Origin of the sequence: Sphingomonas sp. ABOLG (assembly GCF_003950435.1) — a bacterium.
Lineage (GTDB): Bacteria > Pseudomonadota > Alphaproteobacteria > Sphingomonadales > Sphingomonadaceae > Sphingomonas > Sphingomonas panaciterrae.
The window spans coordinates 1-55,155 of sequence record NZ_QQWW01000010.1; the positions used below are offsets into that span (position 1 = coordinate 1).

Consider the following 55,155-nt stretch of genomic DNA (forward strand, 5'->3'; position numbering starts at 1 on the left):
CCGCCGGAAGTGGTGTGCTCGCCGGGTCCGTTCATTGTCTTCTTCGAGTGGGACAAGTCGGACATCACGCCTGAGGCAGCGTCGATCCTCGACAACGCCGTGACCCAGTACCAGACCTGCGGCAACGCCCAGGTGATGGTCGCCGGCTACACCGACCGTTCGGGTTCGGCACAGTACAACGTCGGTCTGTCGCAGCGTCGCGCAGACTCGGTGAAGTCGTACCTCGAGTCGAAGTCGATCCCGGGTGGCGTCATCACCACCGAGGCGTTCGGTGAGAGCAACCCGCGCGTGCCGACCGCAGACGGCGTCCGCGAGGTTCAGAACCGTCGCGTGGAGGTTACCTACGGCCCCGGCGCGGGCATGTAAGACCTTCGTCGTCAGACGAAAAAGAGAGAGGGGTCGGCATTGCCGGCCCCTTTTTTTGTGCGGCGCCGCCTGGTGAAGGCGCAGCAGCGTTCTTTCCGCTGCGGCGGGGTCCGCATGATCCTGGATGCCGTTTGTGCGGCCGCGCCTCAGCCCAGCTTTACAGTTCCTGCAAGCGGTGCGTCCGCCATCCCACCCACCAGCGCAACGAGCCGCAGGAGTTGATCTGCTTGCAAGGTGCGGGAAGCGCGACGCTATATGGCAAGGCGCTGAGGCTGGCCACGACGACGCGGCTTGGTTCAGGCAGCTCGCATGGCGCATAAGGCGGCGCCGGGTGTGGAGGCCGCCGGAGCAGCGTTGGCCCGGGTTCAGCCGCTCAGGAAGCAGCCAAGCAGGGTGTCAGTCCAGGTCCCGGGCGACGCGGGTGATGTGGCCCATTTTGCGGCCCGGGCGAACCTCGCGCTTGCCATAGAGATGCAGGTGGGCGCCGGGCTCTGCCAGCACATCCGCCCAGCAATCCACGTCGGCGCCGATCAGGTTTTGCATCACCGCTTCACGGCCGGTGAGTGCGACACTGCCCAGCGGCAGTCCGAGGATCGCGCGAACGTGGTTCTCGAACTGCGATGTCTCCGCGCCCTCGATCGTCCAGTGGCCGGAATTGTGCACGCGCGGCGCCATTTCGTTGAACACAGGGCCATCGGGCGTCGCGAAGAACTCGCACGTCAGGACCCCGACATGCCCCAGCGCATGGGCAACGCGCCCGGTGAGCGCCGCGGCCTCCGTCCACAGTGCGGCGATCTCCGCCGGTGCGGGAACGGTCGAGCGCGACAGGATGCCGTCGTCATGCTGATTCCATGCCGGCGGATAGCTCACCATCGATCCGTCATGGCCGCGCACCAGGATGATCGAGAATTCATGGGTAAACGGAACAAAGGCTTCGAGCACGGCCGGACCACCAACCGCCTCCCACGCGGCGTCGGCATCGGCGCGATCCATGATCCGTGCCTGGCCCTTGCCGTCATAGCCCATGCGCGTCGTCTTGAGGATCGCGGGGACTCCGATCTCCTCGATGGCGGTTTCCAGCGCCGCGCGATTGTCGACCGCGGCCCAGCGCGTCGGGCGACCACCGAGCTTCTCGACAAAGCTTTTCTCCGCAGCGCGATCCTGCGCCACGCGCAGGCTGGCGGGGGAGGGGTGGACGGGCACGTGATCGGCGAGCCATTCGACGGGCTCGGCGGCGATATTCTCGAATTCGTAGGTGACCACATCGCACTGGGCGGCAAAGTCGGCGAGGACGATGCGGTTGTGATAGTCGGCGCGGGTCAGCGACGATGCGGTCTGCGCCGCGACGCTTTCGCGGTCAGGGGCCAGCACATGGGTGCGATAGCCCAGCTGCGCCGCGGCTGCGGCGATCATGCGCCCCAATTGTCCGCCGCCGAGGATCCCGATGGTCGAGCCTGGAGGCAGCGGTGTCATTGGGGCAGCTCCGCGACATTGTCGGTCTGGGTCGATCGCCATGCTTTCAGCCGCTCTTCCAGTGCCGGGTCAGAAAGGGCGAGGATGGCGGCGGCGAGAAGCGCGGCGTTGATCGCGCCGGCCTTGCCGATCGCCAGCGTCCCCACAGGGATGCCACCGGGCATCTGGACGATCGAGAGGAGGCTATCCATGCCCTTCAGCGCGTGTGATTCCACCGGCACGCCCAGGACCGGCAAATGCGTCATCGCCGCGGCCATGCCGGGGAGGTGCGCCGCCCCGCCAGCGCCCGCGATCAGCACCTTCAACCCGCGATCCGCCGCCCCGGTGGCGTAATCATAGAGACGCTGCGGGGTACGATGGGCCGAGACAACGCGGGTTTCGTGGGGGATCTCCAGCACGGCGAGAATGTCGGCCGCGTGCCGCATTGTCTCCCAGTCAGAGGTGGAGCCCATGATGATGCCAACGTGCGCCATTGGCGGCGGTTAGCGAGCGTGGCGCGGCAGGGCAACAGCGAGTGTGCGCAGTGCTGCCCTCAACGGTCCCGATGGAAGATCGGATGGACCGCGATGGCGCGTTCCACGTCGCGATCGACGACCCGCGCGGTGGCGCGCTGGATCAGGCGCGGCGCGCTGCGCCACGGCCGTAGTTCGCCGTGCCGCTGGCGGTCGCCGCGCAGCAGCCGGCTGCCCCAGCCGTTCACCGCGGGTATCGTGGCCGCCGCATCCGCGCCGGACAGGACGAGCGACGGGAACGGAAGCGCGATGGCGGGCGAGGCGAAGGGCTGGGATTCTTCGGCGCCTTCGGCGGGCGGATCGAACAGCAAGGCGCCGGCGATCCGTGAGACATAGCTCGCCGGGGAGAGGCGCGCCCACCAGGACGCCGCATGGCAGCCGAGTCCCTCGGCGACCAGCAGCACGGTGCGATCGGCGCGCATCACCGCCGCATCGAGCTGCGCCGCCCACAGGCTGCGGCGTTCACCGTCGTGAAGGACGACGTGATCATCACCCTTCACCGGCCAGCGCATCCGCGTGTTCCACGCCGGATCGGCGCGCCCGGCAGCAGCGATCGTGATGATCGACCAATGGTTTGGCATGACGGCCGTCGCAATCGACATGGCGTCCACTCCATCCTGTTCGCGGCGCGACTATCCCTGATTCGCGGGCTCGCGACAATCCTGCGGTATTCGCGCAGGGCTGTACCGGTGACGGCGGCGTCAGTCGGTCGGCCAGCGGAAGGCGAGGCGGGTCACGCCGTCAGCCGTTCCATCGGGATGAAAACGCTGCTCGACGATGATCCCGTCGCCGGCGTGGTCGATCGCGATCACGGTGCTGCAACGGGTGCCATAGACGGCATCGCGGATGAAAACCGGCCGCTCTCCCTCAGGGGCCGGCGTCTCGTCCACCAGCAGGTCGAGCAGGTGGCCGACGGGCTGCGGTGCGCTAAGCCATGTGTCGAGCGCCATCGTCACCGCGCGGGTGCGCAACGACGGCGGATCGAGCGGCCCGTTGGAGATGCCGTGCACCCCGGATGAGAGAATGTGGCGGAGCGGGCGCGGCTGATTGGTCTGATAATCGGCGACGGGTCCGATCGTGATCAGGCTGAACCCGCCATAGGCGTCCAGCCGGTCATCGTCAGGCAGCGCCCCGCAGCGCAGATAGTCCGCAACCAGCGCGCCGCGCGATGGCGCGCCGTCGCCGCGGGGGTGGCCGGCGACATTGGTCACCACTGCGAACCGCCCCGCCTCCGACACCCCGATCCAGCTGCCGCCGGAGAGCAGATCCCGCCCTGCGAGCACGTCATGGGCATCGGTCCAGCGATCGAGCGGGGCGGAGGGGCGCGCGTGGAATTCGTCGCGATTGGCAGCGACAACCAGGCGCCAGTCGGGATGCGCGCGATGTGCCAGCGCCACGACGCACATCAGCGCGCGCGCCCGATACCGGCGGATGCGGCGAGCGTCGGACGTCGGCAGCTCATCCGACGAACGCCCGGTCACGCAGGCCACGCCAGACTCGCAGCGCCTGCAGGGTTTCAGCGACGTCATGGACGCGGAGCACCTGAACCCCCGCCTCCGCACCCTTGAGCGCCAGCGCCACCGAGCCGCCAAGCCGCTCCCGGACCGGCGCCTCGTTCGACAATGCCCCGATCAGCCGCTTGCGGCTGGCGCCGAGCATGATGGCGCAGCCCAGCCCGTGGAACATCGCCAGCGCATTGATGAGCGCGAGATTGTCCTGCAGCGACTTGCCGAAGCCGATGCCCGGGTCGACGATGATCCGCGAGCGGTCGACCCCGGCCGCGACGAGCGCCTCGATCCGCGCGTCCAGCCAGTCGAACACCTCCACCGCGACATCGCGGTAGATGGTCGTTCCGTGGCCGCCCTTTTCCGGGTCAGGCGAGTGCATCACGATCACCGGGCAGCCGGCACGCGCGACGACGTCGACCGCGCGCTTGTCCCATAGCAATGCGGAGACGTCGTTCACGATCGCCGCACCGGCAGCCAGCGCGCGCTCCATGACAAGTGCCTTGCGCGTGTCGATGGAGACGAGCGCGCCGGCCCGGGCCAGCCGCTCGATCACGGGAACGACGCGGGCTGCCTCGTCCTCCTCCCATACGGCGGCAGCGCCGGGGCGGGTCGATTCGCCGCCGACGTCGATCAGCGCCGCGCCGGCGCTTGCCATGTCCATGCCGGCCGATGCCGCGGCAGCGGGATCATCGCGATGCGTGCCGCCGTCGGAGAAGCTGTCGGGCGTGACGTTGAGGATGGCGGCCAGCACCGGCTGGTCGAAGCGCAGGGTGCGTTCGCCAAGGGCGAGCGGGGGGCGCGGCGCAACGAAGCGGGCGTGCAGCATCGCCGCGCGGGCGCCGAGCGCGGCGATCTCCGCGACCGGGACGATCCGCTTGGCCCCGCTTTCCTTCACCTCATAAGCGGCGAACCACTGCATCCCGCCGGCAAGTCGCGCCACCGCGCCATCATCATAGGCGAAGGGTGCGTCGACAAATTGTACCGGACGAAGGTGCATGGACCGCTTTCACAGAAGGAGCGCCTTTTGTGCGGCAGCGATCGGCAGGGGGCAAGCATCCCGCCAGCGCGAGGCTGACGCGGCGGCCGCTGCCGAGCCTGTCGCGTCGCCGGGCAACTGCCCCGAGGCGACAGGCTCAGCGGTGCTTACACCTGGGTGGCGAGCAGGTACGTCTGCCGCAGGGCGTCGATCGGCTTGAGCGCGCCGTCCACCTCGTAATGCCAGAAGCTCCAGCCATTGCAGGTTGGTGCCCCCTGGAGCGTCGCGCCGAGCTTGTGGATCGAGCCGCTGGCGCCGCAGTCGCTGGCGAGGCTGCCGTCGGCGCATACGGTGGCGCGGAAGCGGCGCTTGGCATCCACCACGATGCTGCCCGCTGGCAGATAGCTGTTTTCCACCAGCACGCCGAACGCGACCTTGGGCTGCTGCTTGGGGCTCTGCATCGTGCGCAGCGCCGATTCGTCGAGCGGCAGCGCGGCGTCGATACGCGCCTGCGCCGCATCGATGTACACGCCCTCGCGCTCGATGCCGATCCAGCGGCGGCCAAGACGCTTGGCAACCGCGCCCGTCGTGCCGGTGCCGAAGAACGGATCGAGCACCACGTCGCCCGGCTTGGTGCAGGCGAGCAGCACGCGATAGAGCAAGGCCTCGGGCTTTTGCGTCGGGTGCACCTTGTGCCCGTCGGCGCCCTTCAGCCTTTCCTGACCACCACAGATCGGGAATTCCCAGTCCGAGCGCATCTGGATCTCGTCGTTCAGCGTCTTCATCGAACGATAGTTGAAGGTGTATTTCGCCTTCTCGCCCTTCGACGCCCAGATCAGCGTCTCGTGCGCGTTGGTGAACCGGGTGCCGCGGAAATTGGGCATCGGGTTGTTCTTGCGCCACACGATGTCGTTGAGGATCCAGAAGCCCAGATCCTGCACCGCCACGCCAACGCGGAAGATGTTGTGATAGCTCCCGATCACCCAGATCGTGCCATTGTCCTTCAGGATCCGGTTCGCCTCCGCCAGCCAGGCGCGCGTGAACGCGTCATAAGCGGCAAAGGTATCGAACTTGTCCCAATCGTCGGTGACGGCATCGACATGGCTGCCGTCCGGACGAAACAGCTCACCCCCGAGCTGCAGATTGTACGGCGGGTCGGCGAAGATCATGTCCACCGACTTGGCCGGCAGCGCGCGCATCTGCGCGATGCAGTCACCGATCAGAATCCGGTCGAGCGGCAGGGCGGCCGGATCGGCCGCCACCTTCGTCGACACCTTCGCCGGGGCGCGACGCACGCGCGTTTTCTCGATGACACTCATGCGGTTCCCCCTTTTCGCACGCGACCGTCGCCGCGCGGTGGACTCGCCGTCAAGCGATGATTGGTTAACGATAAAAGCTGCAAAGCCGTTAACATGGCGGAACATTCCGCGCCCGAACCCAGATGTTGAGTCAACCGCGGCGGCAGGACTCAAGCAATGGGGTGTGGCGCAAAAGACTCAGAGCGGAAGAACCGTTTGCGCCACCGGCGCGAAGCTGCGGCGATGGAGCGGCGAGGGGCCGTGTTCCACCAAGGCGCGGCGGTGGGTGGCGCAGCCATACCCCTTGTTAGAGGCCCAATTGTAATGCGGATATGATTCGTGATGCCGAATCATGATCGTGTCGCGCGTGTGCTTCGCGACGATCGAGGCCGCGGCGATCGAGCGGCTGAGCGCGTCGCCCCCCACGATGGGGGTGGCGGCATAGCCCCAGCGCGGCAGGCGGTTGCCGTCGACCAGCACGTGACCCGGCGCGCAGCCGAGCGTGGCGGCGAGTTGATCGACCGCCACGGTCATCGCCTTCATCGTCGCCCAATAGATGTTGAGCGTGTCGATCTCCTCCGCCTCGACGATGCCGACGCCGACGATCGCGCAATCCAGCAGCCGGCCGCACAGCCGGGCGCGCTCGGTGGCGGAGAGTTTCTTCGAATCGTCGATGCCTCGCGGCACGCCACGCTCCGGCAGGATCACCGCCGCCGCCACCACGGGCCCGGCGAGTGGCCCGCGCCCGGCCTCGTCCACGCCAGCGACTGGCGCGAGATACAGGCGTTCGTGCTTCATTCCGGGCATTGCGAGGGGACACGCTTTCTCTGACAGGATCGGGTGCGGCTCTAGCAAAAGCGGCGCGCCAGCCGAAGCGCGGATCGTCGCCCTTTCGCCTCGGGTGATCTGTTGCGGAACCGCATCGACACTGCGACGGTATTGATCCTGATTTGCCCGTTTGAGGAGTTATCGTGATCTCGCGCAGCCTGTTCGTCGCGGCCCTGCTGGCCGCCACCGCCTGTTCCGCAGAGCCGCAGGCCGGCAATGCGGCGAGCGATTCCACCGCGGCCACCGCCGGCAAGCCGTTTGTCGAGACGGTCGTTGCCGATTTCGATGCGCCCTGGGCGATGACGTTCCTGCCCGACGGCCGGATGCTGGTGACGGAAAAGGACGGGCGGCTTCTGCTGGTCTCCGCCGACGGCAAGGTGCGCCAGACGATCGCCACGCTGACGGTCGATTCGGCCGGCCAGGGCGGGTTGATGGATGTCGTGCTGGCGCCCGATTTCGCGCAGTCGAAGCGTGTGTACCTCAGCTGGTCGACGACGGGTGCGGGCGGCAAGGGCGTGGTGCTGGCGCGCGGCGTGCTCGATGAAGCGAACCCTGGCGCGGCCAAGCTGAGCCAGATCCAGGAGATCTTCCGCGCGACGCCGTTCGTCGAGGGCAATGGCCATTATTCCGGTCGCATCGCCTTCTCGCCCGACGGCCAGTATCTGTTCTTCACCAATGGCGAGCGGCAGAAGTTCGATCCCGCACAGGATCCCAAGGCGACGCTTGGCAAGGTGCTTCGCCTCACCCCCGACGGGAAGCCGGCGGCGGGCAACCCGCTGGCGGCAAAGGGCTTCCACCCCGCGGTGTGGAGCTATGGCCATCGCAACCTGCTCGGCATCGCCTTCGACGCGCAGGGCAATCTGTGGGAGCAGGAGATGGGGCCGAAGGGCGGCGACGAGCTGAACCTCGTCTTGCCGGGCCGCAATTATGGCTATCCGAAAGTGTCGAACGGCGACCATTATGACGGGCGCCCGATCCCCGATCACGCGCCCGGCGACGGCTTCGAGGCGCCCAAGGTGTCGTGGACCCCGGTGATCTCGCCCGGCGGCCTGATGATCTATTCGGGCAACCTGTTCCCGCAGTGGAAGGGCGACGCGTTCATCGGCGGGCTGTCATCCAAGGCGCTGGTGCGCGTCGATCTCGACGGCACCAATGCGCGCAAGGGCGATCAGTGGGACATGGGTGCCCGCATCCGCGAGGTGGAGCAGGGCCCGGACGGCGCAATCTACGTGCTGGAGGATGGCGCGCAGGGATCGCAGGGCCGGATGCTGCGGCTCACCCCCGCGCGATAAGGTAGTTCATCCGTGCAGAGGCGATCGGCTTGGCCCGGCTTTCCTGCCAGGCGATCGCCTCCACATTGGCAATGCGGTTGCCCAGCCGGGTGACCGTGCCGGCGGCATAGGTCAGCCGCTCTCGCCCGCCGCGCATGAAATCGATCGTGACGTTGATCGGCTTCACGCGCCGGTTGCCGTCCGCGCCATCCTCGCCCGCCATCTGGTGGCGCAGCGCGGCCAGCGCCGCCATTTCGATGAGGCCGGTAATCGCGCCACCCTGGACGAAGCCGGGGCGCCCGATCACTGCGGGCCCGAACGGCATGGCGAGGACGGGGAGGCCATCTTCCCATTCCAGCGTCGCGCCGAGCAGATCGGCATAGGGCGGCAGCTTCATGCGCCCTCTCCCAGGAACATGAAGGTGCCCGAGACATGCGCGACGGGATCGTTCGGGTCACCGTCATGCGCCTGGCCGCGCACGAAGCTGATCGATCGCTTGATCGCATAGCATTCGCCATGGCCGATCACCGTGTGCCCGGGCTTCGCCGGCCGTAGGTAATCGACCCGCAGGTCGAGCGTGGCGTGCGCCACGAACCGCCCCAGCTTGCGCATCGTCGCCAGGCTGGTGGCGATATCCATCAGCGCGAAGATCGGGCCGGACGCGATCACGCCGCTGTCCTCGTCGCCGATGATGTCCGGATGATAGGGCAGCGTCAGCTCACACCAGTCCGGGCCATGCGCGTGATAGGCGATGCCGAGCCGCCCGCCATGGCCGCCGAAGCGCACATCCTCCATGCCGGGGATGTCGCCCAATGCCGTCTCGATCTTCATGCACCCGCTGATACACCCGCCTTCCTCGAGCGCAACGATCGCGGCATTTCCGGGGCGGCATTGCTGGACGCGGCCGGCTTGTCTAAGTCGATCGTATCAATTTGCGGGAGAGCGAGATGGAAGAGCGGGTTACGATCACGGTCGAGAACGGCATCGCGGACGTTCGGCTGAACCGACCGGACAAGATGAACGCGCTCGATCCGGCGATGTTCGCCGGCATCAACGCCGCCATCGAGCGGCTGGCGGGCATGAAGGATGTGCGGGTTGCCGTGCTGTCGGGTGAGGGGCGGGCGTTCTGCGCCGGGCTCGACATGGGATCCATGGCGGCTGGCGGATCGGGCAACGATCTGGGCAAGCGCAGCCATGGTGTCGCCAACACGGCGCAGAATGTCGCCTGGGGCTGGCGCACCTTGCCGATGCCGGTGATCGCCGCGGTGCATGGCGTCGCGCTGGGCGGCGGGTTCCAGATCATGTCGGGCGCCTGCGTGCGCATCGCGCGGCCGGACACGCGCATGTCGATCCGCGAAACCTATTGGGGGCTGGTGCCCGACATGGCCGGCCTCGCGCTGTGGCGGACGCTGGCGCGCGACGACGTGCTTCGCGACCTGACCTACAGCGCGCGCGAGTTCACCGGCGGGCAGGCCGAGCGTTATGGCTTCGTCACCCGGCTCGCCGATGATCCGCGCGCCGCGGCGTTCGAGCTGGCGCGCGAGATCGCCGGTCGCAATCCCGACGCGGTGAAGGCGTCCAAGCGGCTGATCAACCTGATGGTGGATGGCGACACCGCCACCGTGCTGCAGGGCGAGAGCGACGAGCAGGTCAAGCTTATGCGCTCGCCCAACCAGGTGGAGGCGGTAAAGGCCAACATGGAAAAGCGCGCGCCGGTCTTCGTCGACTGACGTTTTCGTGCCGCTCGCCTCCGGTCTCGCGGCCGGCGGCGAGCGGCCCGGCATGTGGCACAAAAGCCCGTCTGACCCGTTGTCGCCTCCGGGAAATCGGAGGTATTGATCATGGCTGACGCACTTACCGCAGATATGAACACGGTGACGGGCAAGGTGAAGGAAACGGCCGGCGCCGCGACGAACGATCGTTCGATGCAGGCGAGCGGCATGCTCGATCAGCTGAAGGGTTCGGTGCAGAAGGCGATGGCGCCGGGCGCTGACGGGCAGCCCGCAGTGGTCGGACAGGCAAAGGCCTTTGCCAAGGAGCGTCCGTGGGCAGCAGCCGCGCTGGTCGGCGTCCTTGGGCTCGCCACCTTGGGGACGCTGCGCGGGAAGTAACCCGCCGCAACCAGGCGGAGAAATGCGGGCCCGTGCGCTGCCGATGATCGCGATCATCGGTGGCGCCGGGCCCGCTGCCGTTGCGGTACCCGGCCGCGATCAGGCGGCCTTCACCTGAACCGCCTTCAGCCGCTCGACGAAGTCGGCCGGGAGGGACTCGCCCTTCGGATCGGTCATCACGATCGTCGTGTCGCAGGTGGCGATACACGCGCCCGACTGAAAAGCCGCGGCCAGCATCTCGAAGCTGCGATTGCCGATGCGGCCGATGCCCAGGCCAATCTCGACATCCTCGGGGAAGCTGCCTTCGGCGAGGTAGTTGATCTCATTGCGGGCCACCACCGCGCGGAACGAGCCTTCCGCCATCTTCCCGCGGTTCACGCGTCCCAGCTGCTGGTTCATGCGCACGCGGGCATCCTCGAACAAGGCGGCATAAGCGACGTTGTTGAGGTGACCCATCGTGTCGAGATCCTGGAAGCGCGTCTGCTTCACCTCGCGCTTGGGATAGGATGAAAGGTCAAGGCGCCAGGGGGCGGGGCGGGACATGCGATATTTCCTGTAGCTCTGAAACACGTTCCCCGGGGGTGACCAGCGCCCGGGACGATCCGATCGTCGCTGGCCATGGCCCTCCCCGGGGAGGTGTCATCGTTCGATAAAGGCGGTCAGGCGCGGCGGCAGGCGCCGCGCCGTCAGCGTGTCGCCGTGCTCAGCGCGGCGCCATGCGGATCGCGCCGTCGAGGCGAACGTCCTCGCCGTTGAAATAGCCGTTCTCGATCATCAGCGTGGCGAGCGCGGCATATTCCTCCGGATCGCCGAGGCGCTTCGGGAACGGCACGGACGCGGACAGCGCATCCTTCACGTTCTGCGGCGCGCCCTGCAGCAGCGGGGTGTTGAAGATGCCCGGCAGGATCGTGTTGACGCGAATGTGCTCGTTCATGAGATCGCGTGCGATCGGCAGGGTCATGCCGACGACGCCGCCCTTCGACGCCGAATAGGCCGCCTGGCCGATCTGGCCGTCCTCGGCCGCCACCGACGCGGTGTTGACGATCGCGCCGCGGTCGCCATCGGGAAGCGGATCGAGCGTCATCATGCCGGCCGCCGACTTGGCGATGCAGCGGAAGGTGCCGACGAGGTTGATCTGGATGATCCAGTTGAACGCGTCGAGCGGGAAGTGCTTGATCGAGCCGTCTTCCTTGCTGCGGCTGGCGGTCTTGATCGCGTTGCCGGTGCCGGCGCAATTCACCAGGATACGCTCCTGGCCGATCGCCGCGCGCGCCTTGGCGAAGCCCTCGTCGACCGAGGCCTCGTCGGTGACGTTGACCTTGCAGAACACGCCGCCGAGTTCCTTGGCGATCGCCTCGCCCTTTTCTTCCTGAAGGTCGAAGATGGCGACCTTCACGCCCTTGGCGGCGAGCTGCCGCGCGGTCGCGGCGCCAAGGCCGGACGCGCCGCCGGTGATGACGGCGGAAATGCTGTTGTCGAGCTTCATTGAATTCCCCTCCCGAGAAAATGCTCCCGCACAAGCGGGGCACGATCCCGTCCCCCGCTTGTGCGGGGAACGGGCCATTTAATCACGGCAACAGGTTCAGGCTGCGGCCTTCGCCTCGCCCTGCCAGTCGCAATTTTCGATGATCGTGACGTTGGCGACACCGCCGCCTTCGCACATCGTCTGCAGGCCATAGCGGCCGCCACGACGGCGCAGTTCGTGAACCAGCGTCGCCATCAGCTTCGTGCCCGATGCGCCGAGCGGGTGGCCGAGCGCGATCGCGCCGCCGTTGACGTTCAGCTTGTTCGGATCCGCCTTGGTATGCTCGAGCCAGGCGACCGGAACCGAGGCGAACGCTTCGTTCACTTCGTACAGGTCGATGTCATCGATCGACAGGCCGGCCTTCTTGAGCGCCTTGTCGGTCGCGAACAGCGGCTCTTCGAGCATGATCACCGGGTCGCCCGCGGTCACCGTCAGGTTGACGATCTTCGCCAGCGGCTTGAGGTTGTACTTCTTCAGGGCTTCCTCGCTGACGATCAGCACCGCGCTGGCGCCGTCGCAGATCTGGCTCGACGAGGCGGCGGTCAGCACGCCCTCTTCCGACAGCTTCTTCACCCCGGCCATGCCCTCGGCAGAGGCGTCATAGCGGATGCCCTCGTCAGAGGTGTGCACTTCCTTGCCCTCGGGCGTCTCGATCTCGATCGGGACGATCTCGTCCTTGAACTTGCCGCCTTGCGTCGCGGCCACCGCCTTGCGGTGCGAGTTCAACGAATATTCGTCGAGCTGCTCGCGGGTGTAGCCGTACTTCTTGGCGATCATCTCCGCCCCAGCGAACTGGTTGAAGTTGATGCCCGGGAACTTCTCCTCCAGGCCCGGCGACTTGTTCTTGCCGAGGCCGGCGTCGTAGAACAGCTTGTAGGTCGAGCCCATCGGCACGCGCGACATGCTTTCGATGCCCGCCGCGATCACCACGTCCTGCGTCCCCGACATCACGGCCTGCGCCGCAAACTGGATCGACTGCTGCGACGAGCCGCACTGGCGATCGATCGTGACGGCCGGCGTCGACTGCGCCAGCTTCTTGGAGGCGAGCACCGCATTGCGCCCCACCTGACCGGCCTGCTCGCCGCCCTGGCTGACGCAACCCATGATGACGTCTTCGACAGCGTCGCCCGGAATGCCCGAACGCTCGATTACCGCGTCCAGAACCTGTGCTGCCAGATCGACCGGATGAACCCCCGCGAGCTTTCCGCCGCGTCGTCCACCAGCCGTCCGCACCGCTTCGACGATATACGCCTCGGCCATCTTCCGACTCTCCATAACAGATGTTATCCCAGCCGCTCATGTGCCGCGATTTAACGCGCACGGCAAGAGGTGGAGAGGCGAATGAACGTATCCGACGCAGTAAGGGAGCGGCGTTCGGTCCGCGGATTCCTGGACAAGGAGGTGCCGCTGGACGTGCTGAAGGATCTGGCGCTGACGTCGGCGCGCGCGGCGACGGGCGGGAATATTCAGCCTTGGCACATCGACATCGTGACCGGGGAGAAGATGGCCGATCTGAAGGAGATCATGCGCGGCAAGATCGAGCGGCGCGAGACCGAGACGCCGGGCTATGACATCTATCCGCGTGAAATGACCGACGCCACGAAGGCGCGCACGTTCCAGATCGGCGAAATCATGTACGGGCACCTCGGCATCCCGCGCGTGCGCAGTGGTTCGCGCGAAATTTCCAGTTCTTCGGCGCGCCGGCCGCCTTCTTCGTGACGGTCGACCGCCGCATGGGGCCGCCGCAGTGGGCCGACCTTGGCATGTACCTGCAGAATCTGATGCTGCTGGCGGTGGAGAAAGGGTTGGCGACCTGCCCGCAGGAATGCTGGGCAGTCTATCCCAGCACGGTCGAAACGTTCCTCGGCACGCCGCCAGAGCGGATGCTCTTCTGCGGTGTCGCGATCGGCTATGAGGATGCGGAGGAACCGGCCAACCGCACGCGCAGCCCGCGCGCGCCGGAAGAGGAATGGCTCACGGTTCTGGCCTGAAGTGAACGTGTCGCCGGGGGGCGGCCTGTGCTCAGGCGCCCTCTGGCTGCGATTCCTCGATGGCGGCCAGGATCATCCGTTCCCACACGGCGGGGTCACCAGCGGCGGCCATCGCCTTGCTGGGCGCGCGCAGCGTGTGGAGGACGGCCATCGCTTCCTCGCGATAATCGCGCCAGGCGGCATCCACCGCATCGCCGGCGGATTCCTGATCCCCGTGCGCATTTACGCTGAGCCGCTCGCCGGCCAGTACGCGCGCAATGCGCTCCAGAACCGGGCCAGTCGCGATATCCATAGGGCCGTCTCCTTCTTCAGGAGAGGCAACCGATCACGCGCGGCCGGGTTGCACGGCCGCGCGCAATTGGCGTGAGGTCAGGCCTGAGCGGCAGTGCGTGCGCCGCCGCGCCCACGGCCGCGACCGCCGCGTCCGCGACCACCGCCCTGTCCGCTGCCATGGCCACCAGGTCCGCCACGGCGGCTGGCATTGGCATAGTCGCGGGTTGCCGTCGGCGCATGGCTCGCCTTGGGGCGTGCCGGCGGGCGGGGCCCGCGCGGACGATCCTCACGCGGCGCCGGATCGGCACCGATCGCCTTGACGCGCGCCGCCTTCAGCGCGTCAGCGCGCTTCAGGAAATCGGCCGGCAGGGCGCGATGCGGCACCTTCTGGCGGGTCAGCTTCTCGATGTCCTTCAGATACGGCCGCTCGTCGTCGGCGCAGAAGGAAATGGCGATGCCGCTGGCACCGGCGCGCGCGGTGCGGCCAATGCGGTGCACATATTGCTCCGGCACGTTCGGCAGTTCGAAGTTGAATACATGGCTGACACCCGAAATGTCGATGCCGCGCGCCGCGATGTCGGTCGCGACCAGGATCGGCACTTCGCCGCTCTTGAACGCGGCAAGCGCGCGCTCGCGCTGCGGCTGGCTCTTGTTGCCGTGGATCGCGTTGGACGCGATGCCGTTGCCAGCCAGCAGCTTCACGACCCGGTCGGCGCCATGCTTCGTGCGGGTGAAGACCAGTGCGCGGTCGATCTTCTCTTCCTGAATCAGGATCGTCAGCAGCGCCTGCTTTTCGGTCTGATTGACCAGCACCACCTGCTGCTCGACCCGCTCCGCCGTGGTCGAGGCAGGGACGACCGAGACGGTTTCCGGATCATTCAGGAACTTGTCCGCCAGGTCGCGGATCGAGGTCGGCATCGTGGCGGAGAAGAACAGGGTCTGACGGCGACGCGGCACCATCTTCACGATCTTCTTCAGCGCATGGATGAAGCCGAGGTCGAGCATCTGGTCGGCCTCGTCCAGCACCAGGATCTCGAGCATCGTGAGGTTGCAGAAGCCCTGCTCGACCAGATCGAGCAAGCGCCCGGGCGTGGCGACGAGGATGTCGACGCCGCGCGACAGGTCCTGCCGGTTCTTGTTGATGCTGGTGCCGCCGAACACCGTGGCGACGGTCAGGCGCGAATGGCGCGCGTAGAGCTTCGCATTGTCCGCGATCTGGCTGGCCAGCTCACGGGTCGGGGCGAGGACCAGCATGCGCACATGCGTCGGCAGAACGCGCTTCTCGCTGCCGAGCAGTCGCTGGATCGAGGGGAGGACGAACGCTGCCGTCTTGCCGGTACCTGTCTGGGCGATGCCCAGGAGGTCGCGGCCGGTGAGTACCGTCGGGATGGCATCGCGCTGGATCGGCGTGGGCGTCTCATAGCCCTTTGCTTCAAGCGCGCGGACAAGCGGCTCGGCGAGGCCGAGATCGGAGAATGACATGCAATAAACCTATAAATAGTCGCAGCCCGCAACGTCATGGGACGTGCAGGAACGGGGGAAAATAGACACCCCGCGTGACTTGGGAAGCCGGTTCAATCGACCGAGACGGAGCCTGGGCACGAAGCCCGATCACGCTGCAAACGTCTCGATCACGCTGAAATGCAGATCCTGCGCGAGAAAGTCAAGGAGGCGCGGGTAGTGGCCGACGCTCCACGGCCCGCGGCCATGCTTTACCTGGTCCTAACCCTCGTCAGGCCAAAGGCAGCCGTATGGGTTCTGTTTTTCTCCGGCATACGCTGATCGCGCGCGGGCTTTGCCTTGTCATCGGGCAGGTCGCGATTGCCGCTGGCGCGCTGGCGGTACTGGCGCTGGCGCCCCCGCTGCGCGGCGACATGCTGCTGATTCCGCTGTGGCCAGACGCACCAACCGCCCGCCTCGCGCTGGCGCAGGATGCGCGGCTGGTGGCGGCGGGGCCCGGCGGCGGCATGGTGGTTCGGGGGGAGCGCGACGCGCTCTTCTGGCCGCTGCTTCGGGCGGGAATAGTGACGATCGCGGCGCCGTCGCTGATCTGCGGGGGGCGTGCCTCATGAGCTCGCTAGACAATCTGCGCATGCGCGGGATCCGCGTCATCGCGGCGGTGGGATGGTTGTGCCTGCCGCTGCTGCTGATCTGGGGCGCGGCGATGAACGCGCCGGGAACCGGGCTCGCAATCGCCGCGGCGGCGATGGTGAACATCATACCGACCGCTCTGGCGGTGCGTGGCCGGCATGATCTGGCCGCACGGATGAGCTGCGGCGTGCTCGCCGCGGCGATGCCGGCGATCTACGTCTATCTGCTGGCGGGTTCGGCCTGGCAGATGGATGGGCACATGTACTTTTTTGTCGCGCTGGCGATGATCGCGGTGCTGTGTGACTGGCGGCCGCTGGCGCTGGCGGCGATCCTGATCGCGCTTCACCATCTGGTGCTGTCCTACGTGCTGCCGAACTGGGTGTTCGAAAATGGCGGCGCGCTGGACCGCGTGCTGTTCCATGCGCTGGCGGTGGTGCTGGAGTTTGCGGCGCTGACCTATCTGACCACCCGGCTGCGCATCCTCATCGTGGCGCAGGACGTGGCGCGCCAAGAGGGCGAGCGGCTGCTGGCGCTTGCCGAGGTGGAGCGCGGCCGGGCGGTTGCGGCGCTGGCGGCGGCGCAAGCGGCCGACGAGCGGTCACAATCGGAGCGCCAGCGGCGAGAAGCGGCCGAAGCGCGGCTGGAGAGCGAAAGGCGGAGCGCGCTGATGGCGCTGGCCGACGACTTCGAGCGGTCGGTGGCGGGCGTGGCGGTGGCGATCGAGGGTGCCTCGGCAACGCTGGAAGGGTCGGCCGCGACGCTGACCCGGATCGCGGCGGAGGCCGGGCGGCAAGCGAGCGAAGTGGCCGTAGGTGCCCATCAGGCGGCCGGCGCGACACAGGACGTGGCCGATGCCGTCCACCGACTGACCGATTCGATCGGCGAAATTGCCGAGAGCGCGCATGCCCAGGCGACGCTGACCGGCGACGTTCAACGCAATGCCGAACAGGGCAAGGCGGCGGTACTGGATCTCGCCGCACGTGCCGGCGACATCAATGGCCTGGTAGGCGAGATCCACGAGATCGCCACGCGTACCAACCTGCTCGCGCTGAACGCCACGATCGAGGCCGCGCGCGCCGGGGACGCGGGACGTGGCTTCGCCGTGGTGGCGGGCGAGGTGAAGCAACTCGCCGGGGGAACGGCGCGGGCCAGCGAGAAGATCGTGTCGCTGATCGGCAGCGTGCGGCACGGCGTGGATTCGACCGAGGCCAGCATCGTGGGCGCGGCGGACGCGGTGTGCCGGGTGGCTGCCGCGGCCGATGCTATCAAGGGCGCCGTGTCCGGTCAGCGCGGCGTCGCGGGGCAGATCGAGCGTACCGCACACGAGGCGGCACGCGGTGTGGACATGATCGAGCAGCGGATCGCGCAGGTGGCGGAGGCCGCCAACGAGGCGGACGTGCTGTCGCAGCAGGTGCGCGAGGCGGCCGGCGCCCTGTCCGACCAGGCACGGCGGCTGCGGCGAAGCACCGATGGGTTCGTGGAGCAACTGCGCACCGGCGAACGCGCGGTCGCCGCCTGAGGATCACTCCTTCAACCGCCGTCTGATACACGACGCCCCGCCCGCCGGATGGCGCGCGGGGCGTGCTGTGTGTCGGCTAACCGGCCGGGCTCAGAGCTTGCGGCTGATCACTTCCTTCATGATCTCGTTCGTGCCACCGTAGATCCGGCTGACACGCGCGCCGCGCCACATGCGGGCGATCGGATATTCGTTCATATAGCCAGCGCCGCCGTGCAACTGGAGGCACTTGTCCATGACCTCCCACTGGAGGTCGGTGTGCCACAGCTTGGCGGCTGCGCCTTCCTCGTTGGTCAGTTCGCCCTTCAGATGGCGTGCGATCGCCCAGTCGAGGTGCGCCCAGCCGACCTGAAGCTTGGCCTTGAGGTCCGCGAGGACAAACTTGGTGTTCTGGAAGTCGAACACCACGCCCTTGAACGCGCGGCGCTCTTTCACGAAGGCGACCGTATCGTCGAACGCCTTCTGCGAGGAGGCCATGGTGCTGACAGCAATCGACAGGCGCTCCTGCGGCAGCTGGCTCATCAGGTAGATGAAGCCCATGCCCTCTTCGCCAAGACAGTTGGTGATCGGCACGCGCACGTCCTCGAAGAACAATTCCGAGGTGTCGGCGGCGTCCTGACCGATCTTGTCGAGCTTGCGGCCCTTGCTGAAGCCCTCCCGGTCGCTTTCGACCAGGATGATCGACATGCCCTTGTAGGCCGGCTGCGCGTCCGGATCGGTCTTGGCCACGACCAGGGTCAGGTCGGTGTTCTGACCGTTGGTGATGTACGTCTTCGAGCCGTTGATGACGTAGTGATTGCCGTCCTTCTTCGCGGTGGTGCGGATCGACTGAAGGTCACTGCCGGTGCCCGGTTCGGTCATCGCGATCGCGGTGATCACGTCGCCCGACACCATCTTAGGCAGCCATTCCTTCTTCTGCTCCTCAGAGCCGTAGGTCTCCATATAGCCGGCCACGATGTCCGACTGGAGCGAGAAGCCGGCGGGGACGCCCGAATAGGCCATTTCCTCGTCGACGATGGCATTGTAGCCAAAGTCGAGGCCGAGGCCGCCATAGGCCTCCGGCACGGTCGGGCAGAGCATCCCGACTTCGCCAGCCTTCTGCCAGAAGCTCTTGGGAACGAGGCGATCCTTTTCCCACTGGTCCGCGTTCGGCACGCCTTCCTTGGCGAGGAAGCTGCGCACCGTCTGGCGGAACGCCTCATGATCCTCGTTATACGCGAAACGGCCCGCAATCTGGTCGAGCGACATTCGAAACCTCTCCGGAAAATTACAGCGCCGCTTGTCGCCAGCCCCGCCTGAACGGTCAAGTAACTTTTGTTATGGTGATATCGCGTAGGGTACCGCTCTCGACTTGGCCGTCCGCGCGCGCCTATGCCGGAGGGCTGAAAGAGAGGTGACGGATGAAACTAGCGAGTCTGAAGCATGGCCGCGACGGCAAGCTCGTCGTGGTGTCGAACGATCTCGCCTGGTGCGCCGATGCCGGCCACATTGCGCCGACATTGCAGGCGGCGCTGGACGATTGGGACCGGCTGTTGCCGGACCTGCAGAACCTCGCGACCGATCTTGAGCATGAAGTGATCCCGCGGCTGCGTTTCCATGAGCATGAGGCGGCGTCGCCGTTGCCGCGGGCGTATCAATGGGCGGATGGCTCCGCCTATGTGAACCATGTCGCTTTGGTGCGGCAGGCGCGCGGGGCGGAGATGCCGGAGACGTTCTGGCACGATCCGCTGATGTATCAGGGCGGGTCCGACGGCTTCCTTGGCCCGCGTGACGCGATCCTGCTGGGGGACGAAAGCTGGGGCTGCGACCTGGAGGCCGAAGTGGTCGTGGTCACCGGCGACGTGCCGATGGGGGCGAGCCGTGAGGAGGCGCTGGCGGCGGTGCGGCTCGTCGGGCTGACCAATGACGTGTCGCTGCGCAACCTGATCCCGGGTGAGCTGGCCAAGGGTTTCGGCTTCTTCCAGTCGAAGCCGGCGTCGGCCTTCTCGCCCGTGTTCGTGACGCCGGACGCGCTGGGCGACTGGTGGCAGGACGGCAAGCTGCATCGCAAGCTGATGGTCGACCTGAACGGTGAGCCGTTCGGGCGCGCCGAGGCGGGTGAGGACATGACGTTCGATTTCGGCACGCTGATCGCGCATGCGGCGAAGACCCGCGCGCTCGGGGCGGGGACGATCGTCGGGTCGGGTACGGTATCGAACCGAGATGCCGATGGCGGGCCGGGCAAGCCGATCGCGCAGGGCGGGGTCGGGTATTCCTGCATCGCGGAGGTGCGCACGATCGAGACGATCGCGGGTGGCAAGCCGGTGACGCCGTTCCTGAAGAAGGGCGATACCGTCCGCATCTGGGCCGAGGATGACCGGCATCATCCGATCTTCGGCGTGATCGAACAGACGGTGGGTTGATCGATCCGGCATGGGGCGGGGAGGACCCACCCCATGCTGGTCGCGCCGCGTCAGCCGCGCGGCAGATCGTGGCGGACGGGATCGCCGGCAGGATCGGTGATCGCCAGCATCCGCCCGATTGCGACGGGGCGGTTGGGATCGCCCTGATGCGCCTCCAGATCGAGCGTGATCGCGCGGCGGCCGATGCGGCGGGGCACAACACGCGCGACCAGCGGCAGCGTAGCCAGTGCCGGCGCGAGAAAGCGGATCTCGATATCGAGCGGGCGGAACGCTGCATCGATCGACGACACGCCGGCATGTTCGAGCAGGCCGGCGATGACGCCGCCATGATAGGCGGGCAGCGGCGCGCCGACATGTTCGACCCGCGGCTGCATGACCAGGCCATCGGGCGTCGCCTCTGCACCGAGATAATCGGCGAAGCAGGGCGCGGGCGATGGCGGCAGCACGTCGTGCCGTTCATCCATCCGGCCAGGCGTGCCGCCGGGCATCGACCCGATCAGATAGCGCGCGACGGCGGCACCGATCGGCCTGCCTTCGGCAACCAATCGGCCGCGCGACAAGGCGAAATCGCCCTCGCGGGTCACTTCGTCGATGACGCAGCTGATGGCGGCGGCGGGCAGCGGGCCGAACCAGTCGACGCGAAGGTCCAGCGTCATCATCGGCGTGGGGCGTGACAGCGTGGTGAAGACGCCGCCGGCGGTCGCCTGATCGGCCAGCACCAGCGCGGCGCCGCGCGAGACGCGCCCGTCGGGATCGCACGCCGCCGGCAGAGCGGCGTCGAGCGACGTCGACACCGGCTCGCCCACGGTGGCGTGTTGCCACATGCCAAGCGCGGCACAGGCCGGAATGGTGCGCAGGTGCTGGCTCGGCTCGGTCCCCGGAAAGCCGGGGTAAAGTTTCTCGGGGTCGTGTCGGCTCACTTGGCGCGGTACCGTATGGGAAGGTGTTTCATGCCGCTGACGAAGCTGGCGCGGGTCCAGGACGGGTCGCCGGCAAGCTCGAAATCATCGAAGCGAGCGAGGAGTTCTTCGAACAGGATACGCATCTCCAGCTTGGCGAGGTGCTGGCCCAGGCACAGGTGCGGGCCATAGCCGAACGCCAGGTGCTGCCGCACGTTCGCGCGGTCAACCCGGAAGGTGAAGGGATCGTCGAAGACGGCAGTGTCGCGGTTGGCCGACGGATAGGCCATGACGAGGCCGTCGCCGGCCTTGATCGGCACGCCGCCGACCTCGGCATCCTTGGCGGCGGTGCGGAAGAAGTGTTTCACCGGGCTGGCCCAGCGGATCATCTCCTCCACCGCGTTGGGCAGCAGGGAGGGATCGTCGCGCAGCTTCTTCATTTCGGCCGGGTTACGGATCAGTTCCAGCAGCCCCGCGGAAGTGGAAGAGCTGGTCGTGTCATGCCCCGCAGCGGCGATGATGAGATAATAGCTCATCGCCTCCATATTCCCCATCGGCGATCCATCGGTGAGCGTCGCGTTGGCGATGATGGTGGAGACGTCTTCGCGGGGATTGGCCTTGCGGTCGGCGGTGATTCGGTCGCACCAGGCGTTGAATTCGGCGATGGTGGCGAACAGGCCGCCCATCTCCTCGGGCCGCATGTGATCGAAATCCTGCGCGCCGAACACTTCCTGCGTGATCTTCATCAGGAACTGTTCGTCCTCGCGCGGGGCGCCCAGCGTCAGCATGATGACGCGCAACGGGAACCAGATCGCGACCTCGCTGGCAAAGTCGCACTGAGTGCCAAGCGCGGCCATATGCTCCACGCTGTCGCGGGCGAGGGTGCGGATATCCTCTTCCAGCTGCTTCATGTGCTTGGGCGAGAAATAGCCCTGAGTCATGGCGCGGAAGTGCTTGTGGTCGGGATTGTCCATGCTGACGAGGTTGCGCGTCAGCTTGTTGCCGCCGGTCAGCGCCATGATGCGCTCCTCATCGGCGATGGTGGCGAGCGTCAGGCGCGGATCGTTGAGGAAGGTTTCGTTGTCGAGTTCGACGCGGCGGATGTCGGCGTGGCGCGACACCGTCCAGAACGGGCGATAGCCCTCCGGTTCGCACCAATAGACCGGGGCTTCCTCGCGCAGATATTTGAAGATCGCGTGGTAGCGTTCCTCATTGGCGTAGCTGTCGGGATCGACGATCGCGGCGTCGAACGCGGCCTTGTCGGTCGGCAGCGGGACGTGCGCGGTCACGCCGATCTGGGGCTCGCGGCTGAGGGCGGCGGTGGCCATGCGGTCTCTCCTATCCATCTGCCGGTCGGTCGCCGGCTGGGGTCAAGCCTAAGCCGATCGCTTTACCAAGATCAATGGAAGTCGTGGCTGCGGATCGGAATCACGTCCTCCGGCCGGTCGCGATAGTGCCCGTCTCTGTAATGATAGTCGGTGCGGTTGCGCGGCTTCCACCCGGCGTCGCCGCGATCGGGGGCGCCGGGGTGCGTGGCGCCGTCCCCCCGGGCGACGAGCGAGGGAAGGTCGATCTCCCCCACTTCGCGCAGCATCCAGGTAAGATCGGTGATCAGATCCGCGACGACATGGATCACGATCCCTTCCTTCTGCACGCGGCCGCGGATGCTGACCATCGCGGAGGACATGACGGTGCGGCGCTGCGCCTCGAACCGGTCGGGCCAAAGGATGCCGTTGGCGACGCCGGTCTCGTCCTCGATGGTGATGAACAGCACCCCCTTCGCACTGCCCGGCCGCTGGCGGACGAGGATGATGCCGGCGACGTCGACCAGCGTGCCTTCCTTGATGGTTTTCAATTCTTCACAGCGGACGCAGCAGCGTTCACGCAGGCGATCGCGCAGAAAGGTGAGCGGGTGCTGGCGAAGCGTCAGCTGGGTGGCGCGATAATCCTCCACGACTTCGCGGCCCGCAGTGAGCGCGCGCAGGTGGACAGGATCCTCCTTCGTCTCGATGGCGGCGAGCAAAGGGAGCGGGGTGTCGCCGAGGCCGCGGATCGCCCACAGCGCCTGTCGCCGGTCGAACCCCATGCCGGCAAAGGCATCCGCCTTGGCGAGTTTCTCCAGCGCGGCGAGCGGTACGCCCGAGCGGCGCCACACATCCTCGACCGAAGTGAAGGGGCGGGCAGCACGGGCGGTGATGATCTTGCCGGCATCGGCGGCGGACAGGCCGTGGACGATGCGCAGGCCGAGGCGGAGCGGCTTTTGCGCGCTGCGGTCCTCCAGCAGCGCCGTGTCCCACTCGCTGGCCATGATGCACACCGGCAGGATCTCGACGCCATGCGCACAGGCATCGCGGACAATCTGTGCGGGGGCATAGAAGCCCATCGGCTGGGCATTGAGCAAGGCCGCGCAGAACACGTCGGGATGATGGCATTTCATCCATGACGAGGCGTAGGCGATCTTGGCGAAGCTGGCCGCGTGGCTTTCGGGGAAGCCGTAGCTGCCGAACCCCTCGATCTGCTTCACCAGCCGTTCGGCAAAGGCCTGTGAGATGCCGTTGGCGCGCATGCCGGCGATCAGCTTTTCGCGAAACTCGCCCACGCCGCCGGTCATCTTGAATGTCGCCATCGCGCGGCGCAGCAAGTCCGCCTCACCCGGGGTAAAGCCGGCGCCGATGATCGCGACCTGCATCGCCTGTTCCTGGAACAGGGGCACGCCAAGCGTCTTCTGCAACACCGCTTTCAAGGCATCATTGGGATATTCGACCAGCTCCTTGCCCTCGCGGCGCTTCAGATAGGGATGCACCATGTCGCCCTGAATCGGGCCGGGGCGGACGATCGCGACCTGGATGGCGATGTCGTAGAAATTCCTCGGCTTCATCCGCGGCAACATGCTCATCTGTGCGCGGCTCTCGATCTGGAAGACCCCGAGCGTATCGGCCTGGCGGATCATCTCGAACGTCGGTTCATCATCGTCCTGCAAGGGCTCGCTCGCCATCGTCATCGCGATCCCCTTGTGCTGACCCAGCAGATCGAACCCGCGCCGCATGCAGCCGAGCATGCCGAGGCCGAGGATATCGACCTTCATGAAGCCAAGATGCTCGATATCCTCCTTTTCCCATTCGATGACGTGGCGATCGACCATCGCGGCCGGCTCGATCGGGACAAGATCGTGGAGCGGATCGCGCGTCAGGACGAAGCCGCCGGGGTGCTGCGACAAATGGCGGGGCGTGCCGATCAGCTCCTTGGCGAGCTCAAGCGCGAGCGCGAGGCGTGGTTCGCCGGCGTCCAGGTTAAGCGCCTGTACGTGGCTGTCGGGAACGCCCTCGTTCGACCAGCCCCACACCTGGCCGGCGAGCGCGGAGGTCATGTCCTCGGGCAGGCCGAGCACCTTGCCCACTTCGCGGATCGCGCCGCGGGTGCGGAAGCGGCTGACCACCGCGGTCAGCGCGGCATGATCCCGGCCATAGGTTTCGTAGATCCACTGGATCACTTCCTCGCGCCGCTCATGCTCGAAATCGATGTCGATATCGGGCGGTTCGCGGCGTTCCTCCGAGACGAAGCGTTCGAAGAGGAGCTGGTGCTTGACCGGATCGATCGAGGTGATGCCGAGGACGAAGCAGATGACCGAATTGGCCGCCGAGCCGCGGCCCTGGCACAGGATCTCGATCGAGCGGGCGTAGCTGACGATCGAGTTTACGGTGAGGAAATAAGGCGCGTAGCCCATCTTCGCGACGAGCGAGAGTTCGTGTTCGAGCTGCCGGGTATAGGGCTCCGGCGGCGCGCCATCGAAGCGATGGGTGAGTGCGTTGCGCGACAGACGTTCCAGCGCCTCCTGCGCGCTGCGGCCCGACATGATGATCTCATCGGGATATTGATAATCGAGGTCGCGCAGCGAGAAGGTGCAGCGTTCGACGATCGCCTCCACCGCGGCGAGCGCATCGGGGTAAGCGGCGAAGCGGCGCGCCATTTCATCGGGCGGCTGGAGATGGCGATCGGCATGGCGTTCGCGGCGAAAGCCCAATTCGTACACCGTGCATTTCTCGCGGATCGCGGTGACGACGTCCTGCAGCATCCGGCGATCGGGACGGTGGTAGAGCACATCGCCGGTGGCGAGCGGGGTGAGGCCGTAGGCGGTGGCGGCCTGCGCCGTCTCGGCAAAGCGCCGCCGCTCGCCCGGGCGGCGCCAGGGGGTGAGGCAGATGTGGCCGCGCTTGCCGAAGATGTCGGTGGTGGCGGCCAGCGCGGTCGGCGCCGCACCGCTGCGCCCCGGTACCAGCGCGGCGACGAGGCCGTCGGCATGCGCGGCGACATCCTCCCAATGGAGGAAGCATTGCCCCTTTTCGCCGCGCCGCGCGTCAGCGCGAGACTTGCCGAGCGTGAGGAGGCGGGTGAGCCGGCTCCAGGCGGCGCGATCCTCCGGCCAGACGAGCAGGGATTCGCCGGTGACCAGATCGAGCCGGCAGCCCGGGATGGAGCGGATGTGGAGGCCGTGCTTCACCTTCAGCTGCTCGCACGCATAGAGCGCGCGGACCACGCCGGCGACCGAGTTGCGATCGGTGATGCCGAGCGCGGGCATCCCCATCAGCGCGGCGGTGGCGAACAGTTCCTCGCAGGAAGATGCGCCGCGCAGGAACGAGAAATGCGTGGTGACCTGAAGCTCGCTGTAGGTCATGCGGCACCATGCGGATCATGCAAAGGTGCCATGGATGTACCAGCTGAGATCGCCCGTTTCCGCGCGCTCGCCATCGCCGCGGCGGAACAGCCAGAAGCGGTGGCCCTGTTCGTCCTCGACTCGGAAATAATCGCGCACCCCGTCGCGCTCACCCCGGCGTCGCCACCATTCGCCGGTGATCCGCTCCGGCCCGTCGGAATGGGTGACTCGGTGCGGGCGGCCGCGCCAGGTGAAGCGGCGGGGGGCGTGGTCGGGCATTTCGGCCATGACGTGGTCGATCGGCTCCGGGCGACGTAGCAGTCGCGCGGGGCGCGGCCAGCGCGGGTGCCAGGCATGATCGGGCGTGCGGCCGTCGAGCTGGCGCACGTCGTCGCGCTTCAGGCGGGTGGTGGCGGTGGCGGGGGGATCGAGTGGCGGTAGCGGGGCGACTGAGCGTTCGGGGACGTCGCTTTCGATCGGCTGGTGCCGCCACAAACGCGTCGGGCCGATGCGATTGGCGAGCGTGTCGACCAAAGGGGCAAGATCGGGCGCCTGCTGTTCGGCAAGCGCCGCGCCCAGCGTTTCGGGACCGAGCGGGTCGGCGCGGACGAGGTGGAGCGTCAGCGCGTCGAGGCCGTAGCCAACGTCGATCTCCTCGATCCGGCGGGCGATGAGACGCAGCAGGTGCGACGGTTCGCGGCTGGCGCGCGCGAGACCGATGCGGATCACCTGATCGGTCGAATCGACACGCGCGGCGATGAAGGCGAGCGCGCGCGCGCCGACCCCTGCCTTGGCCAGCGCTGCCGCCAGATCATCGACGAGGCCGGCGAGCCAATGGCTGATCGCATCGGCGGTGGCGATCGGTTCGGCGAAGCGGCGGGTGACGGCGATCGGCTGCACCGGGATGATCGGATCGAGCGGTTCTGGCAGGGCGCCGGTCGCCTGGTCGAGCCGCTGCGCGATCGTCTTGCCGAAGCGGCGGACGAGCGGGGCGCGGGGCATCGCCATGAGCTCGCCGATCGTCTCCACGCCGAGCCGGGCGAGCAATTCGCGCGCGCCATCGGCGAGGCGAAGCGCGGTGACCGGCAGCGGGACGAGCGCGGCGACATGCGCGCCGGGGGGGATGATCGCAGCGGGCGCAGCCTGACGGGCGAAGGCCCAGGCGGCGCCCGCGGTGTCGGCGATCGCCAGCTGCGCGGTGATGCCGAGCCGGGCGAGCAGGCGCAGCAGGCGGCGCGCCATCGCTTCCTCGCCGCCGTGGAGGTGGGCGGTGCCGCTGATCTCGAGGAACAGGCCGTCTTCGCCCGAGAGCGCAACGACCGGGCACCAGCGGCGGGCGAGCGCAGTGGCGAGGCGGTGCAGATCGGCGAGGTCGCCGGCGGCATCCGCGTCGCGCACGTCAATGTCGGGCACGGCGGCGCGCGCCTGGGTCAGCGCCATGCCTGGCGTGAGGCCGAGCGCGCGTGCCTCGGGTGAGGCGGCGGCGATTTCGATGCGGCTGCCGATCTTGTGGACGGTGATCAAGGGCGGCGGAAGTTCTCGAACATTGCGCTTGTGAGGTTTGGGGGCGGGATGTTGGAGATTGCTGGCGCGGGCGACGGTGTTGGCGAGGGTGCGGCCGGTGTCGAAAAAGGGCGCGACGCCGGGGACCCGCGCGCCGGCATCATTGGAGCCGCAGCGGGCGTATTTGTCGGGGTGGGGGCCTTCGCCGGGACCGCGCACCGCGGGCATGGCGTTCCACCGCGCGAGCGCGGCGGCGGCGCGGTCGTCGGCATTGGGATCGAGGCCGTCAAAGCCGCGCCAGCGGGTGTTGGGCACGTCCTCCGGATCGGGACGCACGGGTAGCGTCGTGGGCACGGGGCGCGCGCCTTCGTCCGGCGGCATGGCGCGGAAGGGATGGTCGGCGGCCTCGCTGCGGCGGCCCATTTCGCGCATTGGCGGGCGCTGATGCGCGGGCATCGCCTCCACCTGGCGTGCGACATCGGCGCGCGTCGATTGCGACCAGCGCTTCTCAACAGGCGCAGACGCATCGCTGCGCGCCCAGCGCGCGCCGGGGCGCCAGCCGGTGTTCTTCGGCGCGTCGCATTGCAGCACCTGTTCCTCGGCCACCGCCGCCGTCAGCGGCGCGAGATCGAGCGGCCCTGAATCGAGCGAATTGCCCGGTTCAGGCCGCGGCGTTGGTGCGCGGCGACGCTCGGCCCGGCGCACGCGATCGATCGCCCAGTGCGGCAGGTAGAGCGAGACGACCCGTGTCATCGCAGGCCTCCAGCAAAGTGTCGAAAGGGTCGCCGCCGCGTTGCCGCACCAGCGAGACGGCCCAGCGCGGGCGGCCCATGCTGCCGCAGCGCAGGGGAACGGAGGGGGCGGAAGCGATCCGCCAGCGGGTGAGCGCCGCGGAGGGCGGGGCCAGCGGATCGGCATCCTCGCGCGCATGGCGGCGCAGGAGGAGCGCGATCGTGCGGCCCCCTTCGGCGGCGAGTTGCAGCCGGCGGGTGGCAGGCATGGCAGCGCGCTTCACCTCGCCGATCACCGCGCCAAGACCGCGGTGGCGCAGCCCTTCCTCCATCAGCGCGAGCACTTCGGCATCGTCGCGCGCCTCGGCATAAAGGACGCGTTCGGGGGAGAGGCCCGCCTGGTAGAGGCCGGGGGCGAACAGATCGCGCCGGCGCACGACCCACAGGATCGGACCCCAGGCGCGCGCGGCAATCCCCGCCATGAACAAGGTGGCGGCCGAATCATCGCACATGTCGGCGCCCTTCGCCGCGACCTCGTGCAGCCCATCGAGCCGCAGCCCGCCGTCGGCGAGCCGCGAATCCATATCCGCCACGCCGAAGGGCAGCGTCTCGCGCCGGCGATGGCCGTCGCCCTCAATGGCGCGGAGCGTTTCTCTCAGCTCGGCAATGGTGGCAGGGGATGGCACGGGCACGACTCACTCAAAACTCACGTTCCTCTTTTGTTCCTACAACCGGCGGAGTCAATCGTGCGACTCGAAACCATGATCCATGGCGGTTTCGGCGGACGAAAAGGTCGTGTCACATTTCCTTGCATCGCAGACGCTGGCGCTGTGCGTTGAAATTTTATAACAAGGATTCGATCTGCTCACCGGCGCGTTGTCCGGTGCAACAAGTAACCGGAGAAACTATGGCGGACGCCGCCCGCAGCAATCTGCCCCCGCTCGCGCTGCATGTGCCCGAGCCCAAGTTCCGCCCCGGCGACACGGTCGATTTTTCGGATGTGGAGATCCCCGCCGCGGGATCGGTGCGCCGCCCGGACACTGCCGAGGACGCCCGCGGGTTCACCGACCTCGTCTATACGATGGTCCGCGTGCTCGATGACGACAATCGCGCGGTCGGCCCGTGGGATCCCAAGCTGTCGCCCGATACGCTGCGCCGCATGCTGCGCCATATGGCGACGGTGCGCGCGTTCGACGAACGCATGTTCCGCGCGCAGCGGCAGGGCAAGACGAGCTTCTACATGAAGTCGCTGGGCGAGGAGGCGGTGGCCGTGCCGCAGGCCTATGCGCTCGACGCCGACGACATGTGCTTTCCGTCCTATCGCCAGCAGGGTCTGCTGATCGCGCGCGGGTGCCCGCTGGTCGACATGATGAACCAGATCTATTCGAATGCGGGCGACAAGCTGCAGGGCAAGCAGCTGCCGATCATGTATTCGGAGAAGCGCTTCAGCTTCTTCTCGATCTCCGGCAACCTGACGACGCAATACCCGCAGGCGGTGGGCTGGGCGATGGCGTCGGCATCGAAGGGCGACACGCGCATTGCCGCCACCTGGTGCGGCGAGGGATCGACGGCGGAGGGCGACTTCCACTCCGCGTTGACCTTTGCCACCGTCTATCGCGCACCGGTGATCTTCAACGTCGTCAACAACCAATGGGCGATTTCGAGCTTTTCCGGCTTTGCCGGCGCGGAGGCGACGACCTTTGCCGCGCGCGCGGTTGGCTATGGCATCGCTGGCCTGCGGGTCGACGGCAATGACGCGCTGGCGGTCTATGCCGCCACGCAGTGGGCGGCGGAGCGTGCGCGGACCAACCAGGGCCCCACGCTGATCGAGCATTTCACCTATCGCGCCGAAGGGCATTCCACGTCGGATGACCCGTCGCAATATCGCAGCGCGGGCGAGCCGACCGCATGGCCGCTGGGCGACCCGATCCGCCGGCTGAAGGATCATCTGATCACCATCGGCGAATGGGACGAGGAGCGCCAGGCGACGATGGACAAGGAAGTCGCCGACGAGGTGAAGGCCGCGCAGAAGGAAGCCGAGAAGAACGGCATCCTGGGCCATGGCCTGCACCAGCCGCTCGACACGCTGTTCGACGGCGTGTTCGAGGAGATGCCGTGGCATCTGCGCGAACAGCAGGCGCAGATGATCGCCGAGGAAGAGGAAAGCGGGCGACCGTGGGCGCGCAAGAAGTGAGCGCTGCGACGGTGAGTGCCGCCGCGCGGACGGCGAACAGCACTGGCCGCGCCCCCGGCGGCTCTTTCGACATGATGCGTTTATGGATCCCCGCCTGCGCTGGGATGACGGAGTTGGCCTGGTGAGTGACGTGATCGAGACGAACGCGGAAAATACGGCGGTGGAGACCGACGCCGCCGGCGCCACCCAGCGCATGAACATGATCCAGGCGATCAATTCCGCCATGGACGTGTTGATGGCGCGCGACCCCGACGTCGTGGTGATGGGCGAGGACGTGGGCTATTTCGGCGGCGTGTTCCGCGCGACGGCCGGCCTGCAGGCGAAATATGGCAAGACGCGCGTGTTCGACACGCCGATCACCGAGATCGGCATCATCGGCGTCGCGATCGGCATGGGGGCTTATGGCCTTCGCCCGGTGCCCGAGATCCAGTTTGCCGATTACATCTACCCCGCGCTCGACCAGCTGGTGAGCGAGGCGGCGCGGCTGCGCTATCGTTCGGACGGGGAATTCACCGCGCCGATCACGGTGCGCTCGCCGTTCGGCGGCGGCATTTTCGGCGGGCAGACCCATTCGCAGAGCCCGGAGGGGATCTTCACCCACGTCTCCGGCCTGAAGACGGTGATCCCGTCGACGCCCTATGACGCCAAGGGGCTGCTGATCTCCGCGATCGAGGACAATGACCCGGTCATCTTCTTCGAACCCAAGCGCATCTACAACGGCCCATTCAACGGCCATTGGGATCGCCCGGCGGCGAACTGGTCAAAGCATCCCGCGGGCGAAGTGCCGACCGGCTATTACAAGATCCCGCTGGGCAAGGCGGCGGTCGTGCGCGAGGGCCAGGCGGTGACGATGCTGGCCTATGGCACGATGGTTCACGTCTGCGCCCAGGTGGTCGAGGATACCGGCATCGACGCCGAGATCATCGACCTGCGCACGCTGGTGCCGCTCGACATCGAGACGATCGAGGAGAGCGTGAAGAAGACCGGGCGCTGCCTGATCGTGCATGAGGCGACGCGCACCGGCGGGTTTGGCGCGGAACTGTCGGCGCTGGTGCAGGAGCGGTGCTTCTATCACCTGGAAGCGCCGGTGGAGCGCGTGACCGGGTTCGACACGCCGTATCCGCACAGCCTGGAATGGGCGTATTTCCCCGGCCCCGTGCGCATCGGCATGGCGCTGAAAAAGATCATGAAGGACTGACACCCAGTCCCACCCGCCCCGTCCGTCCCGCGCGAAGTCGAGGGGCGGGGCTTCGCGAGACAGTGTCTCGACTTCGCTCGACACGAACGGATTTGGATCAGGCTATGGCGCGTTTCACCTTTAAGCTGCCCGATATCGGCGAAGGCATTGCCGAGGCGGAGATCGTCGGCTGGCATGTCGCGGTGGGCGACCGGGTCGAGGAAGACCAGAATATCGCCGACATGATGACCGACAAGGCGACGGTCGAGATGGAATCGCCGGTGTCGGGCGTCGTGGTCGAGCTGGCCGGCGAGGTCGGCGACCAGATTGCGATCGGCGCGATGCTGGTGGTGATCGAAACCGACGCCGATGCGTCGGTCGAGCCGGAGGGCGAGACCGCGGCGGAGGTCGAGCAGAAGCTGGGCGGCGCGCACGAAGCCGCGGCATTCGAGGCGGAGAATCCCGGCGTCGAGGACGTGGTGGAAGCGGCGCCGGCCACTCCGGCTCCGGCTCCGGCTGCATCGGTGGCTGCTGCGCCGGTTGCCGAGGTGGCGCCTGCTGCGGCGTCGGCGGCTCCTGTTCTGGCCTCCCCGGCGGTGCGCGCGCGGGCGAAGGATCTGGGCGTCGACCTCTCGCAGGTGAAGGTGTCGGAGGGTGACCGCATCCGCCACGCCGACCTGGACGCCTATCTGCGCTATGCCGGCGGGCAGGGCTATCATGCGCCGCATGCCAGCCGCGCGCGCGAGGACGAGCAGGTCAAGGTGATCGGGATGCGCCGCCGTATCGCCGAGAACATGGCCGCGTCGAAGCGCAACATCCCGCACTTCACCTATGTCGACGAAATCGACGTGACCGCGCTGGAGGAGATGCGCGCCGACCTGAACGACAATCGTGGCGGGCGGCCGAAGCTGACCATGCTGCCGTTCCTGATCGTCGCGATCTGCCGCACCTTGCCGCAGTTCCCGATGCTCAACGCGCGCTACGATGACGAGGCGGGCGTGGTGACTCGGTCGGGCCGGGTGCACCTGGGCATGGCGGCGCAGACCGATGCTGGCCTCACCGTGCCGGTGATCCGCGATGCGCAGGACAAGAATGTCTGGCAGCTGGCGAGCGAGATCGGCCGCCTGGCGGAAGCGGCGCGGACGCAGAAGCTGAAGCCCGAGGAGCTGGGCGGCGGGACGATCACCGTCACCTCGCTCGGGCCGCTGGGCGGGATCGCGACGACTCCGGTGATCAACCGGCCGGAAGTGGCGATCATCGGGCCGAACAAGATCGTCGAGCGGCCGGTGTTCCGGGGCGACGACATCGTCCGCGCCAAGCTGATGAACCTGTCGATCAGCTGCGACCACCGCGTCGTGGATGGCTGGGATGCGGCAAGCTATGTCCAGGCGGTCAAGAAGCTGCTCGAGACGCCGGTGTTGTTGTTCGCCGACTGAGGCGCGGATGCGTCACCCCGGGGACGGACCCCGGGGTGATGCCACCCGATCTAGACGCGGCGGCCGGTGAAGAGCTGCACCAGCCCGACGATCAGCGCGATCACCAGCAGGATGTGGATCAGGCCGCCAGCGACATGCAGGCTGAAGCCGAGGAGCCATAGGACCAGCAGGATGACAACGATCGTCCAGAGCAAAGCGCGTTCCTTTCCCAAGTGATATGTGGTGAACGATGCCGCGGGCGGCCCGTTCCGACCTTCTTGGCAACATTTTGCAACATTGCCGGTGTGACTGATCCGGGAAGGGCAGTGGGGGATTGCCCCTCATCGCATCCCGATCTATATTGACCGTGCTTTCTCTTACATCGCCAGATGCAAGGGGTCGCGGGGCAGGGCTCCGCGGCGGCAACAACCTGTGTGTATGTGGAGACCCGATGGCGGATTTGGTCGCGCTGACCCAGATGATCGAGGCCGAGGCCAAGGCACTCGGGTTCGACCTCGTGCGTGTCGCGCTGTTCGGCAAGGGTGACGAACGCACGCTGCAGGTGATGGCGGAGCGGCCCGACACGCGGCAGCTGACGATCGACGATTGCGCCGACCTGTCGCGCCGCATCTCCGACGTGCTCGACGCGCTGGAGGAAGAGGGGCGGGACCCGATCGAGGGCGCCTATCGCCTGGAAGTGTCGAGCCCGGGCATCGATCGCCCGCTGACGCGCCTGTCGGATTACACCGACTGGGCCGGGCATGAGGCGAAGCTGACGCTGGACGCGCCGCTCGACGGGCAAAAGCAGTTCCGCGGCGAGATCGTCGGCGTCGAGGGTGAGGAAATCACCATCCGCAATCGTACGGGCTCGGTGGCCAACGTTCCCTTCGCGCGGATCACTGACGCGAAGCTGGTGCTGACCGACAAATTGATCGCTGCAACCGTCCCGCTCTCCGTCGAGGGCGCGGAAGAAGAAGAAATCGAAGCAGAGGAAATCGAGTAATGGCTACCGGCGTCACCGCGAACCGTGCGGAACTGATCGCGATCGCCAACAGCGTCGCCAGCGAGAAGATGATCGACAAGGCGATCGTCATCGAGGCGATGGAGGATGCGATCCAGCGTGCGGCGCGTACCCGCTACGGCCAGGAAATGGACATCCGCGCAAAGCTGGACCCGAACAACGGTGACCTTCGCCTGTGGCGTGTCGTTGAAGTGGTCGAGCAGGTCGACGACATCTACAAGCAGGTCGACGTCAATGGCGCGCAGAAGCTGCAGAAGGGCGCGACCGTCGGCGACTTCCTGGTCGATCCGCTGCCGCCGATCGAATTCGGCCGAATCCAGGCGCAGGCTGCCAAGCAGACGATCTTCCAGAAGGTTCGCGATGCCGAGCGCGAGCGCCAGTATGAAGAATTCAAGGACCGCGCCGGCGAGATCATCACCGGCGTCGTGAAGCGCGTCGAGTTCGGCCACATCGTCGTCGACCTGGGCCGCGCCGAGGGCGTCATCCGCCGCGACCAGCAGATCCCGCGCGAAGTGGTGCGCGTGAACGACCGCATCCGGTCGCTGATCCTGAAGGTGGTGCGCGAGAACCGCGGGCCGCAGATCTTCCTGTCGCGCGCGCACCCCGACTTCATGAAGAAGCTGTTCGCGCAGGAAGTGCCGGAAATCTACGACGGCATCATCGAGATCAAGGCCGCCGCGCGCGACCCGGGGAGCCGCGCGAAGATCGGCGTCATCAGCCACGATTCGTCGATCGATCCGGTCGGCGCATGCGTCGGCATGAAGGGTAGCCGCGTTCAGGCCGTCGTGCAGGAAATGCAGGGCGAGAAGATCGACATCATCCCGTGGTCGCCGGACATCGCGACCTTCGTCGTCAACGCGCTGCAGCCGGCGAACGTCAGCCGCGTGATCATCGACGAGGAAGAAGAGCGGATCGAAGTGGTCGTTCCCGACGACCAGCTGAGCCTTGCCATCGGCCGCCGTGGTCAGAACGTGCGCCTGGCGTCGCAGCTGACCGCCAAGGCGATCGACATCATGACCGAGACCGATTCGTCGGAGAAGCGTCAGCAGGAATTCGTCAGCCGGTCGGAAGCATTCCAGAACGAGCTGGACGTCGACGAGACGCTGGCCCAGCTGCTGGTGGCCGAAGGCTTCACCGAGCTGGAAGAGGTCGCCTATGTCGAGCTGGACGAGCTGGCGGCGATCGAAGGCTTCGACGAGGATCTGGCGCAGGAGCTGCAGAGCCGTGCGGCCGAGGCGATCGAGCGTCGCGAGCAGGCCAATCGCGAAGCGCGCCAGGCGCTGGGCGTCGAGGATGCGGTGGCGCAGCTGCCGCACCTGACCGAAGCGATGCTGGTCACGCTGGGCAAGGCCGGGATCAAGACGCTGGACGATGTCGCCGACCTCGCCACCGACGAATTGATCGAGAAGAAGCGTGCCGAGCCGCGCCGCCGCAACGAGGACGCACCGCGCCGTCCCGAGCACAAGGGCGGTGTGCTGGGCGAATATGGCCTGACCGAAGAGCAGGGCAATGAGATCATCATGGCTGCCCGTGCGCATTGGTTCGATGATGAGGAGGCCGCGCCGGCCGATGCCGCGACGGCCGATGTTGCGACGGAGGAGTCGGAGGCCTGATGCCGTTCGTGTCGATCAGACTGGCAGGCTCCGCATCCAGGGAGCAGAAGGCGGGGATCGTGGCTGACGTCACGTCCTCGCTGGTCACGCGGCTGGGCAAGAATCCCGCCGCGGTCCAGATCGTGATCGAGGAAGTTTCGACGGAGAATTACGGTGCCGGCGGCGTGCTGATCGTTGATCGCGACTCGCCTGCCGCACCGAAAGAGGGAGACGCGCATGCGGAACCCTCACAATGATCGGCTAACGATCCGCAGCGCCAACCAACATCAGGCCGGCAGCCACCAGGTTGCCGGGCGGGAGGCGCGCGCATGAGCGATCCTGTCCGTACCTGCATCCTGTCGCGCGAGGAAGCGCCGCGCGACGGCCTGATCCGGCTGGTGCTGGCGCCTGACGGGCGCGTGCTGCCCGATGTGCGTGCCAAGGCGCCCGGGCGCGGGGCGTGGATCGGCGTGACCGCGGCAGAGCTTTCCGCCGCCCAGGCGAAGGGCAAGCTGCGCGGGGCGCTGGCGCGGGCGTTCAAGGCCGGCGAGATGATCATTCCCGATGATCTGCCCGCGATGATCGCCGCCGCGCTGGAGCGCCAGGCGCTCGACCGGCTGGGGCTGGAATCGCGCGCGGGCACCGTGCTGACCGGATCGGACCGCATTGCCGAGGCGGCGCGCGCCGGCCGGCTACACGCATTGTACCATGCCGCGGACGCGAGCGAGGACGGGCGGCGCAAGCTGGCCCAGGCGTGGCGAGTCGGATCGAACCGCGAGGGCAGCGGACTGGGGGGCTTGGTTCTGCCGATACCACGCCCCATATTGTCGATGGCGCTGGGCCGCGAAAACGTGGTACATATCGGCGTCACCGACCGCATGGCGGCCGGCAGGTTGAGCGACGCGCTCGATCGCTGGCGCCGCTTTATCGGCCCTGATAGCCCAGAAGCTCATCAAAGTGATACTTTGGTGGGTGGTCTGACCTCCGCACCTTGCGCAACGGCCGCGCAAGGCGCATCGGCGCCCGAGCTTTCCGGGCATGTACCGGCCGTGACGACACACGAGGAATTTGAGTGAGCGAGACCGACAACGATAAGCCGAAACTTGGCATGCGCGCGCCTCTGGGCGTCCGACGCACCGTCGAGACCGGCAAGGTGAAGCAAAGCTTCAGCCACGGCCGCTCCAATACGGTGATCGTGGAAACCAAGAAGGCCCGCACCTTCCGCAAGCCGGGTGACCCCGCGCCGACGGAGCAGGTTGCCGCGCCGGCACCGGCGGAAGCCGAGGCGCCCGCCGCGCCCGCACCGCGCGCTGAGCCGCCCGCACCGCCGCGCGCCCCGTCCAACGAGACCCCGCAGGAGCGGCAGGCCCGCCTGCTGCGCGAGGCCGAGGAGCAGCGCATGCGTGCGCTGGAGGAACAGCGGCACCGCGAGGAGGCCGAGCGTGCCCGCGCGGCGGAGGAAGAAAAGCGCCGCGCCGAGGAGCGTGCCGCTGCTGCGGCCGAGGCTGCGCCTGCGCCCGGGCCTGCTCCGGCGGCACCCGAGCAGGTGGCTGAAACCCCGGCGGCTGCACCGCCCGCGCCCCCGGCCGAAGAGCCGCTGATGGTGCGCACGGGTGCGCCGATCATGTTCCGTCCGGTGGCCCCGCCGCCGCCGCCTCCCGCGCCCGAGCCCAAGGCACCAGTCGTCGAGGCGCCGGCTGCGCCGACGCCGGCACCGGCCGCGCCGGTAGCGGCCCCGCCGCCGCCGCCCGCGCCCAAGCCGACCCCTGCGCCGCCGCCTGCACCCCCGGTGCTGGGCCGCGACCCGTCGATGCCGGCGCCGCGCCGCTTCTCGCCGGTGGCACGTCCTGAGATTCCGAAGCCGCAGCCAAAGCCCGAGCCGAAGCCAGCGCCGGTCGCGGCAGCAGCCTCGACAGCCAGCGGATCGTCGGCCGGATCGTCCTCGCCGCAGCAGCGCAACCTGCCGTCGGGGCAGGCGACGCCGCGCAACAATGCGGCGCCGGCGCGTCCGCAGCAGCGCGACCGCAAGGGCGACGAGCGTCGTGGCGGCAAGCTGACGGTCACCCGCGCGCTGAACGAGGATGGCGCACGCGCCCGCTCGCTCGCCGCGCTGAAGCGTGCGCGCGAAAAGGAAAAGCGTGGCTGGACCGGCCCGCGCGAACCGCAGGCCAAGCAGGTCCGCGACGTTCAGGTGCCGGAGGCGATCACCGTCCAGGAGCTGGCGAACCGCATGGCGGAACGCGGCGCTGACCTGGTGAAGGCGCTGTTCAAGATGGGTTCGCCCGTCACCATGACGCAGACGATCGACCAGGATACGGCCGAGCTGCTGGTCACCGAATTCGGCCACAATGTCGTGCGCGTCAGCGACAGCGACATCGATCTGGTGCTGGATACCGCGCCGGACGCCGAGGCCGATCTGAAGCCGCGTCCGCCGGTCGTGACGATCATGGGCCACGTTGACCATGGCAAGACCAGCCTGCTCGACGCGCTGCGCGGCACCGACGTGGTGCGCGGCGAGGCCGGTGGCATCACGCAGCATATCGGCGCCTATCAGGTGACGCTGAAGGACAAGTCGAAGATCACCTTCCTCGACACGCCGGGCCACGAGGCGTTCAGCGCCATGCGTGCGCGTGGTGCCGACGTCACCGATATCGTGGTGCTGGTGGTTGCCGCAGACGACGGGCTGATGCCGCAGACGATCGAGGCGATCAATCACACCAAGGCGGCCGGCAAGCCGATGATCGTGGCGATCAACAAGATCGACAAGCACGATGCCAATGCCCAGCGCGTGCGCGAGCGCCTGCTGGAGCATGACATCCAGGTCGAGGCGATGGGCGGCGAGACGCAGGACGTCGAGGTCTCCGCGCTGAAGAAAACCGGCCTCGACGAGCTGATCGAGAAGATCCAGCTGCAGGCCGAGCTGATGGACCTGAAGGCCAACCCCGACCGCGATGCCGAAGGCAGCGTGATCGAGGCGAAGCTGGACAAGGGCCGTGGCCCGGTTGCCACCGTGCTCGTCACCCGCGGCACGCTGAAGGTCGGCGACGTGTTCGTCGTCGGCGCGGAAAGCGGCAAGGTGCGTGCGATGGTCGACGACAAGGGTCGCCAGCTGAAGGAAGCGGGCCCGTCGACGCCGGTCGAGGTGCTCGGCATTTCGGGCACGCCGTCGGCTGGTGACCAGCTGCAGGTGGTCGAGAGCGAAGCGCGGGCACGCGAAGTTGCGGAATATCGCCAGGGCGTGCTGACGCAGAAGCGCACGACGGCTGCGCCGGCGAGCCTCGAGAGCATGTTCTCTGCGCTGGCAGCGAACAAGGCGATCGAATATCCGCTGGTGGTGAAGGCGGATACGCAAGGGACCGTCGAGGCGATCGTCGCTGCGATCAACAAGATCTCGACCGACGACATCCGCGCGCGCATCCTGCATTCGGGCGTCGGCGGCATCACCGAGAGCGACGTGAACGCGGCTGCGGCCTCGGGCGCGCCGATCATCGGCTTCCACGTCCGTGCCAATGCCAAGGCGCGCGAAATCGCCGAGCGGCACAAGGTGGCGTTGAAATATTATGACGTCATCTATGACCTGATCGACGAGATCCGCGCCGGCATGGCGGGCGAGCTTGGCCCCGAGGCGTTCGAGACGGTCGTTGGCCGCGCGGAAATCCGCGAGGTCTTCTCGGCCGGCAAGCACGGCAAGGCCGCCGGTCTGCTGGTGGTCGAGGGTGTCATCCGCAAGGCGCTCAAGGCCCGCATCACGCGCAACGACGTCATTATCTACAATGGCGAAATTGCGTCGCTGCGACGCTTCAAGGACGACGTTCCGGAGGTTCGCGCGGGTCTGGAATGCGGTGTGACGTTCACGCAGAACTTCACCGACATCCGCCCGGGCGACTTCCTCGAAACGTTCGAGGTCGAGCTGCGCGAACGCACGCTGTAAGGACATGAACCCTCTCCCCCAGGCGGGGAGAGGGGAGTCTCACGATGACCGATCAACCAGAAAAATCCGTCCGTACCCTGCGCGTTGGCGAACAGGTGCGTCATATCCTGTCGGAGATCCTGCAGCGCGGCGACGTGCATGACGACGTGCTGACGACTCACCTGGTGAGCATCACCGAAGTGCGCGTGTCCCCTGACCTTCGCCATGCGACGGTGTTCGTGAAGCCGCTGCTGGGCAAGGACGAGGAAGCGGTGCTGAAGGCGCTGCGTACCAACACCGCCTATCTGCAGCGCGAAGTCGCGCGGCGGGTGAAGATGAAATATGCCGCGCGGCTGAAGTTCCTGAGCGACGAGAGCTTCGACGAGGGCAGCCATATCGACCAGCTGCTGCGATCGCCCACCGTGGCGCGCGATCTGGACGCCGGCGGGGAATAAGCCGCCGGCTGCCAATCAGCAGCCGAGCTTTTCCGCCAGGTCGGTGAGGCTGTCGGCGGACCATTCCCAATCCTGCGCCAGCTTCGCGTCGGGGGCGGGGCGGCCGCCATATTCCATCGGGCGTGACACAAAGGCGGTTTTGAGCCCGCAGGCGCGCGCGGCCGCGAGGTCGCTGTGGTGTGCGGCGACCAGGCACACCTCCTGCGGCGACAGGCCGAGGATCTTGGCAGTGCCGAGATAGGCGCGCGGATCGGGTTTGTAGGCGCGAGTGACTTCGGCACCCATGATCGCATCCCAGGGCAGGCCGCCGCGCCGCGCCATTTCAAGCATCAGCGCGATATTGCCGTTCGACAAGGTGACGATCGGGAAGCGGCCCTTGAGGCGCGTCAGCCCCTCGACCGAGTCGGGCCACGGCGCAAGGCGGCGCCAGGCGAAGGTCCAGTCCTGCAGCAGGGCATCGTCGAGCGTGGCGGGATCGACGCCCGCGTCCGTCAGCGTTTCGTCCAGCATCTCGCGGTGGAGCACGTCGAGGATGGTGAAGTCGCGGCCCGACTTGGCATAGGCCGCCATGCCGGTGAGATAGCGGCGGCGCCAATTGTCGGTGAAGGTGGCGGGATCGAGGTCGGCGCGGCCGATGCGCGCGAGGAAATCGGCGGATTCGGCGGTGATGCTGGTGCGCCAGTCGACCACCGTTCCGAACACGTCGAACGCAAGCACCTTCGGCAAATCGGACCCGGCCATGTATCCTCCCGTCTGTTTCGCCGGGTGCTACGAGTGATGCCCCCCGTGGACAAGCCGCGTCGATCGGGCCACTCACGCGACCGGCAACAGCAAGGCGGTGCGGCATGGCGTTCACGGCAACAATCCTTCTGCTCGGTTCGGGCGAGCTTGGACGCGAGTTCGTGATCTCGGCCAAGCGGCTCGGCTGCTATGTCATCGCCTGCGACAGCTATGACGGCGCGCCTGCGATGCAGGTGGCGGATGCGCGCGAGGTTTTCTCCATGCTCGACGCCGACCTACTGCGTGCAGCCGTGGAGAGGCACCGGCCCGATTTCGTTGTTCCGGAGGTGGAGGCGATCCGCACCGAAGTGCTGGCCGAGCTGGAGGCGGCGGGGACGACGATCGTCCCGTCGGCGCGCGCCACGATGATGACGATGAACCGCGACGGCATTCGCGAAGTGGCGGCGGTCGAGCTGGGGCTGCGCACGTCGCGCTATCGTTATGCCGAGACGCTGGACGAGGTGCGCGCGGGTGCGGCGCACACTGGGCTGCCCTGCGTGATCAAGCCGGTGATGTCCTCATCGGGCAAGGGACAGAGCACGGTTCGCAGCGAAGCGGATCTGGAAGCGGCGTGGGATTATGCCGTCGCCAATATGCGCGGCGACCGGGCGCGGGTGATCGTCGAGGAATTCGTCGATTTCGATTATGAGATCACGTTGCTGACGGTGCGCACGCGCGACGGCGTCGTCTTCTGCCCGCCGATCGGCCACAGGCAGGAACGCGGCGATTATCAGGAAAGCTGGCAGCCGGCCGCCATGTCGGAAAAGGCGATCGCTGACGCGCAGGACATGGCGCGCAAGGTGGTCGACGATCTGGGCGGGTATGGGCTGTTCGGGGTCGAGTTCTTCGTCAAGGATGACGAGGTGATCTTCTCCGAACTGTCGCCGCGGCCGCATGACACGGGGATGGTGACGCTGATCTCGCAATCGCTGAGTGAGTTCGACCTACACGCCCGCGCGATCCTGGGCCTGCCGATCCCGACGCTGACCAGTTACGGCCCCTCCGCCTCGACGGTGATACTGGCGGATCGTGCGTCGGACACGGTGCGCTATGACGGCATTGGCGACGCGCTGGCGACCGCGGGGGGCGAAGTGGACGTGCGGATCTTCGCCAAGCCGACTACGCGGCCCTATCGCCGCATGGGCGTGGCACTGGCGCGCGCCGCGACCACCGACGACGCTCGGCGCGTGGCGGCCGAGGCGGCGTCGAAGGTGCGGCTGAGCTACGATCCGGCTTAAGCGGCGCGCTTGATGAGGCGCGGATCGGCGGCGGCGACGCCGGTGGCGAGCACCAGTGCATCCTCGACAAAGCCGGTCGCGGTCTGGCCGTAGCGTCGCATCGCCGCCATGCGGATGCGCCAGCCCATGTAGGAACTGGCGAGCGCTGTGCCGAGCGCGACGGCGGCCCCGGTCACGCGCTGTCCCTTGGGAGCGAGGGCGGCACCGGCATAGGCCGAGGTAACGCTGCGCACCGCGAGGCCGATCGGGACGATGCGGTCCGGCGCGGTCTTCTGCTTGTCGCCAGCCATTTCCGCGGCGCTGAACGCCACGGCGCCCCAGGCGATCAGCGGGTTCTTGAACAATTTGGCGAGCGGCATGTCATCGGGCAGCGCGCCGCGACGGCCGGCGGCGGCAAGCGCGGCGAGCGGCACGATGCCGCGCTGACCCGCGGCCAGCCCGATGAGGTAGGAACGAAGCATCGGCGAATTCCTCGTGTGGTTCGCGCGAACAATCGTTGGGGGCGGCTTCGTATCCCGCGGGGGCCGTAAAACGGGGCGGCAGGAAAATAGTGGCGCGGCGCGCGCCGATGGGGAACAGCAACGCGATGGCCAAGCTCTATTTCTATTACGCCAGCATGAATGCGGGGAAATCGACCAACCTGCTGCAGGCCGATTTCAACTATCGCGAGCGCGGCATGGCGACGATGCTGTTCACCGCGGCGATCGACGATCGCTTTGCGGCGGGCACGATTACCTCGCGCATCGGTCTGTCGGCGCCGGCGACGATGTTCGACGCGAGCACCAATATCGCGGCCTGCGTGCTCGACCGCCATGCCGAGGAAACGGTGGCGTGCGTACTGGTGGACGAGGCGCAATTCCTGACGGCGGCGCAAGTCGATCAGCTCGCGCGGCTGGCGGATGTCGATGGCATTCCGGTGTTGGCCTATGGCCTGCGTACTGATTTCCAGGGGGCATTGTTCGAGGGATCGGCGCGGCTGCTGGCGCTGGCCGACGCGCTGATCGAGATAAAGTCGGTCTGCGAATGCGGGCGAAAGGCGACGATGAACCTGCGGGTCGACGCCGAAGGGCGGCCGGTAGCGGCCGGGGCGCAGACGGTGATCGGCGGGAACGACCGCTATGTCGCCTTGTGTCGGCGGCATTTCACCGCTGCGCTGGAATTGGGCGCTGCGGGCCAGGCGTGACACGCGGGGGCGCTGGCGCTCGCTCGCCCGCCCCCCTATCTCGCCGGCATCATGACACCCGACAATCCCATCTACGCCGCGGCGGTGTGGATCATTCCGCTGATCATCGCGATCGTCTTTCACGAGGTGGCGCATGGCCTGATGGCGCGTGCGCTCGGCGATCCGACCGCGGCGCAGCTCAACCGGCTGTCGTTCAACCCGATCCGCCATGTCGATCCGATCGGAACCGTGATCCTGCCGCTGGGCCTTGCGCTCGCCAAGGCGCCGGTGTTTGGATGGGCCAAGCCGGTGCCGGTGGATGCGCGGCGGCTGCGCAATCCGCGCTGGGGCATGGTGGCGGTGGCGCTCGCCGGGCCGGGGATGAACTTCCTGCTGGCGGCGGTCGCGGCCATCGCGATCGGTGTTCTTTACGGGCAGATGAGCGGGCCGCCGGAGGGCGTCAGCCAGTTCATCTTCGCGAATCTCGTCAACTTCCTGCTGATCAACATCTTCCTCGCGGTGTTCAACCTGCTGCCGCTGCCGCCGTTTGACGGCGGGCATGTGGTGGAAGGCGTGCTGCCGCGTCGGCTGGCGGTGGAATGGGCGAAGCTGGCGCGTTTCGGCTTTCCGCTGATCATCGTCCTCCTGGTGGTGGTGCCGATGATCTGGCCGAGCGCGAGCATCGTGGGCAAGATCGTCGGCCCGCCCGCCGACTGGCTGGTGCGCCAGTATCTCGCCTTTGCGCAGCTGTTCGCCTGAGGACTCCTGAGATGCATGGATGGCTGATCCTCGACAAGCCGCTTGGGCTTGGATCGACGCAGGGCGTGAGCGCGGTGAAGCGGGCGCTGCGCGAGGGCGGATATGGCAAGGCGAAAGTGGGGCACGGCGGCACGCTGGACCCGCTGGCGTCGGGCGTGCTGCCGATCGCGCTGGGCGAGGCGACGAAGCTTGCCGGGCGGATGCTCGACAGCGACAAGGTGTATGATTTCACCATCCGCTTCGGGGAGCAGACCGATACGCTGGACGCGGAAGGGAAAGCGATCGCGACCAGCGATGTGCGCCCAACGCGCGAGGCGCTGGCCGCCGCGCTGGCAAACTTTACCGGGCCGATCGAGCAGATGCCGCCCGCCTTCTCCGCGCTGAAGGTCGACGGGCAGCGGGCCTATGACCTGGCGCGGGCGGGCGAGGAGGTAGTGCTCAAGACCCGCGCGGTGACGGTATTCGCGCTGAGCGTCACCGAGGCGGCCGACGCAGGCGCGCTGAAGGAAGCGACGCTGAGCGCGCATGTTTCCAAGGGCACCTATATCCGCAGCCTGGCCCGCGACATTGCGCTGGCCCTTGGAACGGTGGGGCACGTCACCTATCTCAGAAGGACGAAGGCGGGGCCGTTCGGCCTTTCGCAGGCGATATCGCTGGACAATTTGAGCGAAGCCGCTAAGGGGCGCACCCTTGAACATATTCTCCTGCCGTTGAGGGCGGGGCTGGACGACATCCCGGCTCTACCCCTCACGCCCGACCAGGCAGGGGCGCTCCGCCAGGGGCGTGTTCTGGCCGGGATCGTTGCCGACGATGGCCAGTATTTTGCCTGCCTGCACGATGTGCCGGTGGCGCTGATCGAGGTCCAGGCCCGCGAGGGTCGTGTCGTCCGCGGCTTCAACCTGTAAAGATGTCGAAGGAAAACACATGTCGATCACTGCGGAACGCCGCCAGGAACTCATCAAGGATCACGCCCGCGCCGAAGGCGACACCGGTTCGCCGGAAGTCCAGGTCGCGATCCTGACCGAGCGGATCCGGAACCTGACCGAGCACTTCAAGGGCCACGCCAAGGACAACCATTCGCGTCGCGGCCTGCTGATGATGGTCAACAAGCGTCGTTCGCTTCTCGACTATCTCCGCAAGAAGGACGGGGATCGCTACCTCGCCCTCATCGCGAAGCTCGGTCTTCGCAAGTAATAACGGAAGGGCGCCCTTGCGGCGCCCTTCTCGCATATGCGCTTCGCGTGTGACGCGAGCGTCCAACGCCAGCGGGCAATAAGGCCCGACTGGCACGAGCCAAGACTGGCTCAAGCAGGCCCCGGCTGCATAGGGCGGCCGGAGTGAAGGAAACGAAATGTTCGACAAGAAAACGGTAAGCATCGAGTGGGGCGGCAAGACCCTGACGCTCGAGACGGGCAAGGTTGCCCGCCAGGCCGACGGCGCGGTGATCGCGACGCTCGGCGAGACGGTGGTGCTGTGCGCCGTCACCGCGGCCAAGACGGTCAAGGAAGGGCAGGATTTCTTCCCGCTCACCGTCCACTATCAGGAAAAGTTCTCCGCCGCCGGTCGTATCCCGGGCGGCTTCTTCAAGCGTGAGCGCGGCGCGACCGAGAAGGAGACGCTGGTCTCGCGTCTCATCGATCGCCCGATCCGCCCGCTGTTCCCGGAAGGCTTCTACAACGAGATCAACGCCATCGCTCAGGTGCTGAGCTATGACGGCGAGAACGAGCCGGACATCCTGGCGATGGTTGCGGCGTCGGCCGCGCTCACCATCTCGGGCGTGCCGTTCATGGGCCCGATCGGCGCCGCGCGCGTCGGTTATGTCGATGGCGAGTATATCCTGAACCCGACCGACAAGCAGGTCGAAGAGGGTCAGCTCGACCTGGTGGTCGCCGCTACCTACGACGCGGTGATGATGGTCGAATCCGAAGCCAAGGAGCTGTCGGAAGAGATCATGCTGGGCGCCGTGCTGTTCGCGCACGATGCCTGCCGTGAGGTCGTCAAGGCAATCGTCAAGCTCGCCGAGCAGGCCGCCAAGGATCCGTGGGAGCTGGCGCCGGTCGACGACAAGTCGGCGACGCTGAAGAAGCTCGACAAGGCGATCGGCAAGGATATCGCCGCCGCCTACAAGCTGACCGACAAGCAGCAGCGCCAGAACGCGCTGAACGAGGCGCGCGCCAAGGCGCGTGAGGCGTTCGCTGACCTGAAGGAAAGCGATCCGGCCCAGTATCTCGGCACGCTGAAGCTGGTGAAGAAGCTGGAGGCGAACATCGTCCGTCAGGCGATCCTGAAGGACGGCAAGCGCATCGACGGTCGCACCACCACGCAGATCCGCCCGATCGAGGCGGAAACGCACTTCCTGCCGCGTGCCCATGGCTCGGCACTGTTCACGCGTGGCGAGACGCAGACGATCGCGACCGCGACGCTGGGTACCCGCGATGCGGAGCAGATGATCGACGGCCTGAACGGCCTGTCGTACCAGCACTTCATGCTGCACTATAACTTCCCGCCCTACTCGGTCGGTGAAGTGGGCCGCTTCGGCGCGCCGGGCCGTCGCGAAGTCGGCCATGGCAAGCTGGCGTGGCGTGCGCTGCACCCGGTGCTGCCGACCAAGGAAGAGTTCCCCTACACGATCCGTCTGACCAGCGACATCACCGAGTCCAACGGCTCGTCGTCGATGGCGTCGGTGTGCGGCGGTTCGCTGGCCCTCATGGACGCTGGCGTGCCGATCAAGCGCCCGGTCTCGGGCATTGCGATGGGCCTGATCCTGGAAGGCAAGGATTTTGCGATCCTGTCCGACATCCTGGGTGACGAAGATCACCTCGGCGACATGGACTTCAAGGTGGCCGGCACGTCCGAAGGCATCACCACGATGCAGATGGACATCAAGATCGCCGGCATCACCAAGGAGATCTTCGAGGCGGCGCTGCACCAGGCCAAGGAAGGCCGTGCGCACATCCTGGGCGAGATGAACAAGGCGCTGGGTGAAACCCGCACCGAGCTCAGCGCGCACGCACCGCGCATCGAGACGATCACGGTCGACAAGTCGAAGATCCGCGACATCATCGGCACCGGCGGCAAGGTGATCCGCGAGATCGTCGCCACCACCGGCGCGAAGGTCGACATCGACGACGAGGGCGTGGTGAAGATCAGCTCGTCCGATCACAGCCAGATCGAAGCCGCGATCAACTGGATCAAGGGCATCGTCGAAGAGGCCGAGGTCGGCAAGATCTACACCGGCAAGGTCGTCAACATCGTCGACTTCGGCGCGTTCGTGAACTTCATGGGTGGCAAGGACGGCCTCGTCCACGTCTCCGAAATGAAGAACGAGCGGGTCGAGAAGCCGGGCGATGTCGTGTCCGAAGGCCAGGAAGTGAAGGTCAAGGTCCTCGAGATCGATCCGCGCGGCAAGGTTCGCCTGTCGATGCGCGTCGTCGACCAGGAAACCGGCGCCGAGCTGGAGGACACCCGTCCGGCACGCGAGCCGCGCGAGCCGCGTGGCGACCGTGGTCCGCGTCGCGACGGCGGCGGTGATCGCGGTGGCCGTGGTGGCGACCGCGGCGGCGACCGTGGCGATCGCGGCCCGCGCCGTGACCGTGGCCCACGTCGTGACCGTCCGGAAGGCGGCAACGGCGGTGGCAATGATGACGGCCCCGCGCCCGAGTTCGCCCCGGCGTTCCTGACGAACGACCGCGATCGCGACTAAGCGATCCGTCGCCTTCGGGTGATACAGGAAGGGCCCCGGCAGTGATGCCGGGGCCCTTTCTCTTTGTCCGTGCGGGCGGATGGCCGGTAAGGGAGCGGCCGTTAGCGCCGCGGTGCCCCAAACGACATCACCCCGGAGCATGCCCCGGGGTGACGGTAGATCAGCGCTGCTGGCGCGTATCGATGCGGCTGGCGCGTCAGGCGCCAACAGGATGGATCAGGCGGCGGCCTTCACCTTTTCGACCGCCAGCGCCATGCGGTTCGACACCGGCTGGGCGACCTCGCCCGCCAGCTTCAGCGCCGATTCGGTCGAGCGCGAGGCATGCGCCATGAACGCGTCGAACGAGGTGCGCGCGTATTCGCTCTGCAGCTTGAAGAAGTCGGCCGGCGAGGTCACCGAACCGAGCGAGCGGACCGCGCCGGTCGCCTGTTCGTAGGACGACTTCACATAGGCCGCGGCGTCCTGGCCCATCTGCTCCAGGCCCTTCGCCGCGATCTTCGAGGATTCTACGACGGCATCGACATTGTCGCGCTGGAAGACGTGCATGTCCTCGAACGCCTTGGAGCCCTTTTCAAACTGCGTGCGGGTATGGTCGTTCGCCTCGGCAAACAGGGCGCGGGTCTTTTCGGTCATCGCAGAGATCGCGTCGATCATCGTCGGCTCCTTGGCGGTGCACGGCATGTCCACGGACATGGTGCATGCTCATCTTATGCTGCACTGCAAAATAAGCGCCGCAGTAGGCTGTTGCAAGGACTTTGTGCGCCGCAGCAAAAGGTCTCTACTGTTACCTTATCGCGCGCGAACATAACGACCGGGCGCATCGTCAAGCGCCGGCAGCTTGCCTGCGCCGGGGATGCGCGCACCCGCCGCTTCGACCATCGTGTCGTCGTGACCGCGCAGCCAGGCCAGCCAGTCCGGCCACCAGCTGCCCTCATGCTCGGTTGCGCCCGCCACGAATTCGGCGAAGGATCCGGCCGGCGCATCATTCGTCCAGTGACGATATTTGCGCGCCGCGGGCGGGTTGACGACGCCCGCGATATGGCCCGACCCGGCGAGCACGAAGCGCAACGGGCCGCGGAAGTAGCGGGTGATTTCCCAGACGCTCTCTGCCGGCGCGATATGGTCCTCCCGCCCAGCCTGGACGAAGGTGGGCGTTTCCACCCTGGCGAGATCGAGCGGAACGCCGTCGATGGTGATGGCGCCGGGCTTCACCAGCAGATTGTCGCGGTAAAGATCCGCCAGATAGCTGCGGTGCCAGCCGGCCGGCAGGTTGGTGACGTCGCCGTTCCAGTGAAGGAGGTCGAACGGCGTGTATTCTTCCCCCAACAGGTAATTGTTGGTGACGTAATTCCAGACAAGGTCGCGGCTGCGCAGCATGTTGAAGGTCGCCGCCATGTAGCGACCGTCGAGGAACCCTTCGGGCGACAGTGTGTCGATCCGGTCGAGTAGTTCGTCGGTGATCAGCGCGGAAAGATCGCCTGCGCGGGCGAAATCGACCTGCGCGGTGAAGAAGGTGGCGCTGGCGACCTTTTCCGCCTCGCCGCGCGCGGCGAGCAGGGCGAGCGTCGCGGCCAGCGTGGTGCCCGCCACGCAATAGCCGATGGCGTGGACAGCGGGCACGTCGAGCAGGTCGCGTACGGTGTCGATCGCCTCGACCTGCGCCGTGATGTAATCGCGCCAGCCAATGTCCTTCATGCTGGCGTCGGCCGACTTCCACGACACCATGAACACGCTGATTCCCTGATGGAGGCACCAGCGGATGAAGCTTTTCTCCGCGGTCAGATCGAGGATGTAGAAGCGGTTGATCCACGGCGGGAAGATGACCAGCGGGGTTTGCAGCACCTGCGGCGTCGTCGGCGCATAGTGGATCAGTTCAAAGAGCGAGGTGCGCAGCACGACCTTGCCGGGGGTGGTGGCGAGGTTGCGGCCGAGCTCGAACGCGCCGAGCGGCGTGTGGGTCATCTGCCCGCGCGCCATGTCGTCGAGCATGTGCTGCAGCCCCTTGCGCAGATTGTCGCCGCGGGTCTGGAGCGTCCGTTCGATCACCTGCGGATTGGTGAAGGCAAAATTGGTCGGGCTGAGCGCGTCGACGAAATTGCGCATGGCGAAGCGGAATTGCGCGCGCTGGCGATCGTCGACGCCCGGCATCGTTTCCACGCTGCGCATGAGCTGTTCGCCGATGAACTCATAGGCTTGGCGCAGCGCGGCGAAGAAGGGGTTTTGCTGCCACGCCGGGGCGGCGAAACGCTTGTCCTGCGAGGGCTGCTGCTGCTCGTGCGGCAGGGTGGCGGCGATGAATTGCTGCCAGGCGGACAGTCCTTCGGCCCACGGGTCGCGCGGGGCGGTGTCAGTGCCTGGAGTCGCCCCTGTGCCCTTTTCCTTGCCGGCATCCAGCGCCGCCACGCTCTGTTCGAGCATCATCTGCTGGGCGCGACCGATCATCGCCGTCCATTGCTGCAGATCGGCCAGGCTTGGCGGCAGGGGACTGTCGGTCATTCATCGCTCTCCGCCCGTCAGCATAGCGTGGCTATGGGCGCGCGAAAGCCCCGCCTGCCTTTCGCCGGGTGCGCGCCCGGTCTATGTTGCGCCGTTCCACCATCGAGGTTCGCATGTCCGAAGAGTTCTACCGCATCAAGCGCCTGCCGCCCTATGTCATCGCCGAGGTGAATGCGATGCGGGCCGCGGCGCGCGCGGCCGGCGAGGACATCATTGACCTTGGCATGGGCAACCCCGACCTGCCGCCGCCGCCGCACGTCATAGACAAGCTGGTCGAGGTGGCCAAGAAGCCCGATGCGCATGGCTATTCGGCGTCCAAGGGCATCCCCGGGCTGCGCCGGGCGCAGGCCAATTACTACGGCCGCCGCTTCGGCGTGGAGGTCGATCCCGAGACCGAAGTCGTCGTGACGATGGGGTCGAAGGAAGGGCTGGCGAGCCTCGCCACCGCGATCACTGCGCCGGGCGACGTGATTCTGGCGCCCAATCCCAGTTATCCCATCCACACCTTTGGCTTCATCATCGCCGGGGCGACGATCCGCGCGGTGCCGACGACGCCGGACGAGCGCTATTTCGAGAGCCTGGAGCGGGCGATGGCGTTCACCGTGCCGCGGCCGAGCATCCTCGTCGTCAATTACCCGTCCAACCCGACGGCGGAGTCGGTCGATCTTGCCTTTTACGAACGGTTGGTCGCCTGGGCGCGCGAGAACCAGGTCTGGATCATCTCCGACCTTGCCTATTCGGAGCTGTATTACGACGGCAATCCGACGCCCTCGATCATGCAGGTGAAGGGCGCGAAGGACGTCGCGATCGAGTTCACCTCGCTCAGCAAGACCTATTCGATGGCCGGATGGCGGATCGGCTTTGCGGTCGGCAACAAGACGCTAATCGCGGCGATGACGCGGGTGAAATCATATCTCGATTACGGCGCGTTCACGCCGATCCAGGCGGCGGCGTGCGCCGCGCTCAACGGCCCGCAGGACATCGTCGAGCAGAACCGGAAGCTGTATCACAAGCGCCGCGACGTGATGGTCGAAAGCTTTGGCCGGGCCGGGTGGGAGATTCCGAGCCCCAAGGCCAGCATGTTCGCCTGGGCACCGTTGCCCCCCGCGCTGGCGCATCTGGGGAGCCTGGAATTCTCCAAACAATTGCTGACCCAGGCGAAGGTCGCGGTCGCGCCGGGCGTCGGCTATGGCGAAAATGGCGAGGGCTATGTGCGCATCGCCATGGTCGAGAACGAGCAGCGGCTGCGCCAGGCGGCGCGCAACGTGAAGAAGTATCTGGCCAGCATGGGTGTGAACGTGCCGGCCCGGAACGCTGGTTGAACCAGCCGCACGGTTCATCGCGGGGGGTGTTCGTTGGACGCCTATAACCCGCTCTATTCGCTCGCCGGCGTGCTGGTGGGGATATTGGTCGGCCTGACCGGCGTCGGTGGCGGATCGCTGATGACGCCGCTGCTGGTGCTGGCGTTCGGCTTCCACCCCGCCACCGCCGTCGGCACCGACCTGCTCTACGCATCGGCGACCAAGACGGTGGGCGGCGCGGTGCACGGCCTGCGCGGAACGGTGGACTGGCGGGTGGTGCGCCGGCTGGCGCTCGGCAGCATTCCCGCAGCGCTGGTGACGCTGCTCGCGCTCAGCCGCATGAGCGTCCATGGCGCGGATACCGGCGGGCGCATCGCGCTGGCGCTGGGCGTGACGCTGGTGGCGACCGCGATCGCCACCTTCTTCCGTGCGCGGATCGTGGCACGGGTAGAGCCGTTCTTCGAAGGGATGCGGCCGCGCACGCTGGCGCTGCTCACCGTCGGATTAGGCGCAATCCTGGGCGTGCTCGTCTCGCTGACCTCGGTCGGGGCGGGTGCGCTCGGCATGACGGCGCTGCTCGTGCTGTATCCACTGACACCGGTGAACCGGCTGGTCGGATCGGACATTGCCCATGCCGTGCCGCTGACGCTGATCGCCGGGATCGGCCATTGGTGGCTGGGGTCGGTCGACGTGATCCTGCTCGCCTCGCTGCTGGCCGGATCGATCCCGGGTATCGTGCTGGGCAGTATCATTGCCTCGCGCGTGACCGACCGGCTGTTGACCCCGATCCTCGCCACCACGCTGGCGGTAGTCGGACTAAAGCTGATATTCTAAGCGCCTGTCGCTTGTGCATCCGCGTTCAAGGACATCGACGTGACTCGTCCCGGTTTCAGTTTTTCCACCAGCTTCAAGGTCCGCTACGCCGAGATTGACGGCCAGCGGGTCGTCTTCAACTCGCGCTATCTCGAATATGCCGATGTTGCGGTGAGCGAATTCTGGGAATGGACCGGGATCGGCGAGGCGCTGAAGGACGCATGGCTCGACATGGAATTCCATGTGCGCCGCGCGACGGTGGACTATCTGAAGCCGCTGATGCTCGGCGACACCGTGGAAGCATCGGTGCGGATCGAGCGGATCGGCAACTCCAGCCTGACCAAGCGGTTCGAGCTGGCCAATCAGGACGGGGATCTGTGCGCGGTGATCGACATGGTCAGCGTCAACGTTCACCTGCCGACCGGCCGCCCGGTGCCGATCGCCACCGACGTGCGCCAGTTCCTGGAAGCGCTGATGGTGGCGCAGCCGGACCGCGTGGCCTAAGGATCGGCCATGCTGGAGATGCGCCCCGATTGCGAGCGTTGCGGAACCGATCTTCCCGCCGATGAGGGCGGGGCGTTCATCTGCTCGTTCGAATGTACCTTTTGCGCGGATTGCGCCGATGCGATGGACGAGCGCTGCCCCAATTGCGGGGGTGAGTTGCTCGACCGTCCGGCGCGGGTCGGAGACGCGCTGAAGAAGCATCCCGCATCGACCAGGCGGCATTTCGTGCCGTCCGATGCCAAGCGCTGAAGCGCAGTGACGGGCGCAGCGGCGGCTGGGTGGCGATGACCCCGCGTATCCTAATCGTGGCCGGGTCCGATTCGGGCGGCGGCGCGGGCATTCAGGCGGATATCCGCACCGTCACGATGCTGGGCGGCCATCCCATGACCGCGATCACCGCGATCACCGCGCAGAACACGCTGGGCGTGTCGGGTGTCCACCCGATCCCGCCGGAGATGGTCGCGCAGCAGATGCAGGTGTGCATCGACGACATTGGCGTCGATGCGGTGAAGATCGGCATGATCGGCAGCGCTGCGACCGCGCACGCCATCGCCGATGTGATCGAGACGTTGCGCAACGTGCCGATCGTGTTCGATCCGGTGATGATCGCGAGTTCAGGGGCGGTCCTCGCCGACGATGATACGACGGCGGCGTTCGGGCGGCTGATGCGGCTCGCCACGCTGGTCACGCCCAATTGCCCTGAACTGGTGGCGCTGGGCGGCGAGCAGGCGGTGCTGGCGACCGGAGCGACGCTGCTGGCCAAGGGCGGTCATGCGGAGGGCGATATCATCACCGATCGGCTGATCGGCCCCCACGGCGAGATTGCGCGATGGTCCGGCACACGGATCGAGACGCGGCATACCCATGGCACGGGGTGCACGCTGGCGAGCGCTATCGCGGAAGGTCTGGGTCGCGGGCTGGCGCTGCCGCCGGCGGTCGAGCGTGCGCGGCTGTTCGTTCGCGAGGCCTTGACCAGGGCGCCGGGGCTGGGCGCCGGGCACGGGCCGATGGGGCATCATCTGGTGCGCCTCAAGGACTGGCCGGGCGTCTGACGCAGCATACCGGCCGCCGCGGCAGGCCCGCGCGGCGGTCAGTAGGCGTTCAGCGCATCCTGAAGATGGTCGCGGATCGCCAGCAGGGCGCCGATCGACACGGTCTTGCCAGTTGGGGGCGGGGCCGCCGCCGCCGCGGTCTCGGCAGACACGGCGCTGCCGCCGCGCGTTTCGCTGGCGAGCAGTTTCTGCACGCCCTTTACCGTATAGCCCTCCGTACCCAGCAGGCGCTGGATCCGCTGGACGAGCGCAACGTCTGCCGGCCGGTAGTAGCGCCGGTTACCGGCACGCGTGACCGGGCGGAGTTGCGGAAAACGGGTTTCCCAATAGCGCAGGACGTGCGGCGCGACGCCGGTCGCGCTGGCGACCTCGCCGATCGTGCGGAACGCGCCCTCAGCCTTTTGGGAGTTGCTCACGCCTGGGCAGCGACGATGCGATCGCGCATCATCTGGCTGGCGCGGAAGGTGAGCACACGGCGCGGTGCAATTGGCACTTCGACGCCGGTTTTGGGATTGCGGCCGATCCGCTCGCCCTTGTCGCGCAGGACGAAGGTGCCAAAGCCGGAGATCTTCACATTCTCCCCGCGGGCAAGCGCGCCGCACAGGGATTCCAGGATCTGCTCGACCAGGCGTGCCGAGTCAGCCCGCGACAGACCTACCTGGCGATGCAGCGATTCCGCCAGATCCGCCCTAGTTAACGTCCCCGCATCACTCATTTGCACTACAACTCCCCACTCCGATTGCTGCAGGTTAGCATCCGCGAGGGCGTGGTGAAAGATTGATGTGGCGGCTTGCCGTGTTTCAGTACCGGACGACGGCGGCGCCCCAGGTGAACCCGCCACCCATCGCTTCCAGCACGACAATCTGCCCGCGCTGGATGCGCCCGTCGCGCACCGCGGCATCGAGCGCCAGCGGCACCGATGCGGCGGAGGTGTTGGCATGCTGATCGACGGTCAGCACGACCTTCTCCGCCGGAAGGCCCAGCTTGCGCGCGGTAGCATCGAGAATGCGGGCATTCGCCTGATGCGGCACGACCCAGTCGACCTGGTCGGCGGTGAGGCCGGCGGTTTCCAGCGATTCCTGCATCACGGTGGCGAGGTTGACGACCGCGTGGCGAAACACCTCGCGTCCCTTCATCCGAAGCTTGCCCACCGTGCCGGTGGTCGACGGGCCGCCATCGACATAGAGCAGTTCGTTGTGCCGCCCGTCGGCGTGCAGCTTCGACGCGAGGATGCCGCGGCCCTCGGGGCCCTCGCTTTCCTGCGCCTCTAGTACGATTGCGCCAGCACCATCGCCGAAAAGAACGCAGGTGGTGCGATCTTCCCAGTCGAGGATTCGGCTGAACGTCTCGGCGCCGATCACCAGCGCGCGGCGGTGGGCGCCGGCGCGGATCATGCTGTCCGCCACCTGCACCGCGTAGAGGAAACCCGAGCAGACGGCGGCGACGTCGAACGCGACGCAATCGTCGATGCCCAGCATCGCCTGCACCTTGGTGGCGCTGGACGGGAAGGTCTGGTCAGGCGTCGCGGTGGCGAGCACGATCAGGTCGATGTCCTGCGCCGACACGTCGGCCGCAGTCAGCGCCGCCTTGGCCGCGTCACGGGCGAGCGTGGCGGTGGTTTCCTCCGGCCCGGCGATGTGGCGGAAGCGGATGCCGGT

Annotated in this window: 56 protein-coding genes and 1 pseudogene (1 of these 57 only partly in view); 29 read left to right on the forward strand and 28 right to left on the reverse strand. The window is 67.1% G+C overall.

What is annotated here, in order from left to right:
• Nucleotides 1-366, forward strand: a 366-nt coding sequence (locus CA236_RS12395) for an OmpA family protein (RefSeq protein WP_164518935.1), incomplete at its 5' end; no start/stop codon positions are given.
• A gap of 396 nt (nucleotides 367-762) precedes the next feature.
• Here CA236_RS12395 and CA236_RS12400 read toward each other — a convergent pair.
• From CA236_RS12400 to CA236_RS12430, 7 genes are all read right to left on the reverse strand, one after another.
• A complete protein-coding gene (locus tag CA236_RS12400) occupies nucleotides 763-1,839 on the reverse strand; it encodes a 5-(carboxyamino)imidazole ribonucleotide synthase (RefSeq protein WP_125945846.1) in 1,077 nt (358 codons plus the stop codon).
• Complete coding sequence (gene purE / locus CA236_RS12405; protein WP_241212638.1) at nucleotides 1,836-2,312, reverse strand: 5-(carboxyamino)imidazole ribonucleotide mutase; 477 nt, start codon at nucleotides 2,310-2,312, stop codon at nucleotides 1,836-1,838. Before purE ends, CA236_RS12400 begins: the two co-directional genes overlap by 4 nt.
• A 59-nt stretch (nucleotides 2,313-2,371) precedes the next feature.
• The gene (locus CA236_RS12410; RefSeq protein ID WP_125945847.1) at nucleotides 2,372-2,953 is read right to left on the reverse strand and encodes an alpha/beta hydrolase; all 582 of its coding nucleotides are present in this window, start codon (nucleotides 2,951-2,953) and stop codon (nucleotides 2,372-2,374) included.
• A gap of 99 nt (nucleotides 2,954-3,052) precedes the next feature.
• A complete protein-coding gene (locus tag CA236_RS12415) occupies nucleotides 3,053-3,832 on the reverse strand; it encodes an NRDE family protein (RefSeq protein WP_346962773.1) in 780 nt (259 codons plus the stop codon).
• The gene (gene folP / locus CA236_RS12420; protein WP_125945848.1) at nucleotides 3,810-4,856 is read right to left on the reverse strand and encodes a dihydropteroate synthase; all 1,047 of its coding nucleotides are present in this window, start codon (nucleotides 4,854-4,856) and stop codon (nucleotides 3,810-3,812) included. The genes CA236_RS12415 and folP overlap by 23 nt, the downstream gene beginning before the upstream one ends.
• A 146-nt stretch (nucleotides 4,857-5,002) precedes the next feature.
• Complete coding sequence (locus CA236_RS12425; RefSeq protein ID WP_125945849.1) at nucleotides 5,003-6,154, reverse strand: site-specific DNA-methyltransferase; 1,152 nt, start codon at nucleotides 6,152-6,154, stop codon at nucleotides 5,003-5,005.
• A gap of 177 nt (nucleotides 6,155-6,331) precedes the next feature.
• Complete coding sequence (locus tag CA236_RS12430; RefSeq protein ID WP_046407266.1) at nucleotides 6,332-6,940, reverse strand: ribonuclease HII; 609 nt, start codon at nucleotides 6,938-6,940, stop codon at nucleotides 6,332-6,334.
• Between the two features lie 167 nt (nucleotides 6,941-7,107).
• On the opposite strand from CA236_RS12430, the gene CA236_RS12435 reads away from it, so the two are divergent.
• Nucleotides 7,108-8,253, forward strand: a complete 1,146-nt coding sequence (locus CA236_RS12435) for a PQQ-dependent sugar dehydrogenase (RefSeq protein WP_125945934.1) — start codon at nucleotides 7,108-7,110, stop codon at nucleotides 8,251-8,253.
• Here the strand turns inward: CA236_RS12435 and CA236_RS12440 are convergent.
• A complete protein-coding gene (locus CA236_RS12440; protein ID WP_046407268.1) occupies nucleotides 8,237-8,629 on the reverse strand; it encodes a PaaI family thioesterase in 393 nt (130 codons plus the stop codon). The genes CA236_RS12435 and CA236_RS12440 overlap by 17 nt on opposite strands.
• On the reverse strand, nucleotides 8,626-9,063 hold the full coding sequence (locus CA236_RS12445; RefSeq protein ID WP_046407269.1) for a PaaI family thioesterase: 438 nt from the start codon (nucleotides 9,061-9,063) through the stop codon (nucleotides 8,626-8,628). The genes CA236_RS12440 and CA236_RS12445 overlap by 4 nt, the downstream gene beginning before the upstream one ends.
• Before the next feature lie 116 nt (nucleotides 9,064-9,179).
• Here CA236_RS12445 and CA236_RS12450 point away from each other — a divergent pair, with 116 nt between their 5' ends.
• Both CA236_RS12450 and CA236_RS12455 read left to right on the forward strand, forming a co-directional pair.
• A complete protein-coding gene (locus CA236_RS12450) occupies nucleotides 9,180-9,962 on the forward strand; it encodes a crotonase/enoyl-CoA hydratase family protein (protein ID WP_125945850.1) in 783 nt (260 codons plus the stop codon).
• Nucleotides 9,963-10,073: 111 nt separating this feature from the next.
• A complete protein-coding gene (locus CA236_RS12455) occupies nucleotides 10,074-10,343 on the forward strand; it encodes a CsbD family protein (protein ID WP_046407273.1) in 270 nt (89 codons plus the stop codon).
• 99 nt (nucleotides 10,344-10,442) lie between these two features.
• On the opposite strand, the gene CA236_RS12460 is transcribed toward CA236_RS12455, so the two are convergent.
• From CA236_RS12460 to CA236_RS12470, 3 genes are all read right to left on the reverse strand, one after another.
• Nucleotides 10,443-10,886, reverse strand: a complete 444-nt coding sequence (locus tag CA236_RS12460) for an acyl-CoA thioesterase (RefSeq protein ID WP_046407313.1) — start codon at nucleotides 10,884-10,886, stop codon at nucleotides 10,443-10,445.
• Between the two features lie 160 nt (nucleotides 10,887-11,046).
• A complete protein-coding gene (locus tag CA236_RS12465; RefSeq protein WP_046407275.1) occupies nucleotides 11,047-11,829 on the reverse strand; it encodes an SDR family NAD(P)-dependent oxidoreductase in 783 nt (260 codons plus the stop codon).
• 96 nt (nucleotides 11,830-11,925) lie between these two features.
• Entirely contained in the window at nucleotides 11,926-13,128 is a 1,203-nt protein-coding gene (locus CA236_RS12470) for an acetyl-CoA C-acetyltransferase (RefSeq protein ID WP_046407276.1), read from the reverse strand.
• Between the two features lie 81 nt (nucleotides 13,129-13,209).
• Between CA236_RS12470 and CA236_RS19350 the strand changes: the two genes are divergently transcribed.
• Nucleotides 13,210-13,587, forward strand: coding sequence for a nitroreductase family protein (locus tag CA236_RS19350; protein WP_346962774.1), 378 nt, complete (start codon nucleotides 13,210-13,212; stop codon nucleotides 13,585-13,587).
• Nucleotides 13,569-13,859, forward strand: a pseudogene (locus CA236_RS19355) (nitroreductase); the annotation flags it as partial. The gene CA236_RS19350 and the pseudogene CA236_RS19355, both read left to right, overlap by 19 nt.
• 31 nt (nucleotides 13,860-13,890) lie before the next feature.
• Here CA236_RS19355 and CA236_RS12480 read toward each other — a convergent pair.
• Together CA236_RS12480 and CA236_RS12485 are read right to left on the reverse strand one after the other, a co-directional pair.
• On the reverse strand, nucleotides 13,891-14,151 hold the full coding sequence (locus CA236_RS12480) for a hypothetical protein (protein ID WP_046407280.1): 261 nt from the start codon (nucleotides 14,149-14,151) through the stop codon (nucleotides 13,891-13,893).
• A 77-nt stretch (nucleotides 14,152-14,228) separates the two neighbouring features.
• Complete coding sequence (locus tag CA236_RS12485) at nucleotides 14,229-15,614, reverse strand: DEAD/DEAH box helicase (protein ID WP_046407281.1); 1,386 nt, start codon at nucleotides 15,612-15,614, stop codon at nucleotides 14,229-14,231.
• A 269-nt stretch (nucleotides 15,615-15,883) separates the two neighbouring features.
• Between CA236_RS12485 and CA236_RS12490 the strand changes: the two genes are divergently transcribed.
• A complete protein-coding gene (locus CA236_RS12490) occupies nucleotides 15,884-16,204 on the forward strand; it encodes a hypothetical protein (protein WP_241212639.1) in 321 nt (106 codons plus the stop codon).
• Nucleotides 16,201-17,742, forward strand: coding sequence for a methyl-accepting chemotaxis protein (locus tag CA236_RS12495; protein WP_125945851.1), 1,542 nt, complete (start codon nucleotides 16,201-16,203; stop codon nucleotides 17,740-17,742). Before CA236_RS12490 ends, CA236_RS12495 begins: the two co-directional genes overlap by 4 nt.
• Before the next feature lie 90 nt (nucleotides 17,743-17,832).
• On the opposite strand, the gene CA236_RS12500 is transcribed toward CA236_RS12495, so the two are convergent.
• Nucleotides 17,833-18,987, reverse strand: a complete 1,155-nt coding sequence (locus tag CA236_RS12500; RefSeq protein WP_046407286.1) for an acyl-CoA dehydrogenase family protein — start codon at nucleotides 18,985-18,987, stop codon at nucleotides 17,833-17,835.
• A 152-nt stretch (nucleotides 18,988-19,139) separates the two neighbouring features.
• Here CA236_RS12500 and CA236_RS12505 point away from each other — a divergent pair, with 152 nt between their 5' ends.
• On the forward strand, nucleotides 19,140-20,141 hold the full coding sequence (locus CA236_RS12505) for a fumarylacetoacetate hydrolase family protein (protein ID WP_125945852.1): 1,002 nt from the start codon (nucleotides 19,140-19,142) through the stop codon (nucleotides 20,139-20,141).
• A 50-nt stretch (nucleotides 20,142-20,191) separates the two neighbouring features.
• Here CA236_RS12505 and CA236_RS12510 read toward each other — a convergent pair whose 3' ends face one another.
• The 5 genes from CA236_RS12510 to CA236_RS12530 form a co-directional block, all read right to left on the reverse strand.
• Nucleotides 20,192-21,061 carry an acyl-CoA thioesterase domain-containing protein gene (locus CA236_RS12510; protein ID WP_125945853.1) on the reverse strand — a complete coding sequence of 290 codons (870 nt, stop codon included), beginning with the start codon at nucleotides 21,059-21,061 and terminating at the stop codon, nucleotides 20,192-20,194.
• Nucleotides 21,058-22,368 (reverse strand): cytochrome P450, encoded by a 1,311-nt coding sequence (locus CA236_RS12515; RefSeq protein ID WP_125945854.1) that lies wholly within the window; start codon nucleotides 22,366-22,368, stop codon nucleotides 21,058-21,060. Before CA236_RS12515 ends, CA236_RS12510 begins: the two co-directional genes overlap by 4 nt.
• A gap of 71 nt (nucleotides 22,369-22,439) precedes the next feature.
• Nucleotides 22,440-25,712: an error-prone DNA polymerase gene (locus CA236_RS12520; protein ID WP_125945855.1), complete on the reverse strand. Its 3,273-nt coding sequence runs from the start codon at nucleotides 25,710-25,712 to the stop codon at nucleotides 22,440-22,442.
• Nucleotides 25,713-25,727: 15 nt separating this feature from the next.
• Nucleotides 25,728-27,947, reverse strand: a complete 2,220-nt coding sequence (locus CA236_RS12525; protein ID WP_241212640.1) for a DNA polymerase Y family protein — start codon at nucleotides 27,945-27,947, stop codon at nucleotides 25,728-25,730.
• A complete protein-coding gene (locus CA236_RS12530; protein ID WP_241212641.1) occupies nucleotides 27,856-28,611 on the reverse strand; it encodes a protein ImuA in 756 nt (251 codons plus the stop codon). Before CA236_RS12530 ends, CA236_RS12525 begins: the two co-directional genes overlap by 92 nt.
• Before the next feature lie 221 nt (nucleotides 28,612-28,832).
• Between CA236_RS12530 and CA236_RS12535 the strand changes: the two genes are divergently transcribed.
• From CA236_RS12535 to CA236_RS12545, 3 genes are all read left to right on the forward strand, one after another.
• Nucleotides 28,833-30,119, forward strand: coding sequence for a 3-methyl-2-oxobutanoate dehydrogenase (2-methylpropanoyl-transferring) subunit alpha (locus CA236_RS12535; protein WP_125945857.1), 1,287 nt, complete (start codon nucleotides 28,833-28,835; stop codon nucleotides 30,117-30,119).
• Between the two features lie 193 nt (nucleotides 30,120-30,312).
• Nucleotides 30,313-31,317: an alpha-ketoacid dehydrogenase subunit beta gene (locus tag CA236_RS12540; protein WP_046407317.1), complete on the forward strand. Its 1,005-nt coding sequence runs from the start codon at nucleotides 30,313-30,315 to the stop codon at nucleotides 31,315-31,317.
• 104 nt (nucleotides 31,318-31,421) lie between these two features.
• The gene (locus CA236_RS12545; RefSeq protein WP_125945858.1) at nucleotides 31,422-32,732 is read left to right on the forward strand and encodes a dihydrolipoamide acetyltransferase family protein; all 1,311 of its coding nucleotides are present in this window, start codon (nucleotides 31,422-31,424) and stop codon (nucleotides 32,730-32,732) included.
• A 50-nt stretch (nucleotides 32,733-32,782) separates the two neighbouring features.
• On the opposite strand, the gene CA236_RS12550 is transcribed toward CA236_RS12545, so the two are convergent.
• Complete coding sequence (locus CA236_RS12550) at nucleotides 32,783-32,926, reverse strand: lmo0937 family membrane protein (RefSeq protein ID WP_125945859.1); 144 nt, start codon at nucleotides 32,924-32,926, stop codon at nucleotides 32,783-32,785.
• 236 nt (nucleotides 32,927-33,162) lie between these two features.
• Here CA236_RS12550 and rimP point away from each other — a divergent pair, with 236 nt between their 5' ends.
• The 6 genes from rimP to rbfA all read left to right on the forward strand — a co-directional run bounded on the left by rimP (nucleotide 33,163) and on the right by rbfA (nucleotide 39,689).
• Nucleotides 33,163-33,714: a ribosome maturation protein RimP gene (gene rimP / locus CA236_RS12555; RefSeq protein ID WP_125945860.1), complete on the forward strand. Its 552-nt coding sequence runs from the start codon at nucleotides 33,163-33,165 to the stop codon at nucleotides 33,712-33,714.
• Complete coding sequence (gene nusA, locus CA236_RS12560) at nucleotides 33,714-35,345, forward strand: transcription termination factor NusA (protein WP_125945861.1); 1,632 nt, start codon at nucleotides 33,714-33,716, stop codon at nucleotides 35,343-35,345. Before rimP ends, nusA begins: the two co-directional genes overlap by 1 nt.
• The gene (locus CA236_RS12565) at nucleotides 35,345-35,581 is read left to right on the forward strand and encodes a 4-oxalocrotonate tautomerase family protein (RefSeq protein WP_125945862.1); all 237 of its coding nucleotides are present in this window, start codon (nucleotides 35,345-35,347) and stop codon (nucleotides 35,579-35,581) included. The genes nusA and CA236_RS12565 overlap by 1 nt, the downstream gene beginning before the upstream one ends.
• 72 nt (nucleotides 35,582-35,653) lie before the next feature.
• Nucleotides 35,654-36,400, forward strand: coding sequence for a DUF448 domain-containing protein (locus tag CA236_RS12570; RefSeq protein WP_125945863.1), 747 nt, complete (start codon nucleotides 35,654-35,656; stop codon nucleotides 36,398-36,400).
• Complete coding sequence (infB, locus tag CA236_RS12575) at nucleotides 36,397-39,255, forward strand: translation initiation factor IF-2 (RefSeq protein WP_125945864.1); 2,859 nt, start codon at nucleotides 36,397-36,399, stop codon at nucleotides 39,253-39,255. The genes CA236_RS12570 and infB overlap by 4 nt, the downstream gene beginning before the upstream one ends.
• 44 nt (nucleotides 39,256-39,299) lie before the next feature.
• Nucleotides 39,300-39,689, forward strand: a complete 390-nt coding sequence (gene rbfA, locus CA236_RS12580) for a 30S ribosome-binding factor RbfA (protein ID WP_125945865.1) — start codon at nucleotides 39,300-39,302, stop codon at nucleotides 39,687-39,689.
• A gap of 15 nt (nucleotides 39,690-39,704) precedes the next feature.
• Here rbfA and CA236_RS12585 read toward each other — a convergent pair whose 3' ends face one another.
• Nucleotides 39,705-40,430, reverse strand: coding sequence for a haloacid dehalogenase type II (locus CA236_RS12585; RefSeq protein ID WP_125945866.1), 726 nt, complete (start codon nucleotides 40,428-40,430; stop codon nucleotides 39,705-39,707).
• A gap of 104 nt (nucleotides 40,431-40,534) precedes the next feature.
• Between CA236_RS12585 and purT the strand changes: the two genes are divergently transcribed.
• Entirely contained in the window at nucleotides 40,535-41,707 is a 1,173-nt protein-coding gene (gene purT, locus CA236_RS12590; protein WP_125945867.1) for a formate-dependent phosphoribosylglycinamide formyltransferase, read from the forward strand.
• Here purT and CA236_RS12595 read toward each other — a convergent pair.
• Nucleotides 41,704-42,168, reverse strand: coding sequence for a DUF4126 domain-containing protein (locus CA236_RS12595; RefSeq protein ID WP_125945868.1), 465 nt, complete (start codon nucleotides 42,166-42,168; stop codon nucleotides 41,704-41,706). The two genes, purT and CA236_RS12595, sit on opposite strands and share 4 nt — an antisense overlap.
• Nucleotides 42,169-42,293: 125 nt before the next feature.
• Between CA236_RS12595 and CA236_RS12600 the strand changes: the two genes are divergently transcribed.
• From CA236_RS12600 to pnp, 5 genes are all read left to right on the forward strand, one after another.
• Nucleotides 42,294-42,890 carry a thymidine kinase gene (locus tag CA236_RS12600; protein WP_125945937.1) on the forward strand — a complete coding sequence of 199 codons (597 nt, stop codon included), beginning with the start codon at nucleotides 42,294-42,296 and terminating at the stop codon, nucleotides 42,888-42,890.
• Nucleotides 42,891-42,941: 51 nt separating this feature from the next.
• The gene (locus tag CA236_RS12605; protein WP_046409692.1) at nucleotides 42,942-43,628 is read left to right on the forward strand and encodes a site-2 protease family protein; all 687 of its coding nucleotides are present in this window, start codon (nucleotides 42,942-42,944) and stop codon (nucleotides 43,626-43,628) included.
• A gap of 11 nt (nucleotides 43,629-43,639) precedes the next feature.
• Complete coding sequence (truB, locus tag CA236_RS12610) at nucleotides 43,640-44,533, forward strand: tRNA pseudouridine(55) synthase TruB (protein ID WP_125945869.1); 894 nt, start codon at nucleotides 43,640-43,642, stop codon at nucleotides 44,531-44,533.
• Between the two features lie 19 nt (nucleotides 44,534-44,552).
• A complete protein-coding gene (rpsO, locus tag CA236_RS12615) occupies nucleotides 44,553-44,822 on the forward strand; it encodes a 30S ribosomal protein S15 (RefSeq protein ID WP_046409695.1) in 270 nt (89 codons plus the stop codon).
• A gap of 157 nt (nucleotides 44,823-44,979) precedes the next feature.
• Nucleotides 44,980-47,331, forward strand: coding sequence for a polyribonucleotide nucleotidyltransferase (gene pnp / locus CA236_RS12620; RefSeq protein WP_125945870.1), 2,352 nt, complete (start codon nucleotides 44,980-44,982; stop codon nucleotides 47,329-47,331).
• A gap of 216 nt (nucleotides 47,332-47,547) precedes the next feature.
• On the opposite strand, the gene CA236_RS12625 is transcribed toward pnp, so the two are convergent.
• Both CA236_RS12625 and CA236_RS12630 read right to left on the reverse strand, forming a co-directional pair.
• Complete coding sequence (locus tag CA236_RS12625; RefSeq protein ID WP_125945871.1) at nucleotides 47,548-48,024, reverse strand: phasin family protein; 477 nt, start codon at nucleotides 48,022-48,024, stop codon at nucleotides 47,548-47,550.
• A gap of 96 nt (nucleotides 48,025-48,120) precedes the next feature.
• Complete coding sequence (locus CA236_RS12630; RefSeq protein WP_125945872.1) at nucleotides 48,121-49,827, reverse strand: alpha/beta fold hydrolase; 1,707 nt, start codon at nucleotides 49,825-49,827, stop codon at nucleotides 48,121-48,123.
• Between the two features lie 113 nt (nucleotides 49,828-49,940).
• On the opposite strand from CA236_RS12630, the gene CA236_RS12635 reads away from it, so the two are divergent.
• From CA236_RS12635 to thiD, 5 genes are read left to right on the forward strand one after another with little or no spacing between them, the layout of a single operon-like run.
• The gene (locus tag CA236_RS12635; protein ID WP_125945938.1) at nucleotides 49,941-51,149 is read left to right on the forward strand and encodes an LL-diaminopimelate aminotransferase; all 1,209 of its coding nucleotides are present in this window, start codon (nucleotides 49,941-49,943) and stop codon (nucleotides 51,147-51,149) included.
• 33 nt (nucleotides 51,150-51,182) lie between these two features.
• Nucleotides 51,183-51,962, forward strand: a complete 780-nt coding sequence (locus CA236_RS12640; protein ID WP_046409701.1) for a sulfite exporter TauE/SafE family protein — start codon at nucleotides 51,183-51,185, stop codon at nucleotides 51,960-51,962.
• Between the two features lie 39 nt (nucleotides 51,963-52,001).
• The gene (locus tag CA236_RS12645; RefSeq protein WP_046409703.1) at nucleotides 52,002-52,445 is read left to right on the forward strand and encodes a thioesterase family protein; all 444 of its coding nucleotides are present in this window, start codon (nucleotides 52,002-52,004) and stop codon (nucleotides 52,443-52,445) included.
• Between the two features lie 9 nt (nucleotides 52,446-52,454).
• Nucleotides 52,455-52,694, forward strand: coding sequence for a DUF1272 domain-containing protein (locus tag CA236_RS12650; protein WP_046409705.1), 240 nt, complete (start codon nucleotides 52,455-52,457; stop codon nucleotides 52,692-52,694).
• A 35-nt stretch (nucleotides 52,695-52,729) separates the two neighbouring features.
• Complete coding sequence (thiD, locus tag CA236_RS12655) at nucleotides 52,730-53,497, forward strand: bifunctional hydroxymethylpyrimidine kinase/phosphomethylpyrimidine kinase (RefSeq protein ID WP_125945873.1); 768 nt, start codon at nucleotides 52,730-52,732, stop codon at nucleotides 53,495-53,497.
• A 38-nt stretch (nucleotides 53,498-53,535) separates the two neighbouring features.
• Here thiD and CA236_RS12660 read toward each other — a convergent pair whose 3' ends face one another.
• The 3 genes from CA236_RS12660 to CA236_RS12670 form a co-directional block, all read right to left on the reverse strand.
• Complete coding sequence (locus CA236_RS12660; protein ID WP_125945874.1) at nucleotides 53,536-53,913, reverse strand: MerR family transcriptional regulator; 378 nt, start codon at nucleotides 53,911-53,913, stop codon at nucleotides 53,536-53,538.
• A complete protein-coding gene (locus tag CA236_RS12665; protein ID WP_269430569.1) occupies nucleotides 53,910-54,218 on the reverse strand; it encodes an integration host factor subunit alpha in 309 nt (102 codons plus the stop codon). Before CA236_RS12665 ends, CA236_RS12660 begins: the two co-directional genes overlap by 4 nt.
• Nucleotides 54,219-54,297: 79 nt before the next feature.
• Nucleotides 54,298-55,155, reverse strand: partial view of a beta-ketoacyl-ACP synthase III gene (locus CA236_RS12670; protein ID WP_046409712.1) — the 3' portion only. Its footprint extends 111 nt past the window's final position; only the last 858 of its 969 coding nucleotides appear in the window; its start codon lies beyond the right edge, outside the window — the gene reads right to left on this strand; the stop codon is at nucleotides 54,298-54,300.

Bases quoted from the DNA above. Each gene is read 5' to 3' on its own strand.
- CA236_RS12400 (WP_125945846.1), bottom strand. From the start codon at position 1,839: ATGACACCGCTGCCTCCAGGCTCGACCATCGGGATCCTCGGCGGCGGA.
- purE (WP_241212638.1), bottom strand. From the start codon at position 2,312: ATGGCGCACGTTGGCATCATCATGGGCTCCACCTCTGACTGGGAGACA.
- CA236_RS12410 (WP_125945847.1), bottom strand. From the start codon at position 2,953: ATGTCGATTGCGACGGCCGTCATGCCAAACCATTGGTCGATCATCACG.
- folP (WP_125945848.1), bottom strand. From the start codon at position 4,856: ATGCACCTTCGTCCGGTACAATTTGTCGACGCACCCTTCGCCTATGAT.
- CA236_RS12425 (WP_125945849.1), bottom strand. From the start codon at position 6,154: ATGAGTGTCATCGAGAAAACGCGCGTGCGTCGCGCCCCGGCGAAGGTG.
- CA236_RS12430 (WP_046407266.1), bottom strand. From the start codon at position 6,940: ATGCCCGGAATGAAGCACGAACGCCTGTATCTCGCGCCAGTCGCTGGC.
- CA236_RS12440 (WP_046407268.1), bottom strand. From the start codon at position 8,629: ATGAAGCTGCCGCCCTATGCCGATCTGCTCGGCGCGACGCTGGAATGG.
- CA236_RS12445 (WP_046407269.1), bottom strand. From the start codon at position 9,063: ATGAAGATCGAGACGGCATTGGGCGACATCCCCGGCATGGAGGATGTG.
- CA236_RS12450 (WP_125945850.1), top strand. From the start codon at position 9,180: ATGGAAGAGCGGGTTACGATCACGGTCGAGAACGGCATCGCGGACGTT.
- CA236_RS12455 (WP_046407273.1), top strand. From the start codon at position 10,074: ATGGCTGACGCACTTACCGCAGATATGAACACGGTGACGGGCAAGGTG.
- CA236_RS12460 (WP_046407313.1), bottom strand. From the start codon at position 10,886: ATGTCCCGCCCCGCCCCCTGGCGCCTTGACCTTTCATCCTATCCCAAG.
- CA236_RS12465 (WP_046407275.1), bottom strand. From the start codon at position 11,829: ATGAAGCTCGACAACAGCATTTCCGCCGTCATCACCGGCGGCGCGTCC.
- CA236_RS12470 (WP_046407276.1), bottom strand. From the start codon at position 13,128: ATGGCCGAGGCGTATATCGTCGAAGCGGTGCGGACGGCTGGTGGACGA.
- CA236_RS19350 (WP_346962774.1), top strand. From the start codon at position 13,210: ATGAACGTATCCGACGCAGTAAGGGAGCGGCGTTCGGTCCGCGGATTC.
- CA236_RS12480 (WP_046407280.1), bottom strand. From the start codon at position 14,151: ATGGATATCGCGACTGGCCCGGTTCTGGAGCGCATTGCGCGCGTACTG.
- CA236_RS12485 (WP_046407281.1), bottom strand. From the start codon at position 15,614: ATGTCATTCTCCGATCTCGGCCTCGCCGAGCCGCTTGTCCGCGCGCTT.
- CA236_RS12490 (WP_241212639.1), top strand. From the start codon at position 15,884: ATGGGTTCTGTTTTTCTCCGGCATACGCTGATCGCGCGCGGGCTTTGC.
- CA236_RS12495 (WP_125945851.1), top strand. From the start codon at position 16,201: ATGAGCTCGCTAGACAATCTGCGCATGCGCGGGATCCGCGTCATCGCG.
- CA236_RS12500 (WP_046407286.1), bottom strand. From the start codon at position 18,987: ATGTCGCTCGACCAGATTGCGGGCCGTTTCGCGTATAACGAGGATCAT.
- CA236_RS12505 (WP_125945852.1), top strand. From the start codon at position 19,140: ATGAAACTAGCGAGTCTGAAGCATGGCCGCGACGGCAAGCTCGTCGTG.
- CA236_RS12515 (WP_125945854.1), bottom strand. From the start codon at position 22,368: ATGGCCACCGCCGCCCTCAGCCGCGAGCCCCAGATCGGCGTGACCGCG.
- CA236_RS12520 (WP_125945855.1), bottom strand. From the start codon at position 25,712: ATGACCTACAGCGAGCTTCAGGTCACCACGCATTTCTCGTTCCTGCGC.
- CA236_RS12525 (WP_241212640.1), bottom strand. From the start codon at position 27,947: ATGACACGGGTCGTCTCGCTCTACCTGCCGCACTGGGCGATCGATCGC.
- CA236_RS12535 (WP_125945857.1), top strand. From the start codon at position 28,833: ATGGCGGACGCCGCCCGCAGCAATCTGCCCCCGCTCGCGCTGCATGTG.
- CA236_RS12540 (WP_046407317.1), top strand. From the start codon at position 30,313: ATGAACATGATCCAGGCGATCAATTCCGCCATGGACGTGTTGATGGCG.
- CA236_RS12545 (WP_125945858.1), top strand. From the start codon at position 31,422: ATGGCGCGTTTCACCTTTAAGCTGCCCGATATCGGCGAAGGCATTGCC.
- rimP (WP_125945860.1), top strand. From the start codon at position 33,163: ATGGCGGATTTGGTCGCGCTGACCCAGATGATCGAGGCCGAGGCCAAG.
- nusA (WP_125945861.1), top strand. From the start codon at position 33,714: ATGGCTACCGGCGTCACCGCGAACCGTGCGGAACTGATCGCGATCGCC.
- CA236_RS12565 (WP_125945862.1), top strand. From the start codon at position 35,345: ATGCCGTTCGTGTCGATCAGACTGGCAGGCTCCGCATCCAGGGAGCAG.
- CA236_RS12570 (WP_125945863.1), top strand. From the start codon at position 35,654: ATGAGCGATCCTGTCCGTACCTGCATCCTGTCGCGCGAGGAAGCGCCG.
- rbfA (WP_125945865.1), top strand. From the start codon at position 39,300: ATGACCGATCAACCAGAAAAATCCGTCCGTACCCTGCGCGTTGGCGAA.
- CA236_RS12585 (WP_125945866.1), bottom strand. From the start codon at position 40,430: ATGGCCGGGTCCGATTTGCCGAAGGTGCTTGCGTTCGACGTGTTCGGA.
- purT (WP_125945867.1), top strand. From the start codon at position 40,535: ATGGCGTTCACGGCAACAATCCTTCTGCTCGGTTCGGGCGAGCTTGGA.
- CA236_RS12595 (WP_125945868.1), bottom strand. From the start codon at position 42,168: ATGCTTCGTTCCTACCTCATCGGGCTGGCCGCGGGTCAGCGCGGCATC.
- CA236_RS12600 (WP_125945937.1), top strand. From the start codon at position 42,294: ATGGCCAAGCTCTATTTCTATTACGCCAGCATGAATGCGGGGAAATCG.
- CA236_RS12605 (WP_046409692.1), top strand. From the start codon at position 42,942: ATGACACCCGACAATCCCATCTACGCCGCGGCGGTGTGGATCATTCCG.
- truB (WP_125945869.1), top strand. From the start codon at position 43,640: ATGCATGGATGGCTGATCCTCGACAAGCCGCTTGGGCTTGGATCGACG.
- rpsO (WP_046409695.1), top strand. From the start codon at position 44,553: ATGTCGATCACTGCGGAACGCCGCCAGGAACTCATCAAGGATCACGCC.
- pnp (WP_125945870.1), top strand. From the start codon at position 44,980: ATGTTCGACAAGAAAACGGTAAGCATCGAGTGGGGCGGCAAGACCCTG.
- CA236_RS12625 (WP_125945871.1), bottom strand. From the start codon at position 48,024: ATGTCCGTGGACATGCCGTGCACCGCCAAGGAGCCGACGATGATCGAC.
- CA236_RS12630 (WP_125945872.1), bottom strand. From the start codon at position 49,827: ATGACCGACAGTCCCCTGCCGCCAAGCCTGGCCGATCTGCAGCAATGG.
- CA236_RS12635 (WP_125945938.1), top strand. From the start codon at position 49,941: ATGTCCGAAGAGTTCTACCGCATCAAGCGCCTGCCGCCCTATGTCATC.
- CA236_RS12650 (WP_046409705.1), top strand. From the start codon at position 52,455: ATGCTGGAGATGCGCCCCGATTGCGAGCGTTGCGGAACCGATCTTCCC.
- thiD (WP_125945873.1), top strand. From the start codon at position 52,730: ATGACCCCGCGTATCCTAATCGTGGCCGGGTCCGATTCGGGCGGCGGC.